Raw genomic sequence first — 54158 nt, 5'->3', positions numbered from 1 at the left:
TGCTCCTGTGGTCGCTGCGTCGCCAGCCAGGGTGACGAGAGCGGCTACGACTACCAGCACACCTTCAACTTCGCCGGCCGGGTGGCCAACCGGCGCTTCGCCTCGACCGCCGGCAGCGATGTGCTGCAGGCCCTGAAGAAAGCCTGGCTGTCCTTCACCAAGGCCGAACTGCCGGCGAGCGGCGATCTGGACCTGGCAACGGTCAAGGAATTCGTCGACCCCCAACTGCACAAATTGCTGGTACCGCTGTTCGTCGCCAGCGGCCTGACCCGCGAAGTGGATGGCCAGTTGCAACTGCAGGCGCAAGTGGCGGCTTGAACAGCCGTACCGCCTAAAGCCAGCGCCGCACACGCTGGCGATACGCCGCAAAATCAGCCCCGAACAATTGCCCGAGCGCCCGTTCTTCGGGGTAGATCTGAAAGCGGTTCATGTACAGGACGAACCCCAGCACGCCGAGCAGCACCAGGGGCGAGGCCAGGTACAGCCCCCAGGCCAGCAGCCACAGGGCAAAGCCGACATACATCGGGTTGCGTGTGTACTGGTAGATCCCCGAGGTGACCAGGGCCGAGGCGCTGGCGGGCTTCAGCGGGTTGACCGTGGTCTTGGCCCGGCGAAAGGCAAGCCCTCCGGCCAGGACAAACAGCAGCCCGGCCATCACCAGCGGCAGCGCCAGCAACAGGCGTGTGCCCAAGCCCGGATCCAGGCCCGGCAACCCGCGCGCAAGCAGCCCCATCAACACGGCGAACAGGACCGCGACAAGGGGGGGTGGAATGCGGTTTTCCAAGACCTGCATGGTGCCTCTCTCCTCTGCCCGGGTTCAGGTCCGGGGCGTTACAGGTTGTCCGTCACCCGGCACAGCTTGCTGTCTTTCAACGGGGCCGCAGCATATTCCTTCGAGCCAAGCGGCGCCTGCTTGAGCATCACCGCGCACTTGTACATCCCCGAGGCTTCCAGCTGGTAGTCCATGCCTGCCTTGGGCACGAAGCTGAACAGGTTGTAGCACTGGTTGCCCAGGTAGTGGAACGCCATGGGCTGCCCGGCCGGCACCAGCACTTCGGTCCGGGTACCGGGCACTGCGGGAGTCTGCGGCGCCGCCATGCCCAGGCTTTCACCGTTACGGTTGGCGTAGCCGTCCCGGGCAGCCACCACGACCCCGGCACCGGGCAGGCGGAAATCCACACAGTCGGACCTGGGCACACCGCGCACCATGCCGTCGCTGATCACCCGCAGGCGCACGGTTTCGCCACCCGGCGGCGTGGAATAGGGCGTGGAAAAGGACCGCACATCGGTCAGGGCGCCGCAGCCGGCCAGCGCCAGCAACAGGCCGGCGAGACCCGGCAGGCGCACGCGCCCTATGCAGGTGTTGAGGGGATGAGGCGATTGACTCACTATGTCGCTCCTTGCGGGTCGGGTTCCTGGGCAGCTGCTGCGATCAGCAGCCGGCGTTTTATAAAGGGTTCACCCACTCGCGGCAATGCTGGCCCTGAAACTTCGGAAACCCTGACCATGCAAAACCAGCATCAAGGCAGTTGCCTGTGCGGCGCGGTGACTTACCAAGTGTGCGGCGCGCTGAAAGCCGTCACCCACTGCCATTGCCACAAGTGCCAGAAGGGCCACGGCGCGGCCTTTGCTTCCTACGCCAGTACGCCGCGTGCGAATCTGGAAATCCGCGACCAGAGATCGGCGCTCAAGGTGTACGAATCCTCCCCTGGCGTGCTGCGCCAGTTCTGCTGCCACTGCGGCTCTTCGTTGTTCTGGCAGGACATCCAGGGCGAATATCGCCAGTGGATTTCCATCGCCATTGCCACCCTGGACACGCCCTTCGCAGCCCCCAGGCAACAGCATTACTGCGTGGCCATGAAGGCCGACTGGTATGCAATCACCGATCAGTTCGACCAAGTGCAATAAGCCACGCCGCACCCAGAGGAATGCCCCTGTCATGACCCGGCACTTCAGCTACGTCTGGCTCCTGCCGTTGCTTGAACGCCCCTACGAATCGGTCGCGGCCGACCTGCCTGGCGCCCTCGCCGGGCTCAGGATAGAACCCCCGCCGGGTGAACCGCTGTGCCTGCGCCAGTTGCTGCTGAGCGCCCTGGGGTCCGGCTCCGAACACTGGGAGCACTGTGCTGTGGCATGGCTGGAAGCCGGCTTCCCGCTGGATCGCGAGCTGTGCGAAAGCCTGCTGCACCAGGTCTCGCAAAAAATGTTCAGCCAGCCCATCCGCCATCGGCTGACCAGCCTCGGCAAACGCTGGCTACGCCAGGACAACCAGGCCCGTACCCACGACTCAAACCCACGCCACTAGCGCGCCGCGACGTCCTTGGGTTTGTAGAAGCTGAAGCTGCCGATCTCGGTGGTCTTGATATAGGCCCGGGACCAGTCCGGCGAAACACTGCGGTCGTGAAAGAACAGAGCGCCGCCGGTACGGTCCTTGAGCTGCTGGTTCAGCGCCTTGCGGGCAATTTCCTTGGCGATGGTATAGCGGCCCTCTTCTTCCACCTGGTCGGGCCGACCATCGCACCACCAGGAGAACTGGCAGGGGCTTTTTTCCGAACCCTGCTTGACCACTTCGCACACCGTCCCGGGAAAACCCTCATGGCCCAGGCGGTTCAGAACCACATTGGCCACGGCCTCCATATCGGCGCTTTCACCGCCCTTGGCTTCCCAGTAGATGGTCCGCGACAGGCACGTGATGGCGTCGTCCACCGGGGCCTGGCCGGCCGGGTCCACGGCCTGCACTTCGTTCTTGGTGATGGGTGCGGCCTGGGGCTCGACCTTCGGGCTTTCCTTGTCCGCGGCTTTCTGCTCCAGCGCCTGGGCCTTGTCCTGGGCAGCGGCCTGGACCGCCGGCTGGGGGTCGGCGGCCCAGAGCTGGACTGCGGGCAACAACAAGGCAAAACACAGGGTCCTGACAATCCAGCGCATGATCGATCCTTCCCGAAAAACCTTTACCCCCTGCCAGCGCCGCCCCTGAACGTACCTGGCGGCAGAGCGGCGCAACCGGTTGCAGCATGGCCGGCACGATGGCGCGTCGAGGGGGAGCGAACGGGTCACCGGGGGCCATGTTGAATCGACCATGGGCCGCGCGAATCATTCCCTGGTGCCGCAAGCCCTGCACAAAGCCCAGGACAAGGCTCCCGTGGAAATTCGCTGGTAATGATAAGAATTCTCATTAGAATACCCAGCCATTCACGCTGAGCCGTATCAGGTAGTGGGAGCAGTGGGCGATGGAAACCGGAGACGACCAGCAACAACTCAGCGCGCTGTTCATTGCACAGCGCGGGGGGCTGATCCGCATGCTTGCGCGGGTGGTGGGGTGCGCCAACCTGGCCGAGGACCTGGCCCAGGAGACCTACCTGCGGGTGGCCAAGGCGCTCAACGCCCGCCCCATCGAGCACTTGCAGCCGTTCCTCTATCAGACCGCCCAGTACCTGGCCTTCGATCACCTGCGCAGCCAGCGCAGCAAACGCCGCTTCGAGTACCAGCCCACCGACGCCAGCCAGCTCAGCGAGGTGCCCACCGCTGCCCCCGGGCCGGAAAGCCATGTCCAGGGCCAGCAGCAGTTGCACTTGCTGCAACAGGTACTGGCCACCCTGCCCAAGCGCCAGCAACAAATCCTGGTTTTGCATAAACTGCACGATCTTTCGCAAAGCCAGATTGCCCAGCGCTTGCAGGTTTCCCTGAGCACGGTGGAAAAGGACCTGCGCCATGCACTCAATGCCTGCATCAAAGCCACCGACCGGCAGAACCCCGATGACTGAACACCTCAGCGCCCTCCCCGGCGACGCCATTCGCGAGCAGGCGAGCTACTGGTTCACCCAGCGTGAGGCCATGACCCACAACCTGCCGCTGCGCCAGCGCTTTGAACAGTGGCGCAACAGCCATGCGCAGCACGCCGAGGCCTACCGCGCCCTGGAAGACCTGTGGCAGGCCAGCGCCTTCGAACAGGCCCTGGAACAGCTGGCGCTGGGCCTGGACCTGCCGGCCGCGCCGGCCCCCGCCACGCCGCGCAGAAAACGCCACCGCACTCGCTGGCTGGCCGCCGCGGCCACGGTGCTGGTGATGCTCGGTGCCGGCTGGTTCGGCGACCTGCCACTGCGCCTGCAGGCCGATCACCTGAGCGCGGTCGGCGAACTCCAGCGCTTCGACCTGGCCGATGGTTCGCACATCGTGCTGGGCAGCGACAGCGCCATCAGCAGCGACTTCAGCAACGCCCGGCGGCGCATCCAGCTGCTGCGCGGCGAGCTCTATGTCGAGGCCTTCCACGACCCGTCCCGGCCGCTGACCATCGAGGCCGGCAGCGCCACGGTGACCGTGGTCGGCACCCGCTTCAGCGTCAGCCGCCAGGCCGACGGGGTGACCGTGGCCGTACGTGAAGGCCGGGTACGCCTGGCCGACGAAAACGGCCAGCAGAGCCTGCTGCAAGCCGGCAACTGGCAACAGTTGCAGGGCCACCAGTTGCTGCCCCTGAACCCCGAGGGCAGTGAACGGCAACTGGCCTGGATCAACGGCCGCCTGTCCTTCCAGGACGCGCCCCTGGCCCAGGTTCTGCAAGAGCTGCGGCGTTACCATCGCGCACCGATCCTGCTGTTCAACGCCGACGCGGCGCAGCAGAAAGTCAGCGGCAACTACCAGCTCGATGACCCGCAGGCCATTGTCCGGGCCCTGAGCAAAGTCACCGCCACCGAGCTCACCCGCCTGCCGGGCGGCATCCTGGTACTGCGCTGAAACACTGCCCGGGGGGGCTGAAAAAAGTTTTACGGCTTTGCCGAGGCCAACCCGTCAGGGTGTTTGCTTATGCAAATCATTCCTATTTCGTACGGAACTTCCATGCACCTTCCAACACTCACCCCGGCCCGCAGCATCCTCGCGCTGGCCATCTGCCTGGCCTGCAACCCCGTGATGGCGGTCGAGCCCACCACCGCTACCGGCAACCAGGCAACCGCCACCTACAGTTTTGCCATCGCCCGCCAGTCCCTGGCCAATGCCCTGGACCAACTGAGTACCCAGAGCGGTTTGCAGATCGCCTACTCCGCGGCACTGGCCCAGGGGATCGAGTCGGCGGGGGTCAGCGGACGCATGAGCGCGGAACAGGCACTGGGCAAACTGCTGGCAGGCACCGGCCTGGGTTTTGAACGCAACGGCGCCAACGCGGTGCTGCTGACGCGCCTGCCCCAGAGCAGCCAGGCCGTGGAGCTGGAGGCCACCCAGATCGTCAGCAACCAGTTGGGCACCGTCACCGAAGGCAGCGGCTCCTACACCCCAGGCACCATCGCCACGGCGACCCGCATGGTGCTGACCCCGCGGCAGACCCCGCAGTCGATCACCGTGGTCACCCGGCAGCACATGGAAGATTTCGGCCTCAACAACGTCGACGACGTGATGCGCCACACGCCGGGCATCACCGTCTCGGCCTACGATACCGACCGCACCAACTACTACGCCCGCGGTTTCTCGATCAACAACTTCCAGTACGACGGCATTCCCTCCACCGTGCGCAACGTCGCCTATTCGGCTGGCAACACCCTCAGCGACATGGCCATCTACGACCGGGTGGAAGTGCTCAAGGGTGCCACCGGCCTGCTGACCGGCGCCGGCTCCCTGGGCGCCACCATCAACCTGGTGCGCAAGAAGCCCACCGCCCAGTTCCAGGGCCACACCTCCCTGGGCATGGGCTCCTGGGACAACTACCGCAGCGAACTGGACGTCAGCGGGCCGCTGACCGAAACCGGCAATGTTCGCGGCCGCGCAGTGGCGGCCTACCAGGACAAGCAGTCGTTCCTCGACCACTATTCGCGCAAGACCTCGACCTACTACGGCATCCTCGAATTCGACCTGTCCCCCGACACCCTGCTGACCGTGGGCGGCGACTACCAGGACAACATCCCCAAGGGCTCCAGCTGGTCCGGCACCTTCCCGCTGATCAACGCCACCGGCGGGCACAACAGCATGTCGCGCTCCTACAACAACGGCGCGACCTGGAGCGGCTGGGAGCAATACACCCGCACCGCTTTTGCCATGCTCGAACACGACCTGGGGGATGGCTGGGTCACCAAGCTGCAACTGGACCACAAGATCAACAGCTACCACGCCGAGCTCGGCTCGATCCAGTTCGACGAGCCGCAGACCGATGGCACGGCCAAGGTCAACGCACAGAAGTACACCGGCGACACCACCAGCGATTCCGCCGACCTGTACCTGAGCGGCCCCTTCAATCTGTTCGGCCGCGAGCATGAACTGGTGCTGGGCGGCTCCATCGCCAACTCGCGCTGGACCGGCAAGGGCTACTGGTCCCCGGACTTCCCCGGGGGCAAGGGTAACGTGGTGGACTTCTACAACTGGCACGGCAAGATCGAACGGCCCATCTGGGGGCTGCCGGCCCAGCGCACCGACGACACCGTGCGCCAGACCGGCACCTACATGACCACCCGCCTCAACCTGATGGACGACCTGAACCTGTTTCTGGGCGGGCGCGTGGTCAACTATCACCTCACCGGCCTGACCCCGTCCTACAAGGAAAGCGGACGCTTCGTGCCCTACGTCGGCGCGGTCTACGACCTCGACGACCACTTCTCGGTCTACGCCAGCTACACCGATATCTTCATGCCCCAGGAAAGCTGGAACAAGGACAAGGACAGCAAGCTGCTCAACCCGGACGAAGGCCAGAACTACGAGCTGGGGCTCAAGGGCGAGTTCTTCGAAGGCCGCCTCAACAGCAGCCTGGCCTACTTCGAAGTGCACGAGACCAACCGCTCGGTGCCGGACGATGCCTACAACAACCAGACCCCGAAGCCGGACAACTACGCCTTCAAGGGCGCCAAGGCCGTGACCAAGGGGTACGAACTGGAGATTTCCGGCGAACTGAGCCCGGGCTGGCAAGTGCAGGCCGGCTACACCCACAAGATCGTGCGTGATGACGAGGGCGACAAGATCTCCACCTTCGAGCCGCAGGACCAGGTCAACCTCTACACCAGCTACAAGCTCAAGGGCGACCTGGACAAGCTGACCGTCGGTGGCGGCCTGCGCTGGCAGAGCGAGGGCTGGTATTCGGTCTACAACGCACCGCGCAAGATCAACGAAGACATTTCCCAGGAGGCCTACTGGCTGGTGGACCTGATGACCCGCTACCAGATCACCCAGAACCTGTCGGCGACCCTCAACGTCAACAACATCTTCGACAAGTCCTACTACACCAACGTCGGTTTCTATAACTCGGCGGCCTACGGCGAACCCCGCAACTTCATGCTCAGCACCCGCTGGGACTTCTGAGCCGGCGGCCCTGCCGGGCCACCCCGCCCGGCAGGGCACCAAGCAGCATCAGTGCCCGTCAGCCAAGCAGGCCCGCCTGCTTGAGCAGGTCCGCCAAGCCTGCGGGAACCAGCGGCGTCTGCTCGGTGAAGCTGGCGCTGCCCTGCCAGCGGGCCACGAAGGGCGCGCCATCGCTTTCCCGGGCATCGAGCTGGGCACGCTGGTAGACACTCGGGTCGTCGAAGCGGGCGTCGTAGACCTGGACGAACTCATGGCCGGGCTTGCCGGCATAGGTGAACAGGCTTTCCAGGGTGCCGATCAGGCGCAGGCTGTTGATCGACAGCCCCAGCTCTTCCTGTATTTCCCGAACGATTGCCTGGGCACTGTGCTCGCCAAAGTCGATGCCGCCACCCAGGGGGCGAAACAGCATCTGTTGCTTGTCGGCATCAAAGAACTGATTGACCAGGATCTTGCCCTGGTGATGGAAGATGCACAGCGCGAGCGCGCGGATGCGGGGTTCAGACATGGGGTGAAGTCCATTTGCCGAGACGAGGCGCGGCATTAGAACACGGCGCCAGGCCCCTCAGCCAACGTAAAAATACTTCACCGCCAAGGCCGGGACCTCCTCCATCGCCGACCACAGTTGCTCGTCCAGTTCGCCACTGATCAGCTCATGTTCCTCGTCGCTCAGCAGCCCGGGAATGTCCCACAGTTGCTCCAGTTGCGGGTGGCCTTCCAGGTGCGCGATCAGCTGGCGCTGGCGGCTGACCAGGGCCCGAGTGTTGCGCGCGCCGATCGCGGCCAGGGTGCTGAGCGCCAGCTCGCAGGTCTGCTGCCCCCAGTTGCAGAAGAACTGCAGGAAGCCGCCGTTGTAGCCGTCCGCCTCCAGCCGCCACAGCGCGACGATGGCCTGGTCGTCCGCCGGCAGTTGCTGCAGTTGCCAGTCCAGGGCCTTCAGGCGAGCCATGGACTCATCGCACAGGCATTCCCAGATCCAGTCGATGGCGTTGAGACTGAGCACCGGCTCGCCCAGGTGCGGCCAGGACACGGACCAGCCCCGATGTGCGATGGCAAAATCCGCCCGCTGCTCGGGCGTGGCCTCCCGCAGCCGGCTGTAACGGCTCAGGGGCTGGCGCAGCCGCAAGCCGTCGGCCCAACTCAGGCAGAGCATTTCATCCTCGAAGGCGACGTGGGTGATGGGGCTGAGGTTCATCAGGCAGGACCTTTGGGCAATCTAATTCAGTCGTAAGCGGTCGGACGGCGGCGCGGGCCGATGCCGTGGAGCACCGTGAACAGCCCACCGCCCAGCAGCCCCAGCAGCAGGAACGGAAAGATCCCACGGTTGAGCAAGGGGATCCAGTAGTCCAGCCCCGAAGCCCCCTTCAGGGACCCGGCGAACAGCCCCGGGGCGCCGGACAGCAGCCAGATCAGCACGCCACTGAGGCCACCGCCGACCACATAGCGCCAGCCAGTGGCGAGAAAGCGCTCCACCAGCCACAGCACCGGCCAACTGACCAGCATGCTGATCCAGGCACCGATCATGGCCCCCAGCAAGAATACCGGCAGGCTTTCCGCGCCCTTGGGATAGAGCGTTACCGCAACGCCCCCCAGGGTCAGCGCCCCCGACAGCGGCACCGCCAGCAGCCGCCGCAAGCCCTGCCCTCGCCCATGGGGCGGCACCGACAGCTGATCAATCCCACGGCTCAGCAGGCTGTACAGGCCAGCCAGGGCCAGCCCGCCCGCCAGCGGCAGCAGCAACAGCTGCATCCATGAAGTACGCACCAGCACCGTGGCCACCAGGCTCAGGATCAGGCTGATCCACAGGTAGCGCGCCCTGGCCTGCGGGCAGCGCCGCTCAGTCCACAGCAACAGGGGAATGCCCAGGACCATGGCGATCACACTGCCAAACAGAAACCCGGAAAACAGCTCCGTGCCATTCCAGCCCTTGATCAGGCCCTTGATCACGGCGTAGACCAGGCCAGCGCACAGGGGCAGTGCAAACAATCGCAGTTCGGCGTTGGGCCGCATGGGGTTCTACCTGGGGTGGCAACGGGTGCCGGGTTGAAGGAAGGAGCGTTTCTACACAAGTGCGGCGGACTAATCCAGTGCCGGAGAAACAATGCAACCTTGAGCCCGGCAATGGCTTATTGCTCAATATCGGGGTATACAGCTGGGCGAAAATTCATCCAGACATCCACCGTAAAAGACCACCCACCGCAAGTCGCTGCACTGCTGTCAGAGCAGAACAAGCATTGGCTTACAGGCAGCCGCCGAGTCCTGTTGCAAGCTCAACAGCAGCTCTGCGACCAGGGCGTGCCCAGCACGATCACCTTGGCACCTGAAACAGCTGGCGCCATTCCTCTGGACAGGCCACTCTGCCACGCTGACGCGGTCCTGTCAGCGCTCCGGCGCAGGTTGCAATGACCCAGCGTTGACCGATGCGATACGAAAGGAAACTTGACGTGCTGGCAAGACTGAACGGGCAGGAACTGCATTTCTTTGGCACACCCAAAGCATTCAATGCCATGGCACGAGCTATTCGCAAAGGCCGGCACGGCGACTCTCAATCAATGCCGCTGGAGCAAGAGCAATCCAGTTTCAGCACCTTGTTCCTGAGTTGCTCCGGTCAATCGAGCAGGATCTGGATTGAGCACAGCGAGGTTCATATCCAGTATGCCGAGGCCAGTAAAAACCGACTCTACCCTTGCCTCTCCATGCCCGCTGAAACAGCGCCGGGTGCGCTTTTTTTCATCGACAAGCGGCATCAGGATCACCCACCGCTGCTCACCGACGACTCGCTAAGCCTTGTGCTGCATGTCATCGCGAACGACGCCGATGCTTGAACTGCATCTGCAAGAGTAAACAGGCCCATGAAAATCTACCTCGACGACGAACGCCAAACCCCGCAAGGCTGGGTTCGCGCCTACTGGCCGGACGAAGTGATCGCGCTGCTGAAGGCCGGTGGCGTCGAGGAAGTCAGCCTCGACCACGACCTCGGAGATGATCAGCGCGGCACCGGTTACGACGTGATCCTGTGGATCGAAGAGGCCGTGGCCCTCAATGGTTTTCATCCGCCGCGTATTTACATCCACTCGGCCAATGCCAGCGCCGTGGAAAAGATGCGTGCGGGTGTGCAAGCGATCGATCGACTGGCCCGCAACAACGGATGCCGCCAATCAACCCATAACGCAGGCAACTGACCCCATGAGCGGCAACCTGTATGGATACATCCATTGCTTTGACCCTTCGCCGGCTGCCGAAGCGCACAATCGTGCGGTGCTGCAAAGCCTGCCAGTGACGGGGGCGCAGATCACCCGAGCGCTTTTCAGCGTGCTGCCAAACAGCCGGGGGCACTGCTACTTCGGGCATATGGTGCACTTCGCCACCTACCCCAAAGGCAGTTACATCTTCGATGATTCGTGGCTGGCCGAGTACGAAGCCCTGCTGGAGCGCCTGTTCTGGGACAACTCGGAGGTGGTGCATACCTACTGCGGCGAACGGCGCACCTGGAACTCCAGTAAAACCCACGGGCTCGAGCAACCGACAGGCTTGAAGATCAGTAACCGGAAGGTCTTCCCCTCCTACCACGACCTGGAGCCCGTCGACGACAGCGATGCGCCGACGCCGGGCAACAGCTGAGCTGCCAGCGCCCGCTTGATATTCGCGCTATGGGCTACGCAGAACCTGCGGCGAGCGGCGCCAGACTGAGCCAGTCGGCCCTCAACAACCCGTACTGCACCAGATCATGATGAGTCCCCAGCCAGTATCCCGCCTGCCGTGAAAGCCCTTCGCGGACAAAGCCCGCCCGCTCCAGCAATCTGAGGGACGCCAGGTTTCGCGGATGCACCTGGGCCTCGATACGGTTGAGCGCCATATGCTCGAAGCCCCAGCCAACCACGGCCTCCAGCGCCTCGGTCATCAGCCCCTGCCCTTGCGCCGCACGCCCCAGCTCGAAACCGACGGCGCAGCTGCGCCACTGCCGGTTCCATTTGAACAGGCCGCAGGTGCCCAGCAGGCCCGGTTGGTTGTGGCGTTCGATGGCCCAGCGCGTCCCCGGGTTGGGCAGGCTGCGCCAGCTGGCAAACAGCGCCAGCAGTTGCTCGGCCTGCGGGTAGTCGGTGATGGGGTCGGTGCCGAACCACTGCATGGCATCGGCGTCGCTGTGGATCGCGAACAATGCCGGGACATCGGCCGGGCACAGTTCCCTGAGGATCAGGCGCGGGGTGCGGATAACGGGAAAGTCGCTCATGTGGATACCGCCCTAGCCTGCCAGCTGCTTGCGCAGGATCTGCGCATACTCGTCCTTGATCTGCTCAAAACCGTACTTGTGCTCCAGGCGCTTGACGGTGAAGTGCCCACGGGCCATGTCCTGGTAGAAGTCGGTGAACAGCGCATTGATGGTGGCGCCGGTAAAGGCGCCGATCACCGGCACCGCCTGGGCCGCGAACTTGCTGGAGATGGTCACGCCGTAACGGCTGGCGACTTTCTCGATCAGCAGTGCCAGCCACTTGCCCACCTGCCCCGGCGACAAGCTGCCCACCGCCCCGGCACCGCGCTTGGCGGCAATGGCCGCCAGCTCCTTGGACAGTTGCTGCATGGCCTGGGTGGTGAAGCTGCGGGTGATGTAGTAGCCGGTTTCCGTGGCGTCGTCGGCCTGGCTGTTGCCGCCCATGGCGAACACTTCGATGCAGGCCTGCTTGGTGGCAAAATCCGCCAGATCGAAGCCTTCGCTGCGGGCCACATCGGCCACCGAGCGCATCATGATGGTGGTGGAAATGGGCAACTCGACAAACAGCGCGGCAAAACCGAAGGCCCCGCCCACAGCGCCGGAAGTGGCCGCGTACATCTTGTGCAGCAAGGTCGATGCCGGTTTTTTGGGCGCGTTGTCCAGGCTCCACAGCGCCGCATCGGCGGAGCTGTGCAGGGCCGCCACCACCGCGCCGTTGATCTTTTTCGCCACCACCGCCGGCAGCGCCTTGACCGCACTTTCGATGGGCGAACCCAGCAGCCCGGACAGGCGCGCCGTCAGTGAAGGCGACTCCAGCAAGCCGACGGCGCGCTTGAGGTCCTGGTAATCCGCGGGATGGTCTTTGATGCTCACAGGCGTCTCCATGGGTGGCTGTTCACTGCCTCGGGAAAGAATAAACCGTTGCCAGGCGGCGTCGTGGCTCAATTGCGCGTCCGGCGATAGGCAGGACTAAGGCTTGGCTGGCTCCAACAGCAGGTCCGCAGCCAGCGTCGGGTATTGGACCTTCATTCGCTCCAGGCATTGCAGCAGCAGTTGCGCGTCCCGGGGCAGGCGCCGGGACAATGCTTGCCAGCCGCTGATATGCAACTGTTCGGGCATTTCCACCAGCCCGGTAATGGCGTCCCAGAAGGCGTCCCAGTTACAGCCGTACCAATGGGGAAAACCCAGGGCATCGCGCAGCACCAGGTGCAGTTCAGCGGTGCTCGTCACCTGGCTCAGGTCGATGTGTTGCAGGGGCAGGCGGCTCATTCGTCATTCCTTGGGGTAATGGCTTGAAGGGGCTTTCGCTGGCTGGCCACAAGGGCTTCAGGCCAGCGGCTGGACACCCGGCTGGCGCTGCAACTGCTCCCAGCCCAGCTTGCAAAAGCTCTCCAGCAGCTTGGCCAGATGCGAACTGGCGGTCTGCGGTGACATCCCCGCCGCTTCGGCCAGGGCACTGGCGGACAGCGAGCTGCCATCGGACAGGATGATGAGCATGCCCCCCGCACCGGCTCGGCGAAGGTATCGCCGCACACTTCGATCCAGCCCGAAGCATTGTGTGCAAAAAGGTTCGTATAGTCGCACCGCACTGCGGCAAAGGAAATACGCCCCCATGGACCTCGAGCACCGCCTGCGACGCCAGGTACTGATCGCCCCCTGCCGGAGCTATGGGGTGGTGATCCTCGACACCTCGATCGTCAATGTCGCCCTGGAATCCATCGCCCGGGACCGGGATGCCGGCATCACGGCCCTGCAATGAGTCATCAATGCCTACCCCCTGAGCTTCGCCAGCCTGCTGCTCACCGGCGGCCTGCCGGGGGAGCGGTTTGGCGCCCGGGCGCGACAAAGCCGCCGTCGCCGGTCAGGCGACAGCGGCGGCTGCCTCACCCCTTACAGGTGCTGCTGGAAGAACGGCACCAATTGCGCCATGGCCAGCGCCACCGTTTCGGCGCGGTCGTACAGGTCGTAGTGGGACCCGCCCTCAGCGACCACCAGATGCTTGTCCCGGGAGGCCGCGCGGCCATGGATTTCCAGGCCGTCGCGGTAGGCACCGAAGCCGCCGGGCTTGTCGCCGACCACCACCATCAGTGGCTGGGTCAGCAGCACCTCGGCCTGCAGGAAGGCATCCCAGCCAAAGGCCGCGCTATTGAAGGAAAACAGACCGCTGGTGGCGCCGTTTGGCTGCTGGCCCCGGGCGGTCTTGTAGTACTCGGTGGCTTCCAGTACGTCGATGTCGCTGATGCCGTTCTGCTGCGCCTCGGCTACCGATGCTGGCAGGTAGTCGATCACATGACGCGCCTCGCCCCGGGCCTCGGCGGTGCGCTGCTTCGCCATGGCGTGCAAGGCGCTGACCGGATCGAAGTTGCTGAAACCTTCGCGGATCAGGCGGCCGAAGTTGACCCCGGTAATGGAGGCCAGGGCCTTGATCCGGTAGTCGGTCATTGCCGCCTGGATGGTGTAGCCACCGCCACCGCAGACACCGATGGCACCGATTCGCTCGGGGTCGACATAAGGCAGGGTCACCAGGTAGTCGATGGCGAAACGGATGTCCGACACGCGAATGGCCGGGTCTTCGATAAAGCGTGGCTGGCCGCCGCTGGCGCCCTGGAAACTGGCGTCGAAGGCGATGACCACAAACCCGGCCCGGGCCAGCCCGGCGGCGTAGATGTTGCCGGAGGTCTGCTCCTTGCAACTGCCGATGGGATGGGTGCTGACGATCGCCGGGTAGCGCTTGCCCGGGTCGAAATCCGCCGGCAGATAGATGTCCGCGGCGTTGTCCCAGCCGAAGTTGGGGAAGCTGACGTGTTCGATGCTGTTGCTCATGACCGTACTCCTTGAGCCGCCCTGGGCAGGCTCGTCTGGATCGATAGGCGGACCGCTCGCTCCCGTGTGCGGGAGTGCGGAGTCGGGCGTTACCGAAAGCGCCCGGGACACGGCAGGCCTTGGGGCTGCTGCGTCGTCGGGCACCAGTATAGAAATGGCTCGCGGCGAAACCTTGCCTATTCTGACGGCAAGTTTGCCTGTTTTGCGGATTCTGCCGGCTCACCCCGAAGGCTGTTTCGCTGCAACACAAACAGCTAGAAACAGGCCTATCCGTGGCGGATCGAATGGTTAGGCGCCCAGAGCCGCGCCACAGCCTGTTTGCCTATTTCGCTGAACCCTGCACTGCAACCTGGCCCTTACCCGGCCTCGCGCATCCTGCGGATATCCCGCTGCGGCGGCGCGCCGAACACCCGGCTGTATTCCCGGCTGAACTGCGAAGCACTTTCATAGCCCACCAGCCCCGCGGCGCGCCCGGCATCGATGTTCTGGCTGAGCATCAACTGCCGGGCTTCCTGCAGGCGCAGCTGCTTGTGGAACTGCAGCGGGCTGACGCCGATGATGGCGCGAAAATGCTGGCGGAAGGTGGACGGGCTCATATGGGCGCGCTGCGCCAGATCATCGATGCGCAACGGCTGGGTGAAGTTCTGTTTGAGCCAGGCCACGGTCTTGAAGATCTGCTGGGTCGGCGAACCCACCGCCAGCAACTGCTGCAACGCCAGGCTGTAAGGCCCGGCCAACAGCCGGACGATGATTTCCTGCTGGATCAATGGCGCCAGCTGGGGAATCAGCGCCGGCTCGTCGAGCAAGCCCACCAGCCGCTCCAGAGCGCTGGCCAGCCCCGGCTCCAGTTCATCCACCACCACCGTCCGATAATCGCTGGCCCGCGAAGGCGGTGGCGGCTGCATCTGCGCGGCGGTTTGCAGGATCTGGTGCATGTCCAGGGTCAGCATCATGCCCAGGAAAGGTTCGGCCGCCGAGCCCTGGGTCACCCGGGCCACCACCGGCTGGTCGATGCTGGTCAGCATGCCCTGCCCGGCCCGGTAATTGATCACCGCCTCCTGCAGCAGCACCTGCTTGCCGCCCTGGGCAATCACCCCCAGGCCCAGGCTGTAGATGCAGGGAATGGCCGAGGTCGGCGTGGAACGGCGGTGCAAGGTCAGGTTGGGCACGGCGCTGGGAAAGTCGCCGGGGTGCGGGGTGTGCCGGGCAATCAGGGCCGCGAGTGCGGTGGGGGTTCGGGGCTGGGTCATGTGCGGGCAATCGGAAGTGGCAACAGTACAGGCGGCCACTGTGCGCCGATTGGCCATGCAGATCGAGTTTTTCTTCACGGCCACCAGGGCAGCGGACACAGGTCGATATCCGCCTCGGGGCAGTAGTGGCTGGCAAAAGCAGGCGATCCAATGGCAATCCCTTGCCCACTACGGCCAACTTCTGCCCGCCATCGCTACTGGCGCCGCTGCCAACGCCGCGCTGCATCATGTTCAGGGCTCATGGCCCGGGTTTTGCTCTGCTTGGCCAGAACCCACCCAGGAGCAGTCTCATGACAGGAAGCATCTCAAACTCGACATCCCTCGTAGCCATGGGCCTCAAGGGAATCACCAGGGCGCTGGAGAATGGCACGCTGAAGTCCATGAAAATCCAGGTAGAGAATGCGACGCCGCAAATGCAGGCGAAGATCGACGCCAGTTTTCATGAATCGCAAATCTCGGACGCCAAACTGATAGCCCAATACAGAGCCAACCCCACCTGGGCGACATTCGACGACAAGAGCAACTCCGTCCAACTGCCCGATGTGCAGTCCCTGGGCAAGGACGACGCCACCCATGTGCTCAAGGGCCTGCAATACCTGATGGAAATCGGGCGCCTGGACGGCAAGACGGTCGTTGCCAAAAACGGCGGCCAGACCACCGACAGCCCCGCGCTCTATCAGGACTGGCTACTGGCGCGGATCGGCGTCGATGCCCACGCCTGAGTAGCCGCGGCCCAGGCTGCGGGAACGCGCTGCATGCGGGTTCGCCAGCCAGGGCTCGAGGGTTCAGACCAGGCGTTTGTGCAGGAAGAAACGCCGGTGCTGCGGCGGGAAATCCTCCAATCGGCCGAATTCGCTGAAGCCATGCCGCTGATAGAACTGCGGCGCCTGAAAGTCGAAGGTATCGAGCCAGATGCCGATACAGCCCTTTTCCCGGGCCAGCTCCTCGGCCATGTTCAGCAATTGCGAGCCCGTGCCCTGGCCCCGTGTCTGCTCGGGGACCGCCAGCAGCTCGATGAACATCCAGCGATAGAAAATTTCCGCCTGCAGGCCACCGAGAATCTCACCGCTGTGCTCGTCGCGGACTACCAGGGCGATGGCCTCGGGCTTGGGATCGCCCGCCTGGGCCCGGTTGTGGGCCCGCAAGGGCTCGAGGATCGCAGCGCGCACCTCCGGCCCCGGGTTCATCAGCATGTCGATACGCGTACTCATTCGCCGTTTCCTTGGATGATGGCTGTGCCGGACCGGGGTGAAAGCGCTCCACGATCCTCCCTGGAGGATCGTGGGTTTGGCAAGGCTGCGCTACCTGGCCGTCGCTGCCGCAACTAGCGGCTGACGTACTGCTCGGTCTTGCTGTCGTAGACATAGGTGAGGTTGTCTGCGGCCGCCAGCGAACGGACCTTTCCCGGGCCCTCGAAGGTAGTGCCGCTGACCTTGACCTGCACCTGCGGCAGCGGCTCCTGGCCGGCGACGAAGCTCAGCTCACCGTCGCTGCCGATGCAGGGCATGACCGCGCCGTCGTCGCAGGCCGCGGAGTTGTCCTCGCCGGTGCGCACCTGGCCAACGTAGGACCAGACCCAGCCATCGTCTTCGGGTTTCTTGTTCGGATTGAACACCAGCATGGTGTAGCCCCTGGTGATCACCCCATTGTCGAAAGTTGCCGTGGGCACCGCCAGCAGCAGGCGGCCGTCAGCGGTACGGTGCTCAACGGCCTTGCGCTTGGTGTCCACTTCCTCGGGCTTCTCGCCGCCGCCGAAGAAGCCGATCTTGCGTTCGATGCTGCGGATGGAATAGGCCTGCTTCTGGCCCGGGTTGGTGAGTTCGAAGGTGGCATCGGCCAGCCGTACCTGAACCTCCGGCGCGGCAAAATCCTCGCCCTCGCGGGCGGCGCGGTCCCGGGTGTGCCAGACAAAGGTGGCGTAGTAGTGCTTGCCGTCGAAGTCCAGCTCCTGGCCGTACCAGAAGGTGGCGGTAACGCCGTCTTCCAGCTCCACCTCTTCATCCTGGTCCGGCACCTCGACGTTCTGCATCACCGCCAGCACTGCGCCGGGAGGGATCGGCGCACCGGCCTGGGCCAGCATCGAAGCCGCCAGCATGCACGGCGCCAGCAACCAGCCGGCCAGTCGCGCAGCCAGCCGGCCTTCCTTGTGCAGACCTGTATTGCTCTTGATTTTCATCCCTGGAACATCCCTGTAGAACCGATGAGGAAACGCCGGCCACGCAAGTGGCCAATGGCATGACGCGCGATCATATAGCCAGCGTTTCATCAGCGACAAGATGCTGGCAAATGGCAAGCGCAGGCCGCCGGCAAGCGCAGCACCGGGCAAGACGCGCTTGTTCCTGCGCCAGCCTTGTGAGAGGTTGCTGCCTCACTCGACCTGAAGACCACCATGGATATTCGACCGACGCAAACCAAGGACTGGAGGCTGTTGAAGCAAGTTCGTCTCGCCGCGCTGCAGGACGCCCCGACCGCGTTCGGGGTCAGCTACCAGAGTGCCGCCCGGTACAGTGACCAGCAGTGGCAGGAACGTGCCTCGGGCGCGACCAGCGCATTCTGGCTGGCCATCGAGGATGGCCAGCCCCTGGGAATGATCGGCGCCGCAGTCAGTGAGGCAAACCGCTACAACCTGATCGGCATGTGGGTCGCACCCGCGGCCCGTGGCTCCGGCGTGGCGGCCCGGCTGGTGGAAGCGGTGAAGTCGCGCGCACGGGAACAAGGCCATGAGCGGGTGTTCCTCGACGTCTCCCCCGCCAATGCCAGGGCCGCGAGTTTCTATCTGCGCCAGGGGTTCGCGTTCATTGATGAGTGGGAGCCTCTGCAAAGCCACCCCCACATCCAGGTGCAGACCATGCTCTGGACAGTGCAGGGCTGACTGCAACGGCCCCTTCGGCATCAGGGCCGCCGGTTAGCCCTCGCCAATGCCGCAAGCGGCAGGCCCGTACCCTGGACCGCCGCCCTGGCTTGCCGGTGGTGCCGGCTGTTCTGGGAGCCCGCCAAGCGATCAGCGGGCCATGTCGAGGACCAGCCTGCCATGGCCATGGCGGCCCCTGCTTTTTTCCAGCGCCTGCGGGGCGTCACTCAGGGGGAAGGCTTGGACAGCGACCTGCAAGCGGCCCTGGTCGAACAGCTCGGCAATCCTCGCCAACTGGCCACCATCACCACGGGTGGCGAAATTCACCGGGGTCACGCCATAGTCGTTGGCCAGGGTGATGTCGGGCTGGCTCACCGGGGAAACCAGCACCCCGTGCCGTTTCAACAGGGCGAACGACAGCGCCTGGGTTTGCTCCCCCACTAGGTCCAGGACCACATCGACCGCGGGCCGCCATTGAGTGAAATCCTGGCGGCGATAGTCGATGACCTGATCGGCCCCTAGCCCTTTGAGGTAGGCATGGTTGTCCGCCGAAGCGCTGGCGATGACCTCGGCCCCCAGGTACTTGGCGATCTGCACCGCCATGCTGCCCACACCTCCTGCCGCGGCATGGATCAACACCTTCTGCCCGGGCTGCACGCCGGCATGCTCGGTCAGGGCCTGCCAGGCGGTCAGCGCCGTGGCGGGCACGGCGCCGGCCTGCAACGCAGTGAGGGAACGGGGCAGCAACGCCAGCGTGGATTCCCGGGCAACCGCCTTGCCGGCATAGCCGCCCGTGATGTTGATGAAACCGAACACCCGGTCACCGACCTCGAACCGGCTGGCGCCCCGGCCGGTGGCAAGCACCCGCCCGGCCACCTCGACCCCCGGGGTGAAAGGCAGTGGCAGCGGGATGAATGCCTGCATGGCACCGGACAGGATCTTCCAGTCGATAGGGTTGACTCCAGCACCGGCGACATCGATCAGCACTTCACCTTCGCCGGCCACAGGGTCGGCAACTTCTTCCAGGCGCAGGACATCGGGACTGCCGTATTGGTAGGCACGTATGGCTTTCATGGACACCTCGATCAGGCAAGAAAACACAGGGAAACCGCAGCCGCCGCGAGGGAACCGGCCCCCGCTGGCGGGTGATCAGCGACGGCGGGCGTCGAGGCTGAAACGACCGGCACCGAACGCCACGACCTGCAACAGGCCACCGGCCATGGCCAGGTTCTTGAAGAAGTGGATGAACTGGTTCTGGTCGCCCAGTGCGTTATGGAAGGCCAAGGCAGTGACCACGCTGAACAACGCCAGCAGTGCCGCGACAGTGCGGGTCCGCCAGCCAGCGACCAGGGCCAGGCCGCCGCCGATTTCAACGATGACCGCCAGGGCCAGGGCCAGCTGCGGAAATGGCAGGCCGACAGAGCCGATGTAGCCGATCATCATCGCCGGTGCCGCCAGCTTCGAGACGCCGGACAGCAGGAAGATCGCGCTGAGCAGCACTCGGCCAGCCAGTGCGGCCACGGCCTGGGGAGTATCGGAGCGGCTTTGTTGGCGAGTGTCGGGTTGAGCAATATGGGCAGAAGCGGACATGAGGTATTTCCTTCAGTTGGGTGCGATCCGAGATGAATCGCCCGGGTGAAGAAAGCTTGCGCCGCCACAGCTTCTCTGAATAGCCGACTAATTTAGATCATTAGGTTCGATAAAATAGGCAAGAATACAACGCTCACTGGACACTGCCTCAACCCCTCCCCGGCTGGAATCGATCACACTGCCGGGGCGTCAACGCCGATAACGCTCAAGGAACCCGAGATGATCTCCGACCCTGGCACCCCGACACTGGACCAATTGCGCGTATTCCTGACCGTGGTGGAAGTCGGCAGCTTCGCCGGCGCCGCAAGAAAACTGCACCGCGCTACGTCCGTCATCAGCTACTCCATCGCCAACCTGGAAATGCAGCTCGGGGTCTCGCTGTTCGACCGCCAGAGCACGCGCAAGCCGCAACTCACCGAGGCCGGACGCACCGTGCTCGTGGAGGCCAGGACCATCGCCAACGGCGTCCATGGCCTGCGTGCCAAGGTCAGGGGCCTGTTGCAAGGCCTGGAGGCCGAGGTCCACCTGGTGCTCGATGTGATGCTGGCCCCCGAGCGCGTGGTGGACGCCCTCAAGGCCTTTCGCGAAGCCTTTCCCACGGTGGCCCTGCACCTGCACATGGAAGCCCTGGGAGCAGTCACCGAGCGGGTGATCGAGCGCGGCGCAGTCGTCGGCATCAGTGGGCCGATGAACGAAAGCATCGACGGGATCGAAAGAATCGGTGTGGGCAGTGTCGAGCTGATTCCGGTGGCCGCGCCGGATCATCCCCTGGCCGCCAGCGATGCCAACCTGACCGGCGCCGGGCGCGAATTCATCCAGCTGGTGCTGTCGGACCGCTCGACGCTGACCCGGGGCAGGGATTTCGCGGTGCTGAGCAACCGCACCTGGCGGCTGGCGGACCTGGGCGCCAAGCACATGTTGCTGCGTGCCGGCATCGGCTGGGGCAACATGCCGCGGCCCATGGTCGAGGAGGACCTGCGCAGCGGCCGGCTGGTGCGCCTGAACCTTCCGGAATATCAAAGCGGGATCTACCCCTTCGACGCCATCTACCGCAGCGACACACCGCCGGGCCCGGCGGCGCGATGGCTGATCGAACGGTTCCTGCAACAGGTCTCGACGCCGCCGGCCATCCAGCCCCAGGCATAAGGCCTGGAGCCGGCAACGCGCTGAGCGTGGGACATTGCGCGGCTCGGTAACTTGTCGTACGGGCCGGCGGTGATTGGCACCGGGCCCTGGCAAGCGGCCGCCTGGCGCACTCAGCCCAGCAACTCGCTGATCCAGCGCACCTGCCGGGCCATGTCCTGCACCTTCTCTTCGGGCACTGCCTGTGCCCGGCTGAAGTTTTCCAGGGTGCGCTGTTTCAGGCGCAGCAGGCGCTGCCATTTGGCCAGGAACGCCGGGCTGCGGGCCTGCAGTTGCAGAGGACCGAAGTACAGCTCCCGGGGGCTGTAGCTCACCGGCCCTGTGCGCTCGGCGACGATGATTTCGTAGTCGAAACGGTTTTCCCGCAGCACCTCTTCGCACAGGATGCGGTAGCCGTTGTCCATCAGCCACTGGCGCAGGGGCTGCTCGCCCCCGTTGGGCTGCAGGATCAACCGCTCCTGGCCATTGAGGCGCGCCTTGCCGGCTTGCAGCAGGTCACGGATGGTCTCGCCACCCATGCCGCACAGGCTGATGGCGCTGATGGCGTCGCCCGGTTCGATCGCCGCCAGGCCATCGGCCAGGCGCACGCTAACCTGCTGCTCCAGGCCGTTGTCGCGCACCGTGCGCCGGGCCGCGTGGAACGGCGTCAACGCCACCTCTCCGGCCACCGCCGCGCTGATGCTGCCGCGCAGCAGCAAGGCCACCGGCAGATAGCCGTGATCCGAGCCGATATCGGCCAGGCGTGCGCCGGTTGGTACATGCGCCGCCACGCGCGCCAGGCGCATGGACAATGTCTGCTGATTCAACTGCTGCCCCTTTTCACCACCAAGGTCCGGCACCTTGTGCCGGATCGGGGGGCGATTCTGGCGAGCAATGCCGGGCATTTCAAATTTATGCGACCGGGGCCGGGGATGCGGGTGCCGCAAAGGCCCGCTCCGGACAGGGTCGAAAGCAGCGTCCTCCATGGCAGGTTTCTGAGCGCAGGCAGACCTTCGTTGCTGGCCGCGTGCAACCTGGTCAGTGATAGACTGCGCGCCCACTTGGGAGGTGAAAAAATGCTGTGTCCGGAATGTGAACAAGGCGAAGTAACCCAGGTTCAAGTGCGGGCAACGCAGGAAATCCTGCACCTTTGCCAGGAGTGCGAGTTGCTCTGGCTCAGCGCCGAGGTCATTGGCACCGAGCCTTTCAACAGCTTCACGTCCTACATGGAGGAACTGGGTTTACCACCGCTCTGGAGCTCGCTGTATGTGCTTGAACCCGAAAAGATCACCAGCCCTCAGGCACGGAAATACCTGCGTTCGGTCGGCTCGATCTAGGTTGCTCGAGCCATAACGACGATAGCCTCCCCCACACTCAGAAGCGCAAGAGATGAACTACCAACTCTGGATGGAACCGGATGACTGCCAGACCTTCTGTCTGAGCGGCCCACAGGGAAACACCGCACGCAAACTGCTTCACCCCGACGCCCGGCTTGTGTGGGAAGTGGAAGCCCCCAGCCACTTCGAAGCAATGACCCGGTACTACGCGTACATGCAGTGGGGCGAATACAAGAGCGACCTTCCCGAACAGGAGCCCATGCCTTGAACACCGCCCAGCAGGTGGGCATAGCCCCCGAGTTCATCATTCTGCAAACCGACCATTGGGTGCTCAATCATCACCTGTCGTCCGCCCTGCCCGGCTACCTGATGCTGGGCTCGCGATCCCGGGTCAATTCACTGGCCGAGCTGCCCGAGAGCGCCCTGACGGAGTTGGGCGGCCTGCTCGCCAGGGTGCAGAAAAACCTGGAGCTGCAGCTCAAACCCAAGTGGCTGTACATCAGCCGGTTCGGCCATGCCCCCGGCTACCCCATCCATTTCCACTTTATTCCGGTGTACCCCTGGGTCGAGGAGCTGTTCTGGAGTGATCAGCGCTACCGGCTGCTTGAAACTTTCGCCCATGAGGAAAACGCCCTGTCACTGACTGACGGGGCGGAACTGACCCTGTTCATCTGGCGCGAATTCGGCGAAAACCCGCAACCGCCGGCCATTCAAGGGCCCTCCATCGAACAGGTCATCAAAGGCTTGCGCAGCTCCTTCAACTAGCAATGGCCCGTGGCGCTGCGCGCTGTTCTCCGCGCCCCAAGGCAAGCCCCCTTACCTGGCGGTTTTCTTCAGGGAAACCGGGATGCCCCACACCAGGTCTTCCATGCCGGTGTCCCCTTGCAGGCGGGTTTTCATCGGTTCGATACGCGCCAGCACCCGGCGTCCTGTGTCGTTGACATTCGCCAGCTCCCTGTCGCTGAACTTCTTGACCAGTTCCACGGGGGCCGGCCTCACGTAGACCTGGATATCCCGCAGTGCGCATTTGATGTTCTGCGGGTCGATAGCCTTGCAAGTCTTCTTGTCGTAGCTCACGGCCGGGGTTTTCAGGTGGAAGCGGTCGCTGAGCAGTATCTGGCCGGGCTGGATACTGAAGGCCAGGGGCGCGTAGGCGTCGGGGATCTGTGCCTTCAACTTGACAGACTGGACATCACGGATCTTGGTGCCTTCGGTCCAACCGCCTTCCGACACCTGCCGGCGCGTGTTGTATTGCTGCTCTTGCCAGGCCACGCACTGGCCGGAGGCGACATGCACGGTACTGCAGACATTCTGGGTGTGGGTGGTATCCGCGTAGGAAGCGTCGCGCCAGTATTGTTCCTTGACGAACTGGCGATACAGCACCGCAGACATGTCCACCGAACCACGGGCACTGCTGGCCGGCTGGCCCTTCGCGGCGCCTACCTGGGCCAGGCTGCTGTCGATCCTGTAATCAATGCCGCCGGACATCAGGTAGGTTCCCGGCGGGACGATGTGCACTTCAAGGAAGTCCCAGAGAAATACGGTTTCCTTGATTTTCTCCAGGTCGTTATTGGCGAAGGACTGCATGTAGCCCTGGCCCGGCTGGTCCTTGTTGCTGAAGATCACGCGATGGGAATAGCTGGAGAGGTCGGTCACGCTCTTGTTGGGCATGAGCGCCGGCACCAGCACCACGGACATACCGTCCCGGGTCGCGCCATCGATGGTTTCCAGGAGCTGGTTGGTCGGGTTCTGCGTGGCGCTGCCATTGAGGTCGGAACTGCCCAGCGGGGCACAGGCACTCAAGAGCGTGACTGAAACCAGAACAGCCAGGGGGCGGAGACGCTTTACCAGGGTCTTCATTGGATATCCTTATCTGTAACGCAGCGAGGGCCAGATCCCTTTGGCAATACCGCTCAGGTCAGGGGCGAGTGCCGGCCAATGGGGGCGAAAGCGGCCTACTTTACTGCGTCGACCCGCCGCAGTAAAAGGCCGGTGCGGCAAGGCCGCACCTTGCTGCCTGGTCCGGAGAAGGCCGCCCGCATCCTAGAACTTCGCCTGCATCCCCACCCGCAGCGTGCGCCCCGGTGCCGGCATGAAGCTCTGCGCCAGCGGGTCCAGGTAGTAGCGGTCGGTGAGGTTCTGCAGCGACACGTTGAGGCTGGCGTCTTCCTTCAGTTTGTAGTTGAGGAACAGATCGAACAGCGCCACTTCGCGGTAATTCAGTTGCGGCGTGGTGGCGCCGGTCTGCCAGGGCTTGTCGGCGGTAACCGTGGGGCCGGAGGTGTAGGTGATGCGCGTGCCGAGGGTCAGGCTCTGGTCGAAGAAGCGCAGGCCAGTGGTCAGGTTGCCGGCAAAGCGTGGCGGGTTCTGGGTGTTGGTGTAGGAGCCCATGAAGCTGCCCGGGGTGCAGTCCGGGGTGTCGGCGGTTTTCTGGTAGGGGTTGCTGGTGGCGCGCAGGGTGGCCGCGAAAGCCGCGTCGCAGGTTTCGGTCTTCAGGTAGTAGGTGGACGACAGGTCGGCAAACACCCGCCCGGCATCGTAGCGGGTCTGCAGTTCCAGGCCGCTGGTTTTGTAGCTGTCGGTGTTGCTGAAGCGCATCAGGCCCCACAGGCCCGGGCTCGGGTCGTAGTAGCGGGTGATGTAGTTCTTGATGGTGTTGTTGAAGTAGGCCAGCTTGAACGCCGCCGAGTCGTCATCCACCAGCAGGCCCTTTTGCAGGGTGCTGGCGCCGATCTCCCAGTTGCTCGAACGCTCGGGCTTGAGGCCCTTGCCGGGCATCGTCTGCTGCACGCCCTGGCTGGTTTCGAACAGCGACGGCATGCGAAAGCCCTGGGTGTACGAGGCATACACGAAGGTGTCCGGCAGCACTTCGATATTGATACCGAAGGCCGGGGCAAAGGCGCCACCGCTGTTGCTGTTCTTGCCGGAGTAGTTGTAGCCGGTGACCACCTCGCCGACCTGGGACGGATAGACCGTGGAGTCGGTGGCGCCAAAGTCGTTGTAGCGCACGCCCTCGAAGGGGAAGTTGGTGTTCTGGAAGACGATGCCGTTGTTCAGGCGCGGGTCGGTGGCGTCGGTGTACTGGCCGTTCTGGTCGGGGAACCACATCATGTTGCCGGAATTGTCGCCGTTGGAAACCCGCAGGTAGCGCAGGTCACGTTCCTCGCGACGCGCCGTGGCCGTGGGCACGTGATCCTTGCTGCGATAGTGGGTGTAGCGCCCGCCGCCCCACAGGGTGAGGCTGTCCACCGGCTTGTACTCCAGCTTGCCGTTGAAACTGAACTCTTGCCGCGAACCTTCGCGCAGCATGCGGTTGGCGTTGATATCGTCCTGGGTGGTGGCCACGCTTTTCTGCGGGCGCAGTTCCTCCAGCTGGAACGAACTGCCCAGGTCCAGCTTCAAGTCGCCGTAGCCGGTCTCGAAACGCGAGGTATTGGCCAGGCCACCGCCCACCCGGCGATCGGCCTGGCGGCTCCAGTTGCGGTCCGAACGGTAGGCCTGGGATGCCGGCGCCGAGACGGCGGTCAACTGGCTGGTCTGCGCATCGGTCATCCACAGGTCGGCGCTCAGGTCCACCAGCGGGTTGCCTGCAGGCAGGTAGTTGTAGCGCGCGGTGTAGGTGTCGATCTGGGTGTGGCCCAGGGGGTACTGGTAGATGCCACCAGTGCCGAAACGGAAGATGTCCGAGGGCATGATCTCGCCGATGCGTCCGTCGTAGCGCCGGTAGCCCAGATCGAAGGTGTGGCCGTCCGCCGGGCGCAGGGTGGTCTTGAGCAGCCAGGATTCGGTCTTCGACGAGGAGTTCAGCACCTCTTCCCCGGCGTTGTAGGTGGTGGCGACGCTGGTCTCTTCATCGCCGTAACGGTCATAGGTGCGGTAGCGATCCTGGCCCTTCTTGCCGGCGAAATAGTTGCCCTGGTTGCGATGGGCGTAGGCCGCCACCACATCGAAGAATTCATGGGAATAGGCGAACGCGGCACTGCCGGCCTCGGCCTCCGAGCCGAACAGCCCGCCGCGGCTCTGATGCGGCTCCGAGTACAGGTCCTGGGTCTTGGAGTGCGGATCACGGGAGGCCGGGGCCACACCGTTGTTCCAGACATCACCCTTGAGGCGCAGGCCGATATTCTGACCGTCCTTGAGGATGTCGCCGACCCCGAGGGTGCGCATCTTCACCGTGCCGCCTATGGCACTGGAGGTCAGGCTCGGGCCCTTGTCGATGGCGATGTCGCTGATCATGTCCGGGTCGATGTAGCTGCGTTGCTGGGTCCCGGCATAACCGCGATAGACATCCAGCGCCTGCTGCGAACCGTCCACCGTCACCGCCACCCGGCTCTGGCCCTGGATGCCGCGGATGTTCACATCCAGGCCGCCGCCATTGCGGCTGTCACCGACCTGGACCCCGGGCTGGCCCTTGAGCATGTCGCCCACCGACACCACGCCAAAGCGCTGCATGTCGTCGGCAGAGATGTACACCGATGAACGCGGTGCCCGGTACACCTCTTCCTCGTCAGGATTTTCGCCCTTGACCTTCTGGGTCGGCAGCGACACCGCATCAAGGCGCAGGCGCAAGGCATAGCCGCCGTCGGCCTGGCGCACGTAGCCCAGGCCAGTGCCCGCCAGCAGCTGGTTCAAGCCCGCCTCGGTATTGAAATCCCCTTGCACGCCCTGGCTGGTCTTGCCTGCGGTGAGCAGCGCACTGCCGGCCATGCTGATGCCCGCCTCGGCGCCAAAGCGCGACAGCACCTGGTCCAGGGGACCGGCGCCGATGCTGTAGTGGCGCTCGCCGGCAGCCAACACCACTTCACTACAGAGCGGCTGCAAACCGAGCAACAGCAGGCCGAAGGTATGGGTACGCAAGACACGAGCAGGGAAAATCATGCAGGGCTCCTAGGGATCGAAACCCACCTGTGCCGGTGGGTAATACCTGAAGGCCAAGCCAGATCGAAAAAACTATCGCGCCGGTGAAAAAAAAGTTTCAGGCCGGCACCACGGTCACCCAGTAACGGGTTCTTCGCTCGATGCGCACCGGCAAGGTATTGGCTACCAGGGCCAGGGCGGCATCGGTGTCGTCCAACTGGAAACTGCCGGTTACGCGCAGGCCCGCCACGGCTTCGCTGCAACGCAAGAAGCCCGGGCGATAGCGCGACAGCTCTGCCAGCAACTGATCCAGGCGCATGCGCTCGGCGGGCAGGATGCCGCGCATCCAGGCCTGGGCCAGAAACGTATCGATGGGGCTTGGCCGCCCTGCTCCCCGGCCATCGACTCGGGTTTGCCAGCCGGCCTGCAACGCCAGCGGTGCTGGGTGCTGCCGTGCGCTCACCTGCACCAGCCCGCGCAACACCGTCACCTGGGTGCCCAGGCGATCGTGACGCACCAGCAGGTTGGCACCACGGCTATAGAGCACCGCATCCGGGGTCGACAGTTGCAGGGATGCAGAGCCCGCCGGGGTGTCCAGAGCCAGTTCGCCCTCGATCAATTGCAGGCTGCGCTGCCGGGCGCTCAGGTCCAGGTTCACCGCACTGGCGGTGTTCAGCCATAGCGAGCCACCGTCGGCCAGGGCCCAATGGCGTCGCTCGCCGACGCCAGTGCGATAACTGGCCAGGGCAGAGCGCACCAGGGTGGAATCCGCCCCCTGCCAGGAAATGCCCCCCAACAGCCCCAGGGCCAGCAGGCACTTGAGCACCTGTCGCCGTCGCTGCGGATCGGCGCCCGCCGCTTGCAATGCCCGGCGCGCCGTGGCATCGGCCAACAGATGGGCCCCTGGCTGCAACATCAGCGGCAGGCTGCTGACCCGCTGCCACGCGTATTCATGCTCGAGGCTGGCTTGCCGCCACTGCTGCAGGGCCTGATGGTCCGCGGCGCTCATCAGCCCGGACTGCATCCGCACCAGCCAGTCGATGGCGTTGTCCCGCACTCGGGGATCGACCGCAGCGCCACTCATTCAAAACGGCTCGCGTAACAGACACTGAAGGCCTTGCCCATGGCCCGCTGCACCTGGGCCACGGTCAAGCCCAACTGCGCAGCGATCTGCGGATAGGTCAGGCCATCGAGCTGGGACAGAAAGAAAATCTGCCGCACCCGCGACGACAACCCCACCAGCAGCGAATCCAGCTGCAACAGGGTCTCGATCATCAGATGCCGCTCCTCCGGCGAAGGCTCCTCCCCCACCGGCCGCGCCGCCAGGGCTTCCAGATAAGCCCGTTCGATCGCCTGGCGGCGCCAGCGATTGATCAGCAGGCCGTTGGCAATGGTGGCCAGAAAGGCCATGGGCTGGCGCAACTCACGCACATCCTCCTGGGAGCGCAGCACCCGGATAAAGGTGTCATGGGCCAGGTCCTCGGCATCGGCACTGTGCCCCAGGCGCCGGTGCAGCCAGCCCCGCAGCCAGCCGTGATGGTTCGCATACAACTGGGCGACGGGCGAAGAGAGGCTGTGGTTGTGCATGGCAGATTCGCATTAATGATAATGCTTCTCATTTTATGGTTTTGCGATGCACCTTGTACAGGGTGGGAAGCGGCCGATTGCCGCAAGGGAATGGGCCCGCCCTCCCACATCCAGCTGCCGGGGACGGGCGCCAAGCGAGCATTTCAGAGCTTTTGCGGGGGCGCCCGGCACTTCCCGCAGGCACATCCCGCCCGCTCTTCGCGTCGCAGAATCAGGAAGTCTGCCGGTCGATGTCGCGCCGAAGCACCACAGCCGTGGTGATGTCCTCGACGGACTCGTGACTGGCTACGGCATCCCGGACTCGGTTCAGATCATCAATGGTGCGGGATTCGATCTCGATCACCAGATCGAGCTGGCCACTGACCGAAGAGATGCGTCGCACCTGGGAGTGCTGGGCCAGCATGTCCAGCAGGCTGATGGCCGGCGTGCGTTTCAGGCACACCAGAAACATGGCGCGAATCACGTTGGCGTCGATTTCGCCAATATCCGCCCGGTAGCCCCTGATCACGCCATTGCGCTCAAGGTTGAGGACACGCTCGCTGGTGGCGCTTCTGGACAGTCCGATTCTCGCGGCCAGGGCCTTCAGGGCAATCCGCGCTTCTTTAGACAGAATGTCCAGTATTTCGCGATCTTTCACGTCCAGGTCGCGCATCAAGACTCCTCACTTTGACTACCGAATTTGTGCCGGTCGATTCCGACAATATGCAGGCCAACACCGACCGCATACCTACTGCCGTCAAGGATTTCGCATGCCAAGCTAACTGAAAACAATAACTTGGAAAACCATTACCATGACCAACCTTTCCCATCCCGCCCCGCAGTTCTCGCCCCGCGATGCCGAACAACTGGCCGAGCAGCTTTTCAATGTCGTCGCCACGGCCTCGCCCCTGGATGGCGAGCGCGACTGCAACTACCGGTTGAACACTGCAAGCGATGCGGGGTGGATTCTGAAGGTGGTCAATTCGAGTGAACCGCGAACTGAAAGCGAGCTGCAGACGGCCATCCTCAGCCACCTCGCCAGCTACAACCCCGAGCTTGCCGTGCCGCAGCTGAAGAAGAGCCTTGCCGGTGGCTTCCTCGCCTCGGCCGTGGCGCCCTCCGGTGAAACCCATGCGGTGCGCCTGGTGAGCTGGCTGCACGGCACTCCCCTGGCCGAGGTCAAGCGCACCTTCGCCCTCATGCGCAGCCTGGGCCAATCGTTCGCCGACATGGATCGTGCGTTGCAGGGCTTCATGCATCCCGGTGCGGTGCGCGACCTGGACTGGGACCTGCGGCACGCCGCGCGCTCCAGATCGCGCCTGCATTTCGTCAAGGACCCTGGCCGACGAGCCATTCTGGAGCGCTTCATTTCCGCGTTCGAAAACACGGTGCAACCCAGGCTTGCGCGGTTGCGCACGCAGGTCATTCACAATGACGGCAATGACTGGAACATCCTCGTCGACCCGCAGACTCATCAGCAGGTCTCGGGCATCATCGACTTTGGCGATGCCGTGCATACGGTGCTGATTGCCGAAGTCGCCATCACCTGCGCCTACTCCATTCTCGACATGGAGGACCCCATCGGCGCTGCCGCCGCCCTCACCGCCGGCTTCCACGAGCGCTACCCGCTGCAGCCGCAAGAACTGGACGTGCTGTTCAACCTGATCGCCATGCGCCTGGTCATCAGCGTCACCTTGTCGGCCTCGCGCCACGAGCAGACCCAGGACAATCCTTACCTGGCCATCAGCGAAGCCCCGGCCTGGCGCCTGCTGGAAAAAATGGACCGCATGAACCCGCGCCTGGCGACGGCGATCCTGCGCAAGGCCTGCGGCTATGACGCGATAGAAGGTGCCGGTGCGGTTCGCCGCTGGGTGGATGAAAACCGCCACGCCTTCGCGGACATCGTGCATCCGGCGGCGGCGACCCTGAACAAGGCCATTGTGCCGTTCGCCGATGCCGCCCATGTGCTGACGGTCGCCTCCGCCGAGCAGCGTCCGGCAGAGGCGGCGAAATGGTGGAACGATTTTGCGGCTGAACATCAAGTGCCACTGGGCATCGGCCCCTGGGGCGAAGAACGGACCATCTACACCGATGCGGCATTTGAATCGCGCTTCATTGCAGGGCAACGTCGGATCATTCACCTGGGCGTCGACTTGATCATGCCGGCCGGAACGCCGCTGTACACACCGCTTGCCGGCGTAGTGCGCAGCGTCGAGGTCGAGCGTGAACCGCTGGGCTATGGCGGCTTGATCATGCTTGAGCATTCGCCTGAGGGCTGCCCGCCGTTCCTGACCCTGTGGGGGCACATGGCCCACGAAGCGCTGACCCGCCTCAAGCCCGGGGACCGTCTTGAGGCGGGTGCCCTGGTGGGCCACATGGGCGCGGACACGGAGAACGGCGGCTGGCTGCCCCATGTGCATTTCCAGATGTCCACCGACACCCAGTTGCAAGCGAGCGAGTTCATCGGCGTCGGTGAGCGCGCCTACCTTGAGGTGTGGGCCGACCTGTTCCCGGATGCATCGACCCTGGCCGGAATCCCTGCGGAAACCTACAGCCAGGAAGGCAGAAGCAAAGCAGAGATCGTGGCCAAGCGTAAACAACTGCTGCTGCCCAACTTGTCGATTTCCTACTCGGACCCGATCAAGTTCGTACGCGGTGATGGGGTCTGGTTGATAGACAACTTTGGCCGGGCCTACCTGGACTGCTTCAACAACGTCTGCCACCTGGGCCACTCCCATCCCGACGTGGTGCAGGCCCTGGCGCGCCAGGCTTCACGCCTGAACACCAACACCCGTTACCTGCACGACAACATCGTGGAGTACGCCGAGCGGCTCACCGCGACTTTGCCCGAAGGCCTGGCGGTGGCCTCCTTCAGCTGTTCGGGCAGCGAAGCCAATAGCCTGATGCTGCGCATGGCGCGCAATCACACCGGGCGCAACGATGCCATCGTGCTGGACTGGGCCTACCACGGCACCACCCAGGAGCTGATCGATCTGAGCCCCTACAAGTACAAGCGCAAGGCCGGCAAAGGCCGTGCAGAACACGTATTCGAGGCGGCCGTGCCGGATGCCTACCGCGCTGCGGATCACTGGCCGGTCGAGGAGCTGGGCAAGCGTTTCGCGCAAAGTGTCGCCGAGCAGATCGATAGCATGCGCAAGCAGGGCCGGGCCCCGGCGTTCTTTCTCGCGGAGTCCATTCCCAGCGTCGCCGGGCAACTGTTTTTCCCGGAAAACTACTTGCAGGAAGTCTATGCAATGGTGCGTGCCGAGGGCGGCCTGTGCCTGGCCGATGAAGTCCAGGTCGGCTTTGGTCGAGTGGGCAGCCACTGGTGGGCCTTTGAAACCCAGGGCGTGGTGCCCGATGCGGTGTCCATGGGCAAACCCATTGGCAACGGGCACCCGATGTCGGCAGTGGTGACCACCCGCGAGATCGCCGACAGCTTCAACAATGGCATGGAATACTTCAACACCTTCGCCGGCAACCCGGTTTCCTGTGCCGTGGGGCTCAGCGTTCTCGATGTGATTGAACGCGACAACCTGAAACTCAACGCACTGACGGTGGGCAACTACTTGCTCGATGGCTTTCGCACGCTGCAGCAGCGCTACGATGCCATTGGCGACGTACGCGGCCTGGGGCTGTTCCTCGGGATTGAACTGGTCACCGATCGCAAGAGCAAGGCTCCCGCTACGCAACTGGCCAGGAAGGTCGCCGATGGTGCCCGGGAGCGCGGGATTCTGATCGGCACCGAAGGCCCCTACGACAACGTACTGAAAATGCGCCCCTCGATGATTTTCAGCCAGAAGAATGCCGACTTCCTGCTTGAGGTCCTGGACGAAAGCTTCAAGGCGGCACTGCGCTAGAGCATCAGGATCGAGGCCGCAGCGCCCCAAACCGGGCTGGCCGACATAGTGTCGGCCAACTCCGGCAATGTGTCCGGCACGCGGACACCTTGCCGGGTGCTTTGCGCAATGACCTGTGCAAAGCTTTTCCCGAGGCCAGGGTGAAGAGCCCACAACAAAAAATAATAATTCTTCAAAGGTGCCATCCCATGCTAACCAGAACGCTCAAGGGTCTGCTTGCCGCATCCACCGTCGCCGCCGCGGCGCTCCTCTGCCCCGCAGCCGCTCAGGCTGATGACTTGCAATCGATCCGGGAATCCAGAGAAATCCGCATCGCCATGAGCGGGCAATACTCGCCCTTCAGCTTTGCCAACGAGCAGAACCAGATCGTCGGCTTCGACGCCTCCATCAGCGAAGCCCTGGCCCAGCGGCTTGGGGTGAAGGTCAGCATTGTCACCACGCCCTTCGACGGGATCATTGCCGGGCTCCTGGCCAAGAAATACGACGCCATCATCGCCTCCATGACCATCACCCCTGAACGCCTGAGGGCCGTGGATTTCGTCGGCCCCTACTACCACGCCGGCCGCACCATCGTGGTGAAGGAAGACTCGCCGATCAACAGCCTGGCTGACCTGAAGGATGTGACGGTGGGCGTCACCCTCGGCGATGCCCACGACAAATGGGCCAGGGCGCGCGGCAACCTGAAGGTCAAGACCTACAAAGGGCTTCCCGAGATGCTGGTCGACCTGGAAGCCGGGCGCCTCGACGCGCTGGTGATGGACAGCGTTCCGGTACTGGTGGCCGTCAAGGAAACCGGGCAGAAAGTGCGCATCATCACGCCACCCGACAGTGACGGAGGGGTTGAAGGCATGGGCATTGCGCTGCGCAAGAACAACCCCGAGCTCAAGGCGGCGATGCAGCAGGCACTGAACGACATGCTCGCCGATGGCAGCTACGAAAAGATCTCGATGAAGTGGATCGGCAAGGACATTCGCTGACTCCTCTTCAGCCTGGCTCGACTTGGGGTCGGGCCAGTCAACCTGACCTTTTCGAGCCTGCCCATGGATCTGACACTCATACAGCGCACCCTGCCGTTTTTTCTGGAGGCGGCCTGGGTCACGGTGCACGTTTCGCTACTGGCACTGCTGCTGGGCCTGCTGGTCGCCATCGTGCTGGTGGCGGCCCGGCTGTCCGGCTTTTTCCTGCTTCGCTGCCTGGCCAGGGTCTACATCAGCGTTTTTCGCGGCACGCCCTGCCTGGTCCAACTCTTCCTCCTCTACTTTGGCGGCCCGCAGATCGGCCTTGAGCTGGAGCCGTTTTCCGCTGGCGTCATCGGCCTGGGCCTGAACATCGCGGCCTACATGGCCGAATCCATTCGCGGCGCCATCAGCAACGTCGATCCCGGCCAGGTCGAAGCGGCCCGCTCAATCGGTTTCGGCAAGGGCCAGACCCTGTGGCTGATCACCCTTCCGCAAACCGCCAAGCTGATGATCAGGCCACTGGGGGTCAATGCGGTCGCGCTGATCAAGGGCTCGGCCCTGGTGTCGACCATCTCGGTGGTGGAACTCTCCTATATAGCGCAGCGCTTTATCAGCTCCACCTACAAGCCATTCGAGATCTTCATGGTGTCGGCCATTTTGTATATCGCCATGGTCTACACGGTCAGATTGCTGGTTGACCACCTCGACAAACGCTTCGCGGCAAAGTGAGACGCGTCAATGCAAAGCCTCGATCTCAGTATCCTCACCCCCTATTCCGAGCTGCTGGCAACCGGACTCTGGTGGACCATCGTCTTGTTCCTCTGCTCCAGCGTATTGAGCCTGATAGCGGGCATAGCCTTCGCCCTTATCGTGCTCTACACCCCCAAACTGGTATCCCTTCCCATACGCTTCATGACGTGGCTGCTGATGGGCACGCCCCTGCTGCTTCAGCTGTACCTGATCTATTACGGCCTGGTGCAAGTGGGGATCGATATCCCGGCATTGATGGCTGGCATCATCGGCCTGAGCCTGCACTTCGCCGTCTACAACGCCGACGTCATTCGTGCCGGGGTCCTGTCGGTCGATCCGGGGCAGATTGAAGGCGCGCGCTCCATTGGCCTGAGCCGCAGCCAGGCTCAGCGCTACGTGATTGTGCCGCAAGCCCTGCGCAGTACCCTGGCGCCCCTGGGCAACAACCTGATCGTGCTGCTCAAGGACACCTCCCTGGTGTCGATCATCGGCATTGCCGAACTGGTCTACAGCGCCCAGCGCGCCGTGAGCGAAACCTACAGCCCGTTCGAGTTCTATCTGGCCGTCGCGGTGATTTACTACGCGGTCAATCTTGTCCTGGAAGCCGGCCTGCACCTTCTTGAAACCAAGGTAGAGATGTCACGATGACCACCGAAAAGCTCATGGTTGAAGTCAAGGGCGCGCGCAAGGCGTATGGCGCGCTTGAAGTGCTCAAAGGCATCGATCTGTCTGTCTCGCGCGGGCAGATCATCGCCATCATCGGCCCCAGTGGTTCGGGCAAAAGCACCCTGCTGCGCTCGATCAACCACCTGGAAGTGCTGAACGAGGGGGAGATCTGGCTGGAAGGCGAACACGTCAACCGCCCCTTGAAAGGTCGAGCCTTTGAACAGCACATCAATAGCGTGCGCCAGCAGATGGGCATGGTGTTCCAGCACTTCAACCTGTTCCCGCACCTGACCGTGCATGAAAACATCGCCCTCGGCCCGGTCAAGCTCAAAGGGCTGACTCGGCCAGCCGCTCGCGAGCTGGCCATGGAGTACCTGTCGAAGGTCGGCCTGGCCAACAAGTTCGACGAGTACCCTTCTCGCCTGTCCGGCGGGCAGAAACAGCGCGTGGCCATTGCCCGGGCCCTGGCGATGCGCCCCAAGGTCATGCTGTTCGATGAAGCCACCTCGGCGCTGGACCCCGAGCTGGTGGAAGAGGTCAACCAGGTCATGAAGCAACTCGCCGCCGAACACATGACCATGTTGATCGTCACCCATGAAATGCGCTTTGCCGGCGAAGTGGCGGACCGGATCATCTTCATGGACGGTGGCGTGGTGGTCGAGGAAGGCGCGCCACAAGAGATCCTGCAAAACCCCACTCACGAACGAACCCGGTCGTTCCTGAAAAAGCATTTGCACGCATAGAGAGGTGGCGCTTGCCCCTGTCGAAGATTGTCCTGCGCCCAGTCGGTGGGGTTCAAACTGGCGCAGATGAACGAGTTGCTGGCCGCCAGGCACCATCAGGCCTCGATGCCCTGGCCCAGGCCAATCAGGGCATCGAGGCCAAGCGCCTGGAGTGGCAAGTCGGACCGATACCGGGCTCTTGGCGCTACAGCCCGCGAGCGTAGAAATGCGGGTTGTCCAGACCCGCCTTGCCATAACGCAGCACATCGCCGGCCAAGGTGCAGATCTCGCCACCGGCGGCCAGCAGCACCGCATGACCCGCGGCGATATCCCACTCCATGGTGCGTCCCAGGCGTGGATAAAGGTCTGCCTCGCCGGCGGCCACCAGGCAAATCTTCAGGGATGAGCCGGCATTTTTCAGTGAGCGTACTTTGCGTCGCTCGAGGAATTTTTCCAGCGCCTCGGCATCGCCATGGGAGCGGCTGGCGACGATGTCCAGGCCCTCTTCCGAGACAGCCCGGCATTCGATAGGTTGACGCTGCCCGGCCCGTTCGATAAAGGCGCCGCACCCCCTCCCCCCGGCGAACAATCGCTCCAACGCAGGCGCCAAAACCACGCCCAGCACCGGCTCGCCATTGTCGATCAGCGCGATATTGACGGTGAACTCGCCGTTGCGATGAATGAATTCCCGGGTCCCGTCGAGTGGGTCCACCAGCCAGAAACGTTGACCGATTTCAGGCACCTGGCCGGCCGTGGCGGCCTCTTCGGAGATCACCGGAATGTGCGGTGTAAGCGCTGCCAGCGCCCGCAGAATCAAGGCTTCGGCGCGCTCATCGGCCTCGGTCACCGGGGAGGCATCGAGCTTGCCGCGCACCTCGAAATCCGAGCGATACACCTGCATCACCAGCTCGCCCGCTTCGCGAGCAATGTCGATGACATCTTCGAGCAGGACGGTCATTGACGCGTTCATGGGAGTGCTCCTGTTTTTACTCTACGTATGGTCCGTTCGGCCTATGCGCCGCTTTTCGAATCAGGGAACAGTACAGACGTCCGCTTCATCGCCACTCAGCAAATGGATGTTTGACAGGAGTTCCCGTGTCCCGCGGCAATCAGTTGTCCGTTCTCCAGATCAACCGCCTGCGCCTGCGTGCCGTGCAACTGCGCATTGCCGGCAGTACGCTCAAGGTCATCCGTCAGGACACCGGCCTGTCTTCACCGACCATCATCGCCGCTTACAAGGCGTGGCAGGCCGGCGGCTGGGATGCCGTGCCCGTGCGTAAGCGCGGGCGCAAGGAGGGCGAAGGCCGGAGCCTTTCGGCGGAGCAGGAGAAAAACATCTACCGGCTGTTGGTCAGCACGCCGCCGGAACGCCACGACTTGCCGTGCCTGCTGTGGCAACTGGAGGCCACGCAGGCGCTGGTAAGGCGCTTGCACGGGATCGATCTGCCAGACCGAACCACCGCCCATTACCTGCAACGCTGGCAGTTGAATGCCGAGCGTCCGGCCAAGCGTGTCGCCAATGCCTCGGCAGCGGTGCAGCGCTGGTACCGCGACACTTACCGCCACATCCTCGATCAGGCCCGCGCGCAGAACGGCGAGATCTACTGGATCGACGACTACGGTGCACGCAACGACCCGGGCAAACTCCGTCATGGCCTGCTGCGAGCGGTGAGCAATCGCGGCAAGGTGCTCTGGCTGCCCTATGAGGGCAAGCTACGCGCCCCCCATCTGGAAGAGTTCTTCGACCGCCTCTACCGCAGCGCCAAGCGCAAGGTCTTCGCCCTGCTCTCGGGCATGCACTGGCAGCGTGCCGCAACCTTCATCAGCTGGGCCGGCGAACGCAACGAATGCTTTCATCTGTTCCATCTGCCTGAAGCCAACGACATGCTCAAGGGCGCCCGCGAGCTGGCAGCCCACGTCAACCGGCAGGCCGCACGCGGTGCTCTGGCCCTCCCGACCGCCGCCCCACTCGCCCGCCCCAGCGACCCCATGCTGCAGATGTTGCGCCTGATGTTAAAACATCAAGTCGCGCATAAGTCCGAACCGCGCCAGTTGTACGTTGATAAACGACAACAACAAAAAGCGAAGGACACCTCCATGACGCTTACCCACTTACAGAGGCTGGAAGCCGAAAGCATCCAGGCGATGCGTGAAGTCGTCGCCGAATCCGACAACCCGGTGATGCTTTACTCCGTCGGCAAGGACAGCGCGGTCATGCTGCACCTGGCGATGAAAGCCTTCTACCCGGCCAGGCCGCCCTTCCCTTTGTTGCATGTGGACACCACCTGGAAGTTCCAGGAGATGTATCGCTTCCGCGATCAGATGGTGGCCAAACTCAAGGTCGAGCTGATGACCCACATTAACCCCGAGGGCATTGAAATGGGGATCAGCCCGTTCAAGCACGGGTCACAGATCCACACCGACATCATGAAGACCGAAGGTCTGAAACAGGCACTGGACCATTACGGCTTCGACGCGGCCTTTGGCGGCGCCCGCCGTGACGAGGAGAAATCCCGGGCCAAGGAGCGGATCTTTTCCTTCCGCTCCGACCAGCATCGCTGGGACCCGAAGAACCAGCGCCCGGAACTCTGGCACCTGTACAACACGCGCAAGCACAAAGGCGAGTCGATCCGCGTGTTCCCACTGTCCAACTGGACCGAGCTGGACATCTGGCAGTACATCCACCTGGAAAACATTCCGATCGTGCCCCTGTACTTCGCCGCGCCGCGCCCGGTGGTCGAGCGCGACGGCATGCTGATCATGGTCGACGACGAGCGCATGCCGCTCAACCCCGGCGAAGTGCCGATGATCCGCAACGTGCGCTTCCGTACCCTGGGCTGCTACCCCCTCACCGGCGCCGTCGAGTCCGATGCCGACACCCTGCCCAAGATCATTCAGGAAATGCTGCTGACCCGCACATCCGAGCGTCAGGGGCGAATGATCGACCACGACGCGTCTGCATCGATGGAGAAGAAAAAACAAGAGGGGTATTTCTGATGGCACATGTATCCGAGCTGATCGCCGAGGATATCGAGCAGTACCTCAAGGCCCACGAGCACAAGAGCCTGCTGCGTTTCATCACCTGCGGCAGTGTCGACGATGGCAAGAGCACGCTGATCGGGCGCCTGCTCTTTGATTCGAAGATGCTGTTCGAAGACCAGATGGAAGCCCTGGAAGCCGACTCGAAAAAAGACGGCACCCAGGGTGGCGAACTGGACTTCGCCCTGTTGGTGGATGGCCTGGCCGCCGAACGCGAACAAGGCATCACCATCGACGTGGCCTATCGTTTCTTCTCCACCGGGCTACGCAAATTCATTGTCGCCGACACCCCTGGCCATGAGCAGTACACCCGCAACATGGTGACCGGCGCCTCCACCGCCGATGTCGCCGTGGTGATGATCGATGCCCGGCGCGGCGTGCTGACCCAGTCCCGGCGCCACAGCTTTCTGGCCTCGCTGATCGGCATTCGCAAAGTGGTGCTGGCCGTCAACAAGATGGACTTGATGGACTACTCGGAGAAAGTCTTCAACAGCATCGTCGATGACTATCGCGCCTTCGCCAGGCAGATCGATCTGCAGGACTTCACCGCGATTCCGATGTCGGCGCTGCGCGGTGACAACATCACCGAAAAGAGTGAGCACATGCCGTGGTACCGCGGCACCACGTTGATGGGCTTCCTGGAAACCGTCGAGATCGACGAGGCGCGCCAACAGAAGCTGGCCTTCCGCATGCCGGTGCAGTGGGTCAACCGGCCCAATTTGGATTTCCGGGGTTTCACCGGGACCATCGCCAGCGGCGTGATTCGTCCCGGCGACCGCGTGCGTGTGTTGCCGGGCGGACAACAGAGCCATATCTCGCGCATCGTCACCCTCGACGGTGACTTGCAACAAGCCGTGGCCGGACAGTCGATCACCCTGACCCTGAGCGACGAAGTCGATTGCAGCCGCGGCGATGTGCTGTCGACCGCCGAAGACCCGACCAGCGTCGCCGACCAGTTCCAGGTCAGCCTGATCTGGATGCACGAGCAGCCCATGCTCGCCGGTCGGCCCTACCTGATGAAGATCGGTGGCAAGACGTTGCCGGTGACCTTGTCGGCGCCCAAGTACAAGGTCAACGTCAACACCATGGAGCACTTGGCTGCCAAGGAACTGGCGCTGAACGAAATCGGCGTGTGCAACCTGTTCACCAGCCAGCCGATCGCTTTCGATGCCTACAAGGACAACCGCGAGACCGGCAGTTTCATCCTCATCAACCGCCTGACCAATGCCACCGTAGGCGCGGGCCTGATCGAGTTCTCTCTGCGCCGCTCGCAGAACATCCACATGCAGCACGTGGACGTGAACAAGAAATCCCGCGCCGAACAGTTGGGCCAGCAACCGGTGCTGCTGTGGTTCACCGGCTTGTCCGGCGCCGGCAAGTCGGCCATCGCCAACCTGTTGGAAACCCGTCTCTATGCTCGCGGTCGCAGCACTTATCTGCTCGACGGCGACAACGTGCGTCACGGGCTCAATCGCGACCTGGGCTTCACCGATGCCGATCGTGTGGAAAACATCCGCCGGGTGGCCGAGGTCTCGAAGCTGTTGGTCGACGCCGGGCTGATCGTGTTGACCGCGTTCATTTCGCCATTTCGTTCCGAGCGCGAAATGGCGCGCGGCCTGCTGCAGGAGGGCGAGTTCATCGAGATCTTCGTCGACACGCCGTTGTCGGTGGCCGAGGAGCGCGACCCGAAGGGCCTGTACAAGAAAGTCCGCCGTGGCGAACTGAAGAACTTCACCGGCATCGACTCACCCTACGAAGTGCCGGATAAGCCGGACATCCATATCGAGACCTGCACGCTGACGCCGGAGAAGGCCGTGGATCGCATCATCAGGGTACTGACCGAGCGCGGCATCATCGCTGAGCAATAGCCATGGCGCCCGGCTCGCCGGGCGTTTAACGATCGCCTCGGGTACTCCCACAGAGCCCGGGACGAGTAAAGCCGAGCCCCTGTCGGGGGCCGATGAATCCGTCGCGAGCGCCCTGCGAGGGCGCCCACGGTCCGGGTTCCACCTGCTCAAGAGAGTCTAACAATGACCATCAGCTCGATTGACGAACAACACCTGCTAACTGGCCAGACCTGGGCCACCTTCTGCGACCATCTCAAGCGTTGCGGCGAACAGATCCTGCGCCCTGAAGCGCCCGCCGATGCGGCTACCCGCGCCGAAGGTTTCCGCTACCTCACTCGCCTGCTGCGTATCGGCCTGGAAATGCACATCGAGTTTGCCGACCCGGCGTTCCCGAGTTTCTTCAAGACCTCCCACGAGACCGCGAAGATCGGCGCCGACAACCCCGATAATCTCTACGAATATTCGCGCCTGGACGGCACGCTGGAATACCGCATCAAGGGTCAGCGCGGCAGTGTCGCCTACCTGAGCTTCGGCACCCAGAAAGGCGGTTATGAAACCGATGGCACCCTGATCCAGACCGGTTTCATCGACGCCAGCCAGCTAGAGATCGATGCCCAGGGGCACTTCGAAATCATCCTCAGCCGTGAGCCACAACCAGGTAACTGGCTGAAAATGGAAGACGCCAGCAACGCGCTGATCGTGCGCCAGACTTTTCTCGACCGCCGCAGCGAAGTGCCGGCCAAACTGAGCATCGAGCGCATCGGCAGCGATGCCAAGCCGCAAGCCCTCGACCCGGCGACCTTCCAGCAAGGCCTGGCGCGGGTCTCCAGTTTCGTCGAGAACACCGCCCGGTTGTTCGCCGACTGGAGCCAAAGCTACCTGCCGCACAGCAATCAATTGCCACCGGCCAACCAGGCGCTGTGTCAGTCCGTGGGCGGTGACCCGAACATTTTCTACTACCACTCGCATTGGGCGCTGGCCGAGGACCAGGCATTGGTCATCCACATCGACAAGGTTCCGGAGTGCGACTTCTGGAACTTGCAGATCAACAACTACTGGATGGAGTCGCTGGACTACCGCTACCACCAGATTTGCCTCAACAAGCACCAGGCGCAACACGACGCTGACGGCGGCGTGACCCTGGTCCTGAGCGAGCAAGACCCGGGGGTGAACAACTGGCTGCAAACCGCCGGCATCCGCCAGGGCACCCTGTGCCTGCGCTGGGTCGGCGCCCAAGAGCAATGCCATCCAACCACCCAGGTAGTCAACCTGGCGGACGTCACGGAGGCCCTATGAACGCGCATTCGCCGATTGAAGAGTTGAGCGTCGACAACCTGCTGAGCACCGCCAGCGCCCGCACCCATGGCCTGCGCAATTTTGGCGAGGACAACTATCGCGAGTCGTTGCAGGTGCTGCTCGATGCCCTGGCCAGCGAAGCCGAGCTGTCACAGGCCGGCCAGTATCTGCTCCAGGAAAGACTGGTGGGGCAACTGGTCAACCGTTTGCTGATCGAGGATTACCTGAGCCGCTATCCGCAAATCACCCAGATACCGATCGACGATCCGCTGGTCATCGTCGGCCTGCCGCGCACCGGCACCACCCTGCTGCAACGCACCCTGGCGGTTGATCGGCGCTTCTATTCGGCGGCCTGGTGGGAGACCCGTTTTCCGGCTCCCCTGGCGGACGAAACCCTGGCGGAGCCGGCCATCCGCATCGCCCGGGCCAAGGCCGAGGTCGAGCTGATGGCTCGGGTTATTCCCCAGATTCTCGCCATCCACCCGCTGGACGCGATGCTCTGCGACGAAGAGTTCATGCTCATGGAACACTCGTTCATGTGCGCCATGGACGCCTACGTCAACGTGCCCAGCTATACCCGTTGGCTGGATCGCCAGGATCAGCGACCGGTCTACACCCAGTTGAAAAAAATGCTGCAGTTTCTGCAGTGGCAAAAAGAACAGCGCGGCGAACCCGCCGGTCAACGCTGGCTGCTCAAGGCCCCGCAACACTTGCACACTCTGGACCTGCTGCTGGATGTCTTCCCGGACGCGCAGGTGATCCTGACCCACCGCGAACCGGCGCAGACAATTCCCTCGATGGCCAGCATGGCGTACACCTTGTGGCAGATGTACAGCGACAACCCGGACCCGAAGAACGCTGGCGACCAGTGGAACAGCCGCATGGCGCGGGGCATCCGTCACACCATGCAGGTTCGCGAGCAACACGCGGCCGAGCGCTTCCTCGATATCAACTTCGCCGACACCGTGAACCAGCCGATGCAGGTTCTGGAGCGGATCTACGCCTTCGCCAACCTGCCGTTCACCGACAAGGCGCGCACCGACGCACAGGCCTGGCTATCGCAGAACCGACGGGAAAAGCGCGCCAGCCACGACTACAGCCTGGAACGTTTCGGTCTGAATGAAGCACAGATGACCGAGGACTATCAGGCATATCGCGCCCGTCATTTGAACGCCAACCACTGACCTCGCCGGAGGAACCATGGCCAAAGCCGCAAACATCGTGACATCCCACAAGGTGGAAATTAACGCCCCTGCCCGTGTGGTCTGGGAGGTGCTGATCGACCTGGACAAGTACCACGAGTGGAACAGCTTTTGTCCGAGCATTATCTGCAGCCTGCAGCTGGGCGCTCCAGTGCATATGCAGGTCCGTATCCCCGGTACCGACGGCACCGTCCCGGTCAACGAATACCTGGTGGCCTGCGAGCCGGAACGACTGCTGTCCTGGGAGCAGCGCCCGGTCCCGGAAAACATGGACGCCGCTCGCCGCGATCAATACATCGAAGCACTCGACGCCAATCGCTGCAGCTACTTCACCACTGACATTTTCCTTGGCCTGAACCAGGACACGATCATGCGTGAACACGGAGCCTGGGTAAAAGTCGGCTTCGACCAGATGGCCCTGGATCTGAAGCGACGTGCCGAAGAACTGCACGCCAGCCGCACCTGAAAGCCCCATTCATGAGCAAAACAACAAGAAGGTAGTTGCCATGTTGCTGAAAGACAAAGTCGTCATCATTTCAGGCATTGGCCCTGGCCTGGGCATCAAACTGGCCGTGCGTGCCGCGCAATATCAGGCGCAGGCCGTGGTGTTGGCCACCCGCACCCCTGGCAAACTGGACCAGGCTGAAAAGGCCGTCCGCGACGCCGGCTACAGTACTCCGGTGCTGAAAGTCCCCACCGACATCGCCCTGGCCGAACAGTGCCAGGCACTCGCCGAGCTGACGGTCGAGCACTTCGGCCAGATCGACGTATTGATCAACTCGGCCTACGCCCATGGCGCATGGGGCAGCTCCTCCGAGTCGTCAATGGACGACTGGCGCAAGACCATGGACGTCAACCTGTTCGGCACCATGCACATGACCCAGGCCGTGCTGCCACAGATGAAACAACAGAAGTCGGGCAGCATCGTCATGATCAACACCATGGCCACCCGCACTCCCAACCAGCTGGAATCCGGCTATGCCGTCTCCAAGGGTGCATTGAAAACCGCCGTGCAGTACCTGGCCCAGGACCTCGGCCCGTTTGGCATCCGCGTCAACTCCACCTTCATGGGCTGGATGTGGGGCGCACCGGTGATCGGCTACTTCGAGGGCGAAGCCAAGCGCCTCGGCGTCCCGATAGCGTCGCTGATCGACCAGGTCGCGCAGCAGATTGCATTGCGCAAAATCCCCGAGGACCACGACTGCGCCATGGCCGCGCTGTATCTGGCCAGCGACTACGCCAAGGCCATTACCGGCGCACAGCTGGATGTCAACGGAGGCCACTTCCTGCCCCACTGAGGGCCTCTGGCCGAACGCCTGGGCTTTTTCCGTAAGGGCCGGATCGGCCACAGCGCGACCATGCACGGCCCATCCACAGGGCCGTCGGCATGGCTGGCGTCCGGAGTGGCACATTTGACGATGGCAGCGCCCTACCCGCTCGTCCCCTATGGTTGGCACACAGGAAAAATCATCAAGAAACCCGAAAAAACGCTGCACCAACGCCTGAAGGTTCACGACTCCCGCGCCGGTCGGGATGAGCTCAGGTACATCTGGAATGTCCAGGATCGGATTGATAAAGGAGGAATGCTTCCCGAAGGTGGCACAACCGATCATGGCGCACTTTTCCCGGACGCAGCCTGTGTGACCTGTAACCAGTTTTTTTGGCCCGATATGCCGCGTCATCTGTTTGCGGTGACGGCTTGAACTGCAGAATGGCCAGACACCTGCAAAGGCGAAATTCCCGCCTCCCACTGGGGTCCGTACCTCAGCCGAGGCGGTCGATGGCGCTTGCAAGATTGACGCGGGCTTGCTGTTCGAATGCATCGAAATAGGGTGCGGTCGTATAGATACGCCCGCGTGCCAGGAAGCCCTCCAGGACCTGGCGCCGCTTTCGGCGGTACACAAACAGCGGCACATGTCGGTACTCGCGACGGACTTGGCGGTCGTACTCCTCAAACCGCGCGGCCGATGCCCCAAGGATCGCCAGATCCGTGTCCACCAACACGGCCTCGTCTGCCGACGCTGGAGCGCCGTCGTGTCGCGTCACCATGATCAGGCCGTAAAGCCTGCGTCGGATTTCATCCCCCAGGCCGCTATCGCGTGCCACGTCGTCCAGCCATTGCGCACTGCGCAGCTCGTTGTCGCTGCGAAGGGGGTCGTATATGGCGTCATGAAACCAGAGTGCGAGGTCGACTTCAGCGGGGGCATGGCAGGCAGCGTTGATGAGCCGGCGCACCTGGAGGCATTCCTGCAAATGCTGGCCGTTGTGATACGCACGATGGGGCTCGCGGTAGCGTCGAAGGAGCTCTTCATAGGTTGCTCGCGGCGGGCAGCCGGCGCCAAGCTCCGCCCAGAGGCGAGCCCAGGCGGCGAAATCCACACCATCAGGCACCTCGGGGGCGCCGTGCGCACCGGCCGGAAAGAGGTTGCGCCCTTCTGGCGTTCCCCTCATCGCTCCTCCTCCCCATCAATGTACCGCTCGACCCAGGCGATCAACGTCGGTGCGGCAAAAGCCGTCGGCAGCAGTGGTCGCGCCGTGGTGGACAGCGTGAACGCCCCCTGGATAAAGCAGGTAATGCCCGCCACCAGCGCGTCGAGCCCTCGGGCGCGGCGTCCGCGTTCGGCGAACCGCTGCCGGAGCAGGCCCTTGAGAAGCTTCATCTGCGCCGCTAGCACAGCCTGATAGACCTCACGCACGTCTGGGTCGTGGGCCGACTGCTCGCCGATCATCACCCATGCCGCCACCGCATCGGGCTGCGCGTCCGAACCGTAGGCCAGGTGTGCTGCAATGTAGGCCTGAAGCCTTTGCTCGGCCGTCTCGGCCTCAGCGGCCCGGGACTCGTAGCGCTGATGGGCGTAGCCGGCCAGTGAGTCGACCAGTGCCACCAAGATCTCGCGCTTGTCCTTGAAGTGGTAGTGCACGAGGCCAGGCGCTAGCTCCGCATGCCGGGCGATGGCCGCTACGGTTGCGCCAGCGTAGCCGGCCTTGGCCATGACGGCCTGGAGTGCCGCCACGATCTGGCCGCGTCTTTCATCAGTGTTCGAGCGCCGTGCCATGTCACCTTTCCAATGTTGGTTGCGCGACCAGCTTAGCATTGACATAGACCCCGCCACACCCTAGCTTTTCAAATATTGGTTATCAGACCAACTTTGGAGATCACGATGAATTCCTTCGCTGAAAAACTGATGGCGGGGGCCACTGCTGCCTCGGCCTCGGTCGAGCTACCGCTGGGTGACCGGGTGCGGTGTGTCCTGGTCCACGAGTTTCTTTCGGCCAGCGAATGCGAAGCGTTGATAGAAGCCACGGAGCAGTGCGGGTTCGCCAGCGCAGGGTCGGACTACCCGTCCTCCTACCGCGATAATGACCGGATCGTGGCAGACGACCCTGCTCTGGCCGGGCGGCTATTCGAACGTTTGAAGCACTGCGCCTTGCGGATGCCGAGGCTCGGGACGGTGATCGATGAGGACGGCTGGCATCTGGTCGGCATCAATGAGCGGCTGCGCTTCTGCCGCTACCGGCCCGGTACCCAGTTCCGTGCCCATCAGGATGGTGTCCACCATCGCCAGCACCAACAGTCACGCCTGACCTTCATGATTTATCTCAACGACGATGCATTCAGCGGCGGAGAGACCGTGTTCTTCGAGGGACGGTCCGCCGCCATGTCGAACCGGAATGCGACGCTCAGGCTGCGCCCGCGCAAGGGCAGCCTGATCGTATTCGATCACACGCTCTGGCACGCCGGCGCCTTAGTGAACACTGGCCAAAAATACGTCATGCGCAGTGACCTGATGTACGAGCCACAGCAATCCTTGCACGTCGACGGCCCCTTCCAGCCGGGCCACCACGGGTACGTATGGGCGCTTGCCGACCTTGGCGACAGGGGCTTGGCAAGCGCCGGGCGTGACGCAACCATCCGGCTATGGGATCGCGAGGGCCGGTGCCTGGGCCAGCTTGACGGACATACACAATCCATTCTGGGTCTGGTGGACGTGGCGCCTGGCGAGCTTGTTTCTCACTCGCGGGATCGAACAGTCCGGCATTGGTCCTTGGCGACCGGCAAGTCAAGGTTGGTCGGCACATCGGACTCGGCCGTCCTGTCCTCGGCAAGGTTAGGCGCTGACCGCCTCGTGACCGGGGCTGCTGACGGTTGCCTGACAGTCTGGAACCTGGCGACAGGTGCCACGGACAAGCGTCAGGCCCACGCCTGCTGGGTCTGGGCGATCGCGCCTACGGCCAACGGCGGTTTCGCCACCGCATCGGAGGACGGAACCGTCAGGCTGTGGCAACCCGAGGAGCGGGCCTGCGTACAAGTGCTCGATCTGGGCCGCCCCCTGAGAACGCTGGCGAGCTGGATCGACGCCGATGGCAGCGTCACCTTGGCCGCTGGTGATCTCGACGGCGCGGTGCACCTGCTAGCGACCGAACCGATGCTCGCGCTCCTGGATTGCCTTGCCGCTCATGACGGGCCTGTGCGGCGCGTGCGCTTCGAGGCGCGACACATGCTGCTGACCTGCGGCGAGGACGGATTCGTCAAGCGCTGGAACCTGCCCTCACGGCAGGGGGCGATCATCGGCTCACACGACAACTTTGCAACCGATGTGCTCCCCACCCGCTCCGGTGGCTGGATCAGCTGTGGGTATGACGGCCGGATATTGGTGCATGGCGACAAGGGTTAGGACGCCCTACTCCTGCGCTACCCAATACCCGTGCTTTCGAGCGCACATACCGCAGCGATGCCCGAAGCGCCCAGCCCGCGAAAAGACGCAACATAAATAGCGGCATTTTGATGGCAACCACTGGGGCCCGATGTTTATGATGCAACCCATGCTCGGGGCGACAATCTTGGCGATACGCCCATGAACAGCTGGAAATGCCTGCATGAAGATTGCGACACGGATCAAGCCCCTCGATATCACCGGAACGCTTGCGAGTGCCGCCTTCAAAAGCACATCACTGGAGCCTGATTGGACATGTACCCCACTGGAACTCATCTGATTGTTGGTCGAGGTCTCTATACCCACCACGGGATTTTTGTCGGCAGAAATCGCGTGATCCACTATTCCGGTATGGGCTCGGGTCTTCATAAGGGATGTATCGAGTCGACCTCTCTTGAAGCCTTCCTGCAAAACAAGAAAGCGCGAATCAAGACCTACAAAAAGGTCTACTTCCGCGGGCCCGAAATCTGTCGTCGGGCGCGCTCCAGGCTGGGCGAGGATGAATACAATCTTCTGTTCAACAATTGCGAACACTTCGCCACCTGGTGCGCCACCGACCGGCACTCCAGCGAACAGATCAACGCCGCGACCGAACGCCTGAGTAGCAACCTCGTAACCCATCTGCTGATGCGCCAAGTGGCAAAGCAAACGGCCGAACAAACGACCAAGGTTCTACTCACTAAAGCGGGGACCTCGGCCGCAGGCAAAATACTGGCCGGCCAGGTAACCAAGACCGCAGCCAATCACGTAGCCCGATCATTGGCTGGACAGGCCCTGGCCAAGGGTGCAGTCAGCACCGTTGCCGGTTTCGCGGCTACGGGTGGAGTTTCCAGCATGACGGCTGTGGGATTAAGCACAGTCGGTATCGTCGGAGGCACAGCCCTTGCCCCGGCGGTGGCAACCGCAGCCGTCGCAGTAGGCGCGGCCTATGTGGTCAGTAGCATCTGGGATTTGGTTACGGACTGGTGGTAAGTCGTTGAGACCTCGGCAAAGGCCTGCCCCCTCCAGTAAAAAGGCGACGCATTGCGTCGCCTTTTTCGTATTTTCAGAACTCAGCCGGGGTGTACGCAGGATCAGCCATGCCCCATGGTTCTCTCACCCAAGGCGTGCAGCAGATTGCAGGCATCGCTAGGCAAGTTGCATCGACCGGTTGCATCCGCAGCCAGAAGCGGTCAATCAAAGAATCTACAAAGTGAGAGCCATTCAGACACCATCTCGAGCGCATTGTGGACGGTGGGGCGGTATAAGACGCAGAAAGCTTGAGGGTTAAAAACCCACAAAATCACATTAATCTTCACAAGAAAAAATAGGCACAACGTGGAAGATACTTCTGACTTTACCGAAACCGAATTCATTTCCTTCGTCAGAAACATACGGGTGGTCAACAAGGGCGGGACGGACGATGAGCTGGGTGAGTTGCTTGAAAAGTTCAGCAAGCTCTCAGGCCATCCAGATGGCTATGACCTGATTTTCCACCCTGAACCCGGTGCGGATAACTCCGCCGAGGGTGTTACTAAGACAGTGAAGGAATGGCGGAAAGCCCAGGGGCTGCCGGGGTTCAAGAACGACTGATTGCAGCGCTTACCCACATAAAGAGACACGCTCATAATTAAAAACAGCCAATAGCGGACGTTTAGGGTAGAGAAACAAATCTGTCCGTGTTTCTTGGGGCGACCACTCCAGTTCAGCTTTCATGTAGAAACGCGGGTTTCGATTTTTACTTGGGCTCTTCACAGCGCCTGGGCCGGAAGCAGACAACTGTCGAGATGGGATTCGGTAGCCGAGTTAAAGGGCCTCCTTGCCTTTCTGCGCCTTTGGCCAACAGGTCGCTGGTATGATCCGCGTCCGGAGCCGCCTGCTGGAGGCGGTGTGTTTGAGCACAGGAAGTCCCATGAAAAGAATGCTGTTCGGTGTGTGTCTGCTATCACTGGCCGGTTGTGCCAGCTCGCCCGATACCACCTTCACCCAGGCCACCCCAGGTTGCAAAGCGGCCACCTCTGAGTTCAATGGGAAACCGGTCACTACGCAGTTCTGCATCAAGACCATCGCCTTCAAACCCTCACAATACCGAGTCACTGTTAACGACCAGGTGCTGTTCACCGGTACTGACTACCAACGCGTCGCCTTTGCCAAAACCATCAAGGAAGGTCCGGCCAAGGGCACATGCAACGAGCTGATCGAGTTGCAGGGCTCCGGCTCGACAACAGTGCCATTGAACGAGTTGCCCACCGAATTGGTGGCAGGCTGCCGGATTACGGCAGACGCGGCCGGCAACTCCCAAGCCTTCAGCAAAGACGACGCCTGCGACAAGGCGTTCTACAAGTCGCTGGCGCCGTTGCTGGGCAAGGTGATGCCGGTTGAAGTGGCCCGCCAATGCAGCGTGACGGTAGGCGAGCAGACCGTGTTTGACCAACGTTTCAACTTTTAGAAAAAGGCACTGGAGCAGAGGGGCAGATTGACTTTCTCTGCTCTAGCCGATAGCAATCGGCACAAAACAGCGTTAACCGTCGAACAATCGCTAAGAAATCTGATCACCTATCACTACGATAGATACTCCGAACGTTACGCTAGATAGCCGGGTAAGCTCAGCCAATGCCCGCAAAGGGGCAGGCAAGTCGTAAAGTCTTAATGGATTCAGTGGACGGTATTGCAGCTCATATCCGTTCAAGGCTTGGTGTGCATCGCGATGAACGTCCGACCAGTCATATGCAAACAATCCACGTTTGGCAAAGGCAACGAAAGCGTTTGCGCTAGACATGGAGGTGACCAGACTTACATCGGACACCTCCGGCAATGAACAGACCCATTCTTCGGAGTGCTCGACGGAGGGAATTGCGGAGTCAGGAATCGGCCCCGGACCAGCCGTAGTGAAAAGCGCAACCTGCCCGATGGCATCAGTGGCGATCCATCCAACATCAAAGCCCTGAAGATCGTGGGGAGTAACCATTGGCACCTACTTAGAAAAAAGAGGCTAGTTGATTTTTAAACCCTAGTTTCCCAGATCTGAGTGTGTAAAAGCGCGTCGACGAATTGCCAAGTCGGGAAGAAATGCGACGATATTATCTCCCCGCTCCAAATGTCCGATCCTGGCCGATTGCGGCCTGTCACGAACGGTAGAAATCGGCCAAATGCAATCATTGAGTATCAAGAGGCGATTCAGTAGAACCGCGGCCTGTAGATCCTTTTGCGTTCTTCAGTTCAATGCAGTGGCCTTTTTTTCAACTAGCCCAGCTCCCACTACCAGCATTTCAGGCAAGCTTTTTCTATCTTCGTCTGATGCAGCGCCGATATGAACATCACCTTTCCACAGCTCCCCAGCTACAACTCTAAGATCTAGGTCTGTCTGAGTGCTTCTTAAATCCTCGTGCCCAACGTAGTGCCAGCGTTTTTTTTGAATAGGTGCTTTTGATGTGTAAAGCAGGAGATCAAATCTGTCAGGTAACTCGTCCGGAAGTCTTTGTTCAGTAGAAAAAAATTTATATATTCCAAGCAAAATGGTGTCTTTGTGTCGCTCTGATACATACAAAACCTTGGCTGGCTTAAATCCTCCTTCTACAGGGATCAATACGATGTCACCAGCTGTCGTTTTCTTGAGTTTCACAGTCCGAGTCTCTTCAAAGTTTCATTAAATAACTGATCGGTACCGGTTAGCGACGGCCCGTCTTCGGCCGTCGCTATGCATGGTCAAACCTCAGTCTGCTTCGCCCTCTCCAGGGCGTCATCGGTCTCAATACCCAGATATCGAACGGTGCTCTCCAGCGTCGAATGGCCGAGCAGCAGTTGAACCGCCCGCAGGCTCTTTGTCCTGCGATTTGAAGCCTTACTCGGATGGCCGAGATTTCTCTCAGGATGCCGTTGAGTCGATAGCAGCCCCCTTCTGCACTCGACCAGAAACTAGCGTTGGAAAACGCTACAACGAATGGCAGCCCACCCCTACCCCTGCGCCGCCCAATACCAAACCGCTCCCCCCTCAAACGCCGGCATCACTTCCCCCTGCGCAAAGCAGCGCCGCGACTCCGGCTCCGCCGGGGTAAACCAATAACCGGCTTTGCTGCAGGACTGCCCCGCCACCACCGGCGCTACATGTTTCGGGTGACTTGGCTGAAGATTTCTCGCGTAGGCCACCAGATCCTTGGGATAGACCCTGTGCTCGACCCCGCTGTCATCGATGCCATACAGAAAGGCGATGGCTGCCGCCTCGAACGCCCAATACCCGCAATAGCTGCCCTCGTCCCCTTGCAGGTGGCTGTCGTGCCAGGGCGCCTGTTCGAACGCGGGGTACCAGTCGTCACAGTGCTGCTGCAGAAGGTCGCTGGCCTCGGTCGGGTCGTCGGCGTAGGTGGCTTGTATCAGCGGTGTGTAGACGTCGTGGTACCAGTCATCGACGTCATATCGGTCGGGCAGCAGTTTGCACAGCAGGTCTTCGTAGAGGGTGTCGTCCCCGGCGTAACCCGCGGGGTCGATCAGGGCCACGAAGCGTTGGAGCAGGTCGGTGCGGTGCAGCAGGATGCACAGGCTGAACACCTGGACGCACTCTTGGTACTGGTCGAGCCAGTCGTCGATCGCCAAGGGGGTGATGTTCGGAATCTGGTTGTACTGGGCCAGTTGTCTTTGCAGGTGTTCGTAACTGTCCACCAGGGTTTCCAGCAGGGGAATCAGCAGGTCGATGCTGTGGCCGGCGGTGTAGCGGATGAGGATTTCCTTGAAGATCCACTTCTGGAAATGCCGGGCCCTGAGGGACTTTTCCTGTGCTTCGGAGTCGGACTCAAAGGTGTTTTCGGCAAAGAACTCCACGCTGTGCTGGTAGTTGCTGAAGAAGTTCGCAAGGCGTGCTGCGCTGAGGAATGCTTGTCGCCTGTCCTTGATCATGGGTCTTCCTTGTCTGAACGGCGTCCGCTCCAGGCCCTGCCCGCAAGCGCGGTTACGGCAGTCTTCGGGGCGTGGGCCGGTCCAAAAAACAAAGCCTGCGACACAAGGCGCAGGCTGGATAGGGTTGCAACAGGTCGAGCCGGGTCAGTTACCCGGCCCCTTAGAAGTTCGCCGGGGTGTTGGCGCTGATGATTTCCGCCTCATCCTGGCCAATATTGCGAAAGCTATGGGGCAAGGTGGTGGGGAAGTAATAGCCATCCCCCGGGTTGAGCACGCTGACTTGCCCGTCCACGGTCAACTCCACGGTGCCGCGGGTCACCAGGCCGCACTCCTCGCCTTCGGCATGCACGATGGCTTCTTCGCCGGAGCTGGCGCCGGGGGCGTATTGCTCGCGCAGAAAGCGCATCTGCCGGTTGGCCACCGGGGCGCCGATCATCAACAGGCGCAGGCCGTCGCGGCCCAGGTCGGGCTGTTCGTTGGCGCGGAACACGTACTGGTGCTCACGGGGCGGCTGGTCGAAGGTGAAGAAGTCGGCCAGGGACATGGGGATGCCTTCCAGCAGCTTTTTCAGGGAGCTGACGGAGGGGCTGACGCGGTTCTGTTCGATCAGGGAGATGGTGGCATTGGTTACGCCGCTACGACGGGCCAGCTCGCGCTGGGAGAGTTTGTAGCTTTCGCGAACGAGTTTGAGTCGGGTGCCCGTGTCCATAACAGCCTTATGTGAGAAGTACTTAAGGGTATTTTTGCGGCGGTTGGGTCGCGAACGTCGCGATTTGGCTGCCCTGGAGCCTGAAAAGGCGGCTATTTAAACATGTTTGACAGGCAAGCTGTAAAGACTGGCGATGGGCGTGAAGGCCGGGTGATGGAGTGCCGGTTTTCTGGGGCTTTGCGGGGCTTTTCCTGGAGTGGGTCAAGGGCCGGAGCTTCGCGAGCAAGCTCGCTCCTACAGGAGTGGGGGCTGTAGGAGCGAGGTGGCGTCAGATGCCGAAGCGGTCGCGCAGGGCGTAGTACGCGGCGCCCATGGCGGTCAACGGGGCCTGGAAGGTGCGCCCGCCGATCATCGGCATGTGCGGCAGGGAGGCGAAGGCGTTGAAGCGCTCGGCGTCGCCGCGGATCATTTCGGCAATCAGCTTGCCCGCCAGGTGTGAACAGGTAACACCGTGGCCGCTGTAGCCCTGCATGTAGTAGGCGTTCTTTTCGATACGGCCGAATTGCGGCATGCGCGACATGGTCAGCAGGAAATTGCCGGTCCAGCGGTAGTCGATCTTCACGTCCTTGAGCTGGGGGAAGGTCTTGAGGATCTTCGGCCGGATCAGTTGCTCGATATCATCCGGTTCCCGGGCGCCGTAGACCACGCCACC

The 54158-nt window shown here is 62.6% G+C and carries 61 protein-coding genes (2 of these 61 cut by a window edge); 32 read left to right on the top strand and 29 right to left on the bottom strand.

What is annotated here, in order from left to right; genetic code table 11:
• Window positions 1–318: the 3' portion of a hypothetical protein gene (locus AC1RMG_RS02155; RefSeq protein WP_019094994.1), read on the top strand. It extends 120 nt beyond the left edge of the window; only the last 318 of its 438 coding nucleotides appear in the window; the start codon falls outside the window, past its left edge; the stop codon is at window positions 316–318.
• A gap of 13 nt (window positions 319–331) precedes the next feature.
• Here AC1RMG_RS02155 and AC1RMG_RS02150 read toward each other — a convergent pair whose 3' ends face one another.
• Entirely contained in the window at window positions 332–793 is a 462-nt protein-coding gene (locus tag AC1RMG_RS02150) for a methyltransferase family protein (RefSeq protein WP_123473170.1), read from the bottom strand.
• A 38-nt stretch (window positions 794–831) separates the two neighbouring features.
• On the bottom strand, window positions 832–1389 hold the full coding sequence (locus tag AC1RMG_RS02145) for a hypothetical protein (RefSeq protein WP_019094995.1): 558 nt from the start codon (window positions 1387–1389) through the stop codon (window positions 832–834).
• Between the two features lie 117 nt (window positions 1390–1506).
• Here AC1RMG_RS02145 and AC1RMG_RS02140 point away from each other — a divergent pair, with 117 nt between their 5' ends.
• Both AC1RMG_RS02140 and AC1RMG_RS02135 read left to right on the top strand, forming a co-directional pair.
• Window positions 1507–1908: a GFA family protein gene (locus AC1RMG_RS02140; protein ID WP_401154721.1), complete on the top strand. Its 402-nt coding sequence runs from the start codon at window positions 1507–1509 to the stop codon at window positions 1906–1908.
• A 31-nt stretch (window positions 1909–1939) separates the two neighbouring features.
• Window positions 1940–2305: a hypothetical protein gene (locus tag AC1RMG_RS02135; protein ID WP_019094996.1), complete on the top strand. Its 366-nt coding sequence runs from the start codon at window positions 1940–1942 to the stop codon at window positions 2303–2305.
• On the opposite strand, the gene AC1RMG_RS02130 is transcribed toward AC1RMG_RS02135, so the two are convergent.
• Window positions 2302–2925 (bottom strand): cell wall hydrolase, encoded by a 624-nt coding sequence (locus AC1RMG_RS02130; RefSeq protein WP_493168169.1) that lies wholly within the window; start codon window positions 2923–2925, stop codon window positions 2302–2304. The two genes, AC1RMG_RS02135 and AC1RMG_RS02130, sit on opposite strands and share 4 nt — an antisense overlap.
• 302 nt (window positions 2926–3227) lie before the next feature.
• Between AC1RMG_RS02130 and AC1RMG_RS02125 the strand changes: the two genes are divergently transcribed.
• From AC1RMG_RS02125 to AC1RMG_RS02115, 3 genes are all read left to right on the top strand, one after another.
• Entirely contained in the window at window positions 3228–3761 is a 534-nt protein-coding gene (locus AC1RMG_RS02125) for an RNA polymerase sigma factor (RefSeq protein WP_011060692.1), read from the top strand.
• Window positions 3754–4728 (top strand): FecR family protein, encoded by a 975-nt coding sequence (locus tag AC1RMG_RS02120; RefSeq protein ID WP_123431002.1) that lies wholly within the window; start codon window positions 3754–3756, stop codon window positions 4726–4728. Before AC1RMG_RS02125 ends, AC1RMG_RS02120 begins: the two co-directional genes overlap by 8 nt.
• A gap of 69 nt (window positions 4729–4797) precedes the next feature.
• Entirely contained in the window at window positions 4798–7269 is a 2472-nt protein-coding gene (locus AC1RMG_RS02115; protein ID WP_493168166.1) for a TonB-dependent siderophore receptor, read from the top strand.
• A 58-nt stretch (window positions 7270–7327) separates the two neighbouring features.
• On the opposite strand, the gene AC1RMG_RS02110 is transcribed toward AC1RMG_RS02115, so the two are convergent.
• From AC1RMG_RS02110 to AC1RMG_RS02100, 3 genes are read right to left on the bottom strand one after another with little or no spacing between them, the layout of a single operon-like run.
• On the bottom strand, window positions 7328–7774 hold the full coding sequence (locus tag AC1RMG_RS02110; RefSeq protein WP_169893659.1) for an NUDIX hydrolase: 447 nt from the start codon (window positions 7772–7774) through the stop codon (window positions 7328–7330).
• A 57-nt stretch (window positions 7775–7831) separates the two neighbouring features.
• Window positions 7832–8461, bottom strand: coding sequence for a DMP19 family protein (locus tag AC1RMG_RS02105; protein WP_262213250.1), 630 nt, complete (start codon window positions 8459–8461; stop codon window positions 7832–7834).
• A gap of 26 nt (window positions 8462–8487) precedes the next feature.
• Window positions 8488–9276 carry a hypothetical protein gene (locus tag AC1RMG_RS02100; protein ID WP_370058942.1) on the bottom strand — a complete coding sequence of 263 codons (789 nt, stop codon included), beginning with the start codon at window positions 9274–9276 and terminating at the stop codon, window positions 8488–8490.
• 434 nt (window positions 9277–9710) lie between these two features.
• Here AC1RMG_RS02100 and AC1RMG_RS02095 point away from each other — a divergent pair, with 434 nt between their 5' ends.
• From AC1RMG_RS02095 to AC1RMG_RS02085, 3 genes are read left to right on the top strand one after another with little or no spacing between them, the layout of a single operon-like run.
• Window positions 9711–10091, top strand: a complete 381-nt coding sequence (locus AC1RMG_RS02095; RefSeq protein WP_065363708.1) for a hypothetical protein — start codon at window positions 9711–9713, stop codon at window positions 10089–10091.
• Window positions 10092–10118: 27 nt separating this feature from the next.
• Window positions 10119–10448, top strand: coding sequence for a cyclic-phosphate processing receiver domain-containing protein (locus tag AC1RMG_RS02090; protein ID WP_493168163.1), 330 nt, complete (start codon window positions 10119–10121; stop codon window positions 10446–10448).
• Between the two features lie 4 nt (window positions 10449–10452).
• Window positions 10453–10887, top strand: coding sequence for a hypothetical protein (locus AC1RMG_RS02085; RefSeq protein ID WP_493168161.1), 435 nt, complete (start codon window positions 10453–10455; stop codon window positions 10885–10887).
• Window positions 10888–10921: 34 nt separating this feature from the next.
• Here the strand turns inward: AC1RMG_RS02085 and AC1RMG_RS02080 are convergent, their stop codons facing one another.
• From AC1RMG_RS02080 to AC1RMG_RS02065, 4 genes are all read right to left on the bottom strand, one after another.
• Entirely contained in the window at window positions 10922–11497 is a 576-nt protein-coding gene (locus AC1RMG_RS02080) for a GNAT family N-acetyltransferase (protein WP_161466966.1), read from the bottom strand.
• A 12-nt stretch (window positions 11498–11509) separates the two neighbouring features.
• Window positions 11510–12361: an EcsC family protein gene (locus AC1RMG_RS02075; RefSeq protein WP_125063153.1), complete on the bottom strand. Its 852-nt coding sequence runs from the start codon at window positions 12359–12361 to the stop codon at window positions 11510–11512.
• An 84-nt stretch (window positions 12362–12445) separates the two neighbouring features.
• Window positions 12446–12745 (bottom strand): barstar family protein, encoded by a 300-nt coding sequence (locus AC1RMG_RS02070; protein WP_011060681.1) that lies wholly within the window; start codon window positions 12743–12745, stop codon window positions 12446–12448.
• 57 nt (window positions 12746–12802) lie between these two features.
• Window positions 12803–12973, bottom strand: a complete 171-nt coding sequence (locus AC1RMG_RS02065; RefSeq protein WP_019095004.1) for a winged helix-turn-helix transcriptional regulator — start codon at window positions 12971–12973, stop codon at window positions 12803–12805.
• Window positions 12974–13088: 115 nt separating this feature from the next.
• Here AC1RMG_RS02065 and AC1RMG_RS02060 point away from each other — a divergent pair, with 115 nt between their 5' ends.
• Window positions 13089–13235 (top strand): hypothetical protein, encoded by a 147-nt coding sequence (locus tag AC1RMG_RS02060; RefSeq protein ID WP_019095005.1) that lies wholly within the window; start codon window positions 13089–13091, stop codon window positions 13233–13235.
• Between the two features lie 131 nt (window positions 13236–13366).
• On the opposite strand, the gene AC1RMG_RS02055 is transcribed toward AC1RMG_RS02060, so the two are convergent.
• Both AC1RMG_RS02055 and AC1RMG_RS02050 read right to left on the bottom strand, forming a co-directional pair.
• On the bottom strand, window positions 13367–14299 hold the full coding sequence (locus tag AC1RMG_RS02055; RefSeq protein WP_015635146.1) for an alpha/beta hydrolase: 933 nt from the start codon (window positions 14297–14299) through the stop codon (window positions 13367–13369).
• 356 nt (window positions 14300–14655) lie between these two features.
• A complete protein-coding gene (locus AC1RMG_RS02050) occupies window positions 14656–15606 on the bottom strand; it encodes an AraC family transcriptional regulator (RefSeq protein WP_125063181.1) in 951 nt (316 codons plus the stop codon).
• A 233-nt stretch (window positions 15607–15839) separates the two neighbouring features.
• On the opposite strand from AC1RMG_RS02050, the gene AC1RMG_RS02045 reads away from it, so the two are divergent.
• Window positions 15840–16271 carry a hypothetical protein gene (locus AC1RMG_RS02045; RefSeq protein ID WP_015635144.1) on the top strand — a complete coding sequence of 144 codons (432 nt, stop codon included), beginning with the start codon at window positions 15840–15842 and terminating at the stop codon, window positions 16269–16271.
• A gap of 63 nt (window positions 16272–16334) precedes the next feature.
• Here AC1RMG_RS02045 and AC1RMG_RS02040 read toward each other — a convergent pair whose 3' ends face one another.
• Entirely contained in the window at window positions 16335–16760 is a 426-nt protein-coding gene (locus AC1RMG_RS02040) for a GNAT family N-acetyltransferase (protein WP_011060675.1), read from the bottom strand.
• Window positions 16761–16873: 113 nt separating this feature from the next.
• Window positions 16874–17725, bottom strand: a complete 852-nt coding sequence (locus tag AC1RMG_RS02035) for a hypothetical protein (protein WP_041774174.1) — start codon at window positions 17723–17725, stop codon at window positions 16874–16876.
• 213 nt (window positions 17726–17938) lie between these two features.
• Between AC1RMG_RS02035 and AC1RMG_RS02030 the strand changes: the two genes are divergently transcribed.
• A complete protein-coding gene (locus AC1RMG_RS02030; RefSeq protein ID WP_015635142.1) occupies window positions 17939–18421 on the top strand; it encodes a GNAT family N-acetyltransferase in 483 nt (160 codons plus the stop codon).
• Between the two features lie 129 nt (window positions 18422–18550).
• Here AC1RMG_RS02030 and AC1RMG_RS02025 read toward each other — a convergent pair whose 3' ends face one another.
• Both AC1RMG_RS02025 and AC1RMG_RS02020 read right to left on the bottom strand, forming a co-directional pair.
• Window positions 18551–19474: an NADP-dependent oxidoreductase gene (locus AC1RMG_RS02025; RefSeq protein ID WP_169893653.1), complete on the bottom strand. Its 924-nt coding sequence runs from the start codon at window positions 19472–19474 to the stop codon at window positions 18551–18553.
• 75 nt (window positions 19475–19549) lie between these two features.
• Window positions 19550–19990: a DoxX family protein gene (locus tag AC1RMG_RS02020; RefSeq protein ID WP_011060672.1), complete on the bottom strand. Its 441-nt coding sequence runs from the start codon at window positions 19988–19990 to the stop codon at window positions 19550–19552.
• A 219-nt stretch (window positions 19991–20209) separates the two neighbouring features.
• On the opposite strand from AC1RMG_RS02020, the gene AC1RMG_RS02015 reads away from it, so the two are divergent.
• The gene (locus tag AC1RMG_RS02015; RefSeq protein ID WP_077933855.1) at window positions 20210–21136 is read left to right on the top strand and encodes a LysR family transcriptional regulator; all 927 of its coding nucleotides are present in this window, start codon (window positions 20210–20212) and stop codon (window positions 21134–21136) included.
• Window positions 21137–21246: 110 nt separating this feature from the next.
• Here the strand turns inward: AC1RMG_RS02015 and AC1RMG_RS02010 are convergent, their stop codons facing one another.
• Window positions 21247–21939 carry a tRNA (adenine(22)-N(1))-methyltransferase gene (locus AC1RMG_RS02010; protein WP_026022876.1) on the bottom strand — a complete coding sequence of 231 codons (693 nt, stop codon included), beginning with the start codon at window positions 21937–21939 and terminating at the stop codon, window positions 21247–21249.
• Between AC1RMG_RS02010 and AC1RMG_RS02005 the strand changes: the two genes are divergently transcribed.
• The 3 genes from AC1RMG_RS02005 to AC1RMG_RS01995 are packed head-to-tail and all read left to right on the top strand — an operon-like array spanning window position 21892 to window position 23214.
• Window positions 21892–22449, top strand: coding sequence for a hypothetical protein (locus tag AC1RMG_RS02005; RefSeq protein ID WP_401019468.1), 558 nt, complete (start codon window positions 21892–21894; stop codon window positions 22447–22449). The two genes, AC1RMG_RS02010 and AC1RMG_RS02005, sit on opposite strands and share 48 nt — an antisense overlap.
• Before the next feature lie 52 nt (window positions 22450–22501).
• On the top strand, window positions 22502–22717 hold the full coding sequence (locus AC1RMG_RS02000) for a hypothetical protein (RefSeq protein ID WP_019095014.1): 216 nt from the start codon (window positions 22502–22504) through the stop codon (window positions 22715–22717).
• Window positions 22718–22731: 14 nt separating this feature from the next.
• Window positions 22732–23214: an HIT family protein gene (locus AC1RMG_RS01995; RefSeq protein WP_077935005.1), complete on the top strand. Its 483-nt coding sequence runs from the start codon at window positions 22732–22734 to the stop codon at window positions 23212–23214.
• A 51-nt stretch (window positions 23215–23265) separates the two neighbouring features.
• Here the strand turns inward: AC1RMG_RS01995 and AC1RMG_RS01990 are convergent, their stop codons facing one another.
• The 5 genes from AC1RMG_RS01990 to AC1RMG_RS01970 all read right to left on the bottom strand — a co-directional run bounded on the left by AC1RMG_RS01990 (window position 23266) and on the right by AC1RMG_RS01970 (window position 29545).
• A complete protein-coding gene (locus tag AC1RMG_RS01990; RefSeq protein WP_410037048.1) occupies window positions 23266–24309 on the bottom strand; it encodes a hypothetical protein in 1044 nt (347 codons plus the stop codon).
• A 183-nt stretch (window positions 24310–24492) separates the two neighbouring features.
• Window positions 24493–27327, bottom strand: coding sequence for a TonB-dependent receptor (locus AC1RMG_RS01985; RefSeq protein WP_493168155.1), 2835 nt, complete (start codon window positions 27325–27327; stop codon window positions 24493–24495).
• 97 nt (window positions 27328–27424) lie between these two features.
• Window positions 27425–28390 carry a FecR domain-containing protein gene (locus AC1RMG_RS01980; protein ID WP_493168153.1) on the bottom strand — a complete coding sequence of 322 codons (966 nt, stop codon included), beginning with the start codon at window positions 28388–28390 and terminating at the stop codon, window positions 27425–27427.
• Entirely contained in the window at window positions 28387–28893 is a 507-nt protein-coding gene (locus AC1RMG_RS01975) for a sigma-70 family RNA polymerase sigma factor (protein WP_011060663.1), read from the bottom strand. Before AC1RMG_RS01975 ends, AC1RMG_RS01980 begins: the two co-directional genes overlap by 4 nt.
• A 211-nt stretch (window positions 28894–29104) precedes the next feature.
• Window positions 29105–29545: an Lrp/AsnC family transcriptional regulator gene (locus AC1RMG_RS01970; protein ID WP_011060662.1), complete on the bottom strand. Its 441-nt coding sequence runs from the start codon at window positions 29543–29545 to the stop codon at window positions 29105–29107.
• Window positions 29546–29684: 139 nt separating this feature from the next.
• Between AC1RMG_RS01970 and AC1RMG_RS01965 the strand changes: the two genes are divergently transcribed.
• The 5 genes from AC1RMG_RS01965 (at window position 29685) to AC1RMG_RS01945 (ending at window position 35850) form a co-directional block, all read left to right on the top strand.
• Complete coding sequence (locus AC1RMG_RS01965; RefSeq protein ID WP_493168151.1) at window positions 29685–32732, top strand: aminotransferase class III-fold pyridoxal phosphate-dependent enzyme; 3048 nt, start codon at window positions 29685–29687, stop codon at window positions 32730–32732.
• A 188-nt stretch (window positions 32733–32920) separates the two neighbouring features.
• Window positions 32921–33709: an ABC transporter substrate-binding protein gene (locus tag AC1RMG_RS01960; protein ID WP_011060660.1), complete on the top strand. Its 789-nt coding sequence runs from the start codon at window positions 32921–32923 to the stop codon at window positions 33707–33709.
• Between the two features lie 63 nt (window positions 33710–33772).
• Window positions 33773–34420: an amino acid ABC transporter permease gene (locus AC1RMG_RS01955; protein WP_493168149.1), complete on the top strand. Its 648-nt coding sequence runs from the start codon at window positions 33773–33775 to the stop codon at window positions 34418–34420.
• Window positions 34421–34429: 9 nt separating this feature from the next.
• Window positions 34430–35089 carry an amino acid ABC transporter permease gene (locus tag AC1RMG_RS01950; protein WP_065363697.1) on the top strand — a complete coding sequence of 220 codons (660 nt, stop codon included), beginning with the start codon at window positions 34430–34432 and terminating at the stop codon, window positions 35087–35089.
• Window positions 35086–35850, top strand: coding sequence for an amino acid ABC transporter ATP-binding protein (locus AC1RMG_RS01945; RefSeq protein ID WP_011060657.1), 765 nt, complete (start codon window positions 35086–35088; stop codon window positions 35848–35850). Before AC1RMG_RS01950 ends, AC1RMG_RS01945 begins: the two co-directional genes overlap by 4 nt.
• Window positions 35851–36034: 184 nt before the next feature.
• Here the strand turns inward: AC1RMG_RS01945 and cysQ are convergent, their stop codons facing one another.
• Window positions 36035–36799: a 3'(2'),5'-bisphosphate nucleotidase CysQ gene (cysQ, locus tag AC1RMG_RS01940; protein WP_370058934.1), complete on the bottom strand. Its 765-nt coding sequence runs from the start codon at window positions 36797–36799 to the stop codon at window positions 36035–36037.
• Between the two features lie 824 nt (window positions 36800–37623).
• On the opposite strand from cysQ, the gene cysD reads away from it, so the two are divergent.
• The 7 genes from cysD (at window position 37624) to AC1RMG_RS01905 (ending at window position 44916) form a co-directional block, all read left to right on the top strand.
• On the top strand, window positions 37624–38826 hold the full coding sequence (gene cysD, locus AC1RMG_RS01935) for a sulfate adenylyltransferase subunit CysD (RefSeq protein ID WP_309475495.1): 1203 nt from the start codon (window positions 37624–37626) through the stop codon (window positions 38824–38826).
• A complete protein-coding gene (gene cysN, locus AC1RMG_RS01930; RefSeq protein ID WP_493168146.1) occupies window positions 38826–40736 on the top strand; it encodes a sulfate adenylyltransferase subunit CysN in 1911 nt (636 codons plus the stop codon). Before cysD ends, cysN begins: the two co-directional genes overlap by 1 nt.
• Before the next feature lie 162 nt (window positions 40737–40898).
• Window positions 40899–42011 (top strand): DUF1214 domain-containing protein, encoded by a 1113-nt coding sequence (locus AC1RMG_RS01925; protein ID WP_368994373.1) that lies wholly within the window; start codon window positions 40899–40901, stop codon window positions 42009–42011.
• Window positions 42008–43195 (top strand): sulfotransferase family protein, encoded by a 1188-nt coding sequence (locus AC1RMG_RS01920; protein ID WP_493168144.1) that lies wholly within the window; start codon window positions 42008–42010, stop codon window positions 43193–43195. Before AC1RMG_RS01925 ends, AC1RMG_RS01920 begins: the two co-directional genes overlap by 4 nt.
• Before the next feature lie 16 nt (window positions 43196–43211).
• Entirely contained in the window at window positions 43212–43679 is a 468-nt protein-coding gene (locus AC1RMG_RS01915) for an SRPBCC domain-containing protein (RefSeq protein ID WP_072452408.1), read from the top strand.
• Window positions 43680–43719: 40 nt separating this feature from the next.
• The gene (locus AC1RMG_RS01910) at window positions 43720–44511 is read left to right on the top strand and encodes an SDR family oxidoreductase (protein WP_072452409.1); all 792 of its coding nucleotides are present in this window, start codon (window positions 43720–43722) and stop codon (window positions 44509–44511) included.
• 120 nt (window positions 44512–44631) lie between these two features.
• A complete protein-coding gene (locus AC1RMG_RS01905) occupies window positions 44632–44916 on the top strand; it encodes a hypothetical protein (RefSeq protein WP_493168141.1) in 285 nt (94 codons plus the stop codon).
• Between the two features lie 61 nt (window positions 44917–44977).
• On the opposite strand, the gene AC1RMG_RS01900 is transcribed toward AC1RMG_RS01905, so the two are convergent.
• Window positions 44978–45664 carry an HD domain-containing protein gene (locus tag AC1RMG_RS01900; protein WP_125063147.1) on the bottom strand — a complete coding sequence of 229 codons (687 nt, stop codon included), beginning with the start codon at window positions 45662–45664 and terminating at the stop codon, window positions 44978–44980.
• Window positions 45661–46269 (bottom strand): TetR family transcriptional regulator, encoded by a 609-nt coding sequence (locus AC1RMG_RS01895; RefSeq protein WP_125063146.1) that lies wholly within the window; start codon window positions 46267–46269, stop codon window positions 45661–45663. The genes AC1RMG_RS01900 and AC1RMG_RS01895 overlap by 4 nt, the downstream gene beginning before the upstream one ends.
• 105 nt (window positions 46270–46374) lie before the next feature.
• On the opposite strand from AC1RMG_RS01895, the gene AC1RMG_RS01890 reads away from it, so the two are divergent.
• The 4 genes from AC1RMG_RS01890 (at window position 46375) to AC1RMG_RS01875 (ending at window position 50356) form a co-directional block, all read left to right on the top strand.
• The gene (locus AC1RMG_RS01890) at window positions 46375–47889 is read left to right on the top strand and encodes a 2OG-Fe(II) oxygenase (protein WP_493168138.1); all 1515 of its coding nucleotides are present in this window, start codon (window positions 46375–46377) and stop codon (window positions 47887–47889) included.
• A 294-nt stretch (window positions 47890–48183) separates the two neighbouring features.
• A complete protein-coding gene (locus AC1RMG_RS01885; protein WP_077935004.1) occupies window positions 48184–48900 on the top strand; it encodes a lecithin retinol acyltransferase family protein in 717 nt (238 codons plus the stop codon).
• 345 nt (window positions 48901–49245) lie between these two features.
• Window positions 49246–49500: a bacteriocin immunity protein gene (locus tag AC1RMG_RS01880; RefSeq protein WP_053157707.1), complete on the top strand. Its 255-nt coding sequence runs from the start codon at window positions 49246–49248 to the stop codon at window positions 49498–49500.
• A 319-nt stretch (window positions 49501–49819) separates the two neighbouring features.
• The gene (locus AC1RMG_RS01875; protein ID WP_258718393.1) at window positions 49820–50356 is read left to right on the top strand and encodes a hypothetical protein; all 537 of its coding nucleotides are present in this window, start codon (window positions 49820–49822) and stop codon (window positions 50354–50356) included.
• Window positions 50357–51121: 765 nt separating this feature from the next.
• On the opposite strand, the gene AC1RMG_RS01870 is transcribed toward AC1RMG_RS01875, so the two are convergent.
• From AC1RMG_RS01870 to AC1RMG_RS01855, 4 genes are all read right to left on the bottom strand, one after another.
• Window positions 51122–51529: a hypothetical protein gene (locus tag AC1RMG_RS01870; protein ID WP_141679901.1), complete on the bottom strand. Its 408-nt coding sequence runs from the start codon at window positions 51527–51529 to the stop codon at window positions 51122–51124.
• 332 nt (window positions 51530–51861) lie between these two features.
• Window positions 51862–52797 (bottom strand): PoNe immunity protein domain-containing protein, encoded by a 936-nt coding sequence (locus tag AC1RMG_RS01865; RefSeq protein ID WP_493168135.1) that lies wholly within the window; start codon window positions 52795–52797, stop codon window positions 51862–51864.
• A 160-nt stretch (window positions 52798–52957) separates the two neighbouring features.
• Window positions 52958–53506: a cupin domain-containing protein gene (locus AC1RMG_RS01860; RefSeq protein WP_011060642.1), complete on the bottom strand. Its 549-nt coding sequence runs from the start codon at window positions 53504–53506 to the stop codon at window positions 52958–52960.
• Window positions 53507–53774: 268 nt separating this feature from the next.
• On the bottom strand, window positions 53775–54158 hold the end of the coding sequence (locus AC1RMG_RS01855) for an NAD(P)/FAD-dependent oxidoreductase (protein ID WP_493168133.1). Its footprint extends 897 nt past the window's final position; 384 of the gene's 1281 nt are visible here — the last part of the coding sequence; the start codon falls outside the window, past its right edge; it ends in the stop codon at window positions 53775–53777.

It is taken from the genome of Pseudomonas sp. GW822-FHT04H02 (assembly GCF_058800645.1).
Note: the sequence above shows the minus strand (reverse complement) of the source record. Positions and strands in the feature narration are given on the sequence as shown.

Bases quoted from the DNA above. Each gene is read 5' to 3' on its own strand.
- AC1RMG_RS02150 (WP_123473170.1), bottom strand. From the start codon at position 793: ATGCAGGTCTTGGAAAACCGCATTCCACCCCCCCTTGTCGCGGTCCTG.
- AC1RMG_RS02140 (WP_401154721.1), top strand. From the start codon at position 1,507: ATGCAAAACCAGCATCAAGGCAGTTGCCTGTGCGGCGCGGTGACTTAC.
- AC1RMG_RS02135 (WP_019094996.1), top strand. From the start codon at position 1,940: ATGACCCGGCACTTCAGCTACGTCTGGCTCCTGCCGTTGCTTGAACGC.
- AC1RMG_RS02130 (WP_493168169.1), bottom strand. From the start codon at position 2,925: ATGCGCTGGATTGTCAGGACCCTGTGTTTTGCCTTGTTGTTGCCCGCA.
- AC1RMG_RS02125 (WP_011060692.1), top strand. From the start codon at position 3,228: ATGGAAACCGGAGACGACCAGCAACAACTCAGCGCGCTGTTCATTGCA.
- AC1RMG_RS02120 (WP_123431002.1), top strand. From the start codon at position 3,754: ATGACTGAACACCTCAGCGCCCTCCCCGGCGACGCCATTCGCGAGCAG.
- AC1RMG_RS02115 (WP_493168166.1), top strand. From the start codon at position 4,798: ATGCAAATCATTCCTATTTCGTACGGAACTTCCATGCACCTTCCAACA.
- AC1RMG_RS02110 (WP_169893659.1), bottom strand. From the start codon at position 7,774: ATGTCTGAACCCCGCATCCGCGCGCTCGCGCTGTGCATCTTCCATCAC.
- AC1RMG_RS02105 (WP_262213250.1), bottom strand. From the start codon at position 8,461: ATGAACCTCAGCCCCATCACCCACGTCGCCTTCGAGGATGAAATGCTC.
- AC1RMG_RS02100 (WP_370058942.1), bottom strand. From the start codon at position 9,276: ATGCGGCCCAACGCCGAACTGCGATTGTTTGCACTGCCCCTGTGCGCT.
- AC1RMG_RS02090 (WP_493168163.1), top strand. From the start codon at position 10,119: ATGAAAATCTACCTCGACGACGAACGCCAAACCCCGCAAGGCTGGGTT.
- AC1RMG_RS02085 (WP_493168161.1), top strand. From the start codon at position 10,453: ATGAGCGGCAACCTGTATGGATACATCCATTGCTTTGACCCTTCGCCG.
- AC1RMG_RS02080 (WP_161466966.1), bottom strand. From the start codon at position 11,497: ATGAGCGACTTTCCCGTTATCCGCACCCCGCGCCTGATCCTCAGGGAA.
- AC1RMG_RS02075 (WP_125063153.1), bottom strand. From the start codon at position 12,361: ATGGAGACGCCTGTGAGCATCAAAGACCATCCCGCGGATTACCAGGAC.
- AC1RMG_RS02070 (WP_011060681.1), bottom strand. From the start codon at position 12,745: ATGAGCCGCCTGCCCCTGCAACACATCGACCTGAGCCAGGTGACGAGC.
- AC1RMG_RS02065 (WP_019095004.1), bottom strand. From the start codon at position 12,973: ATGCTCATCATCCTGTCCGATGGCAGCTCGCTGTCCGCCAGTGCCCTG.
- AC1RMG_RS02060 (WP_019095005.1), top strand. From the start codon at position 13,089: ATGGACCTCGAGCACCGCCTGCGACGCCAGGTACTGATCGCCCCCTGC.
- AC1RMG_RS02055 (WP_015635146.1), bottom strand. From the start codon at position 14,299: ATGAGCAACAGCATCGAACACGTCAGCTTCCCCAACTTCGGCTGGGAC.
- AC1RMG_RS02050 (WP_125063181.1), bottom strand. From the start codon at position 15,606: ATGGCCAATCGGCGCACAGTGGCCGCCTGTACTGTTGCCACTTCCGAT.
- AC1RMG_RS02045 (WP_015635144.1), top strand. From the start codon at position 15,840: ATGACAGGAAGCATCTCAAACTCGACATCCCTCGTAGCCATGGGCCTC.
- AC1RMG_RS02040 (WP_011060675.1), bottom strand. From the start codon at position 16,760: ATGAGTACGCGTATCGACATGCTGATGAACCCGGGGCCGGAGGTGCGC.
- AC1RMG_RS02035 (WP_041774174.1), bottom strand. From the start codon at position 17,725: ATGAAAATCAAGAGCAATACAGGTCTGCACAAGGAAGGCCGGCTGGCT.
- AC1RMG_RS02030 (WP_015635142.1), top strand. From the start codon at position 17,939: ATGGATATTCGACCGACGCAAACCAAGGACTGGAGGCTGTTGAAGCAA.
- AC1RMG_RS02025 (WP_169893653.1), bottom strand. From the start codon at position 19,474: ATGAAAGCCATACGTGCCTACCAATACGGCAGTCCCGATGTCCTGCGC.
- AC1RMG_RS02020 (WP_011060672.1), bottom strand. From the start codon at position 19,990: ATGTCCGCTTCTGCCCATATTGCTCAACCCGACACTCGCCAACAAAGC.
- AC1RMG_RS02015 (WP_077933855.1), top strand. From the start codon at position 20,210: ATGATCTCCGACCCTGGCACCCCGACACTGGACCAATTGCGCGTATTC.
- AC1RMG_RS02005 (WP_401019468.1), top strand. From the start codon at position 21,892: ATGCGCCGCCACGCGCGCCAGGCGCATGGACAATGTCTGCTGATTCAA.
- AC1RMG_RS02000 (WP_019095014.1), top strand. From the start codon at position 22,502: ATGAACTACCAACTCTGGATGGAACCGGATGACTGCCAGACCTTCTGT.
- AC1RMG_RS01990 (WP_410037048.1), bottom strand. From the start codon at position 24,309: ATGAAGACCCTGGTAAAGCGTCTCCGCCCCCTGGCTGTTCTGGTTTCA.
- AC1RMG_RS01985 (WP_493168155.1), bottom strand. From the start codon at position 27,327: ATGATTTTCCCTGCTCGTGTCTTGCGTACCCATACCTTCGGCCTGCTG.
- AC1RMG_RS01980 (WP_493168153.1), bottom strand. From the start codon at position 28,390: ATGAGTGGCGCTGCGGTCGATCCCCGAGTGCGGGACAACGCCATCGAC.
- AC1RMG_RS01975 (WP_011060663.1), bottom strand. From the start codon at position 28,893: ATGCACAACCACAGCCTCTCTTCGCCCGTCGCCCAGTTGTATGCGAAC.
- AC1RMG_RS01970 (WP_011060662.1), bottom strand. From the start codon at position 29,545: ATGCGCGACCTGGACGTGAAAGATCGCGAAATACTGGACATTCTGTCT.
- AC1RMG_RS01965 (WP_493168151.1), top strand. From the start codon at position 29,685: ATGACCAACCTTTCCCATCCCGCCCCGCAGTTCTCGCCCCGCGATGCC.
- AC1RMG_RS01960 (WP_011060660.1), top strand. From the start codon at position 32,921: ATGCTAACCAGAACGCTCAAGGGTCTGCTTGCCGCATCCACCGTCGCC.
- AC1RMG_RS01955 (WP_493168149.1), top strand. From the start codon at position 33,773: ATGGATCTGACACTCATACAGCGCACCCTGCCGTTTTTTCTGGAGGCG.
- AC1RMG_RS01950 (WP_065363697.1), top strand. From the start codon at position 34,430: ATGCAAAGCCTCGATCTCAGTATCCTCACCCCCTATTCCGAGCTGCTG.
- AC1RMG_RS01945 (WP_011060657.1), top strand. From the start codon at position 35,086: ATGACCACCGAAAAGCTCATGGTTGAAGTCAAGGGCGCGCGCAAGGCG.
- cysQ (WP_370058934.1), bottom strand. From the start codon at position 36,799: ATGAACGCGTCAATGACCGTCCTGCTCGAAGATGTCATCGACATTGCT.
- cysD (WP_309475495.1), top strand. From the start codon at position 37,624: ATGCACTGGCAGCGTGCCGCAACCTTCATCAGCTGGGCCGGCGAACGC.
- cysN (WP_493168146.1), top strand. From the start codon at position 38,826: ATGGCACATGTATCCGAGCTGATCGCCGAGGATATCGAGCAGTACCTC.
- AC1RMG_RS01925 (WP_368994373.1), top strand. From the start codon at position 40,899: ATGACCATCAGCTCGATTGACGAACAACACCTGCTAACTGGCCAGACC.
- AC1RMG_RS01920 (WP_493168144.1), top strand. From the start codon at position 42,008: ATGAACGCGCATTCGCCGATTGAAGAGTTGAGCGTCGACAACCTGCTG.
- AC1RMG_RS01915 (WP_072452408.1), top strand. From the start codon at position 43,212: ATGGCCAAAGCCGCAAACATCGTGACATCCCACAAGGTGGAAATTAAC.
- AC1RMG_RS01910 (WP_072452409.1), top strand. From the start codon at position 43,720: ATGTTGCTGAAAGACAAAGTCGTCATCATTTCAGGCATTGGCCCTGGC.
- AC1RMG_RS01905 (WP_493168141.1), top strand. From the start codon at position 44,632: ATGGCAGCGCCCTACCCGCTCGTCCCCTATGGTTGGCACACAGGAAAA.
- AC1RMG_RS01900 (WP_125063147.1), bottom strand. From the start codon at position 45,664: ATGAGGGGAACGCCAGAAGGGCGCAACCTCTTTCCGGCCGGTGCGCAC.
- AC1RMG_RS01895 (WP_125063146.1), bottom strand. From the start codon at position 46,269: ATGGCACGGCGCTCGAACACTGATGAAAGACGCGGCCAGATCGTGGCG.
- AC1RMG_RS01890 (WP_493168138.1), top strand. From the start codon at position 46,375: ATGAATTCCTTCGCTGAAAAACTGATGGCGGGGGCCACTGCTGCCTCG.
- AC1RMG_RS01885 (WP_077935004.1), top strand. From the start codon at position 48,184: ATGTACCCCACTGGAACTCATCTGATTGTTGGTCGAGGTCTCTATACC.
- AC1RMG_RS01875 (WP_258718393.1), top strand. From the start codon at position 49,820: ATGAAAAGAATGCTGTTCGGTGTGTGTCTGCTATCACTGGCCGGTTGT.
- AC1RMG_RS01865 (WP_493168135.1), bottom strand. From the start codon at position 52,797: ATGATCAAGGACAGGCGACAAGCATTCCTCAGCGCAGCACGCCTTGCG.
- AC1RMG_RS01860 (WP_011060642.1), bottom strand. From the start codon at position 53,506: ATGGACACGGGCACCCGACTCAAACTCGTTCGCGAAAGCTACAAACTC.